Here is a 56,966-nt window from a genome sequence, read left to right on the forward strand (position 1 = left end):
ACGCCCCAGAGGATTCCTCAACGATCCGAAATACACGCATCGACCCGAGATGGACACGAAGTCATGAGACATCAATGGACACACCTGGTTGAGACATCACGTGGCCCCGATGTCCTGAGACATGACACACGGCAGCGCTGCATGAACCGGCCACTCGATGCGAACGTGGAACATCGAGTGTTCCCGCGCTATTCGCGCTGCGCATCGGGCAGTTGCGTCCCGCGCAGCGAGGCCCCCGTGGTCTCCTTCATGAAGACGGTGGCCACCAGCCCGATCAGGCAGGCGCCCATCATGTAGAAGGCCGGGACCAGGGGATTGCCCGTGGCCGAGATCAACGCGTCGTTGGCGGCCGGCGCGGTGCCGCCGAACACCGCGGTCGACACGTTGTAGGAGATCGCGAAGCCCGCGAACCTGACCTGCGCGGGGAACATGGCGGGGAAGGTCGCCGAGATCGTCGACAGCTGCGGGATGTAGAGCAGCCCCAGTACCGCGAAGCCCAACAGTGCGAACCAGAAGCCCTGCGCGATCAACAGGTACATGGGCACGGAGAAGACGAACAGCCCGATCAGCGAGAAGTACCAGACCGGCTTGCGCCCGACGCGGTCGGAGAGCCTCCCGCCGAAGGGGATCACGACCATCATCGCCGCCTGGGCCAGGAACATGACCGTCAGGGAGGTCTGGGTCGACATCCCCACCTGGTTCTCCAGATAGGTGGGCATATAGGTCAGCAGGGTGTAGTTGACGACGTTGACGGCCACCACCATTCCGGCCAGGATCAGCAGCTGCCGCCAGTGCTGGGTGAACAGGATCCGGAACACTCCGCCGACCTTCTCGTCCGCGCCGGCCTCCGTGAGCTCCTGGAACACCGGTGATTCGTCCAGGCGCAGCCGCAGGTACAGGCCGATCAGGCCCAGCACACCGGCCAGCAGGAAGGGCACGCGCCAGCCCCAGGCCATCATCGCCTCGTTGCCGATCGTCAGCTCGCCGAGCAGCACGATGAGCGAGCCCAGGGCCATCCCGGCCAGGGTGCCGAACTCCAGGAAACTGCCGAAGAAGCCGCGGCGCCGCTTCGGGGCGTATTCGGCCATGAAGGTCGCGGCGCCCCCGTATTCCCCGCCCGAGGAGAAGCCCTGGACGATGCGCAGGACGACCAGCAGGATGGGCGCCCAGATGCCGACCGTGTCGTGGGTCGGCAGCAGGCCGATGCAGAAGGTGGAGCCGGCCATCAGCAGGATGGTCAGCGACAGTACGTGTCGCCGCCCGATCCTATCGCCCATCGGGCCCCAGAACACGCCGCCCAGGGGACGGACGACGAAGGAGAATGCAAAGGTCAACAGGGTCAGGACGGTGCCGTAGGCCCCGGGGAAGAAGTGCGGGGTGATGTAGGCGACGGACACCGCGAACAGGCTGTAGTCGAACCACTCCGTGGCGTTTCCGATGGCCGAGGCGGCAGTCGCCTTGCGCACCGTGGCCGGATCGGGTCCGGTGGGTGGCGCGGGTGCGGGCCCTGTTGGGTTGTGGGGACCGGGTGAGGTCTGTGAAGCCGATGTCATTGTGTCCGAACCTCCTGTCGTGGAGTTCGAACCCGGGCGGGGCCGACGCGGGGCGACCGTGTCCAGGCGATCGCCAGGAGCCGGCCGTGGCACGGGTCCTGCGTGCTGAAACGCCATCCACGCTAACAAGGCGTCTTGTCGGTGTCCACCGCCGCGTTCAGCCGTCCCGCTCGGTTCTTCAGCTCAGTCGTTCGACCTCGACGAAGACGACGTCCGGATCGCCCGGCCCGCCGGGGTTCGCGCACATGTGTTCCTGGCCGGCGGTCCGCGTGTAGCTCACGCCGGGTTCCATCACGGCGTCCAGTTCGGTGCCGTCGGCCTGGGTGACGTGCATGGTGGCGGCGTTGACGGGCACCACGACGTAGTCGAACTCGTGCAGGTGCATGGGGATGTGCCCGCCCGGTTCGATCGTCCAGCGCGTGGCGCGGAACCTCTCATTGTCGATCTGGACCTCGCCGGTCGAGCCGGTTCCCGCATCGATGATCTCGCTCATGGACCCATCTTCGCGCACCCGCCCTCAGAGACCGAGGTGGGGGGTGGGGAGGTGGTAGTCGTGCTCCAGCGCGGACAGGGCCGCGTACCAACCGGGCAGGCCCGTCACCCCGGGGCCCGGGGGCGTGGCCGAGGATCCCAGGTAGATACCCGCGCCCGAACTCGCGCCCAAGCCACCACCCCGGGCAGGTATGCGCCAGGGGTCCCCGGAGAGCACCGGACGGGCCAGCAGTTGGCGCATGGTCACGGCACCGGCGCTGAAGTCCCCGCCCACGTAGTTCTCGTTATAGGCCTCGAGCTCGGCGGCGGTCGTCACCCGCATGTCCACGATGCGGTCGGTGAACCCGGGGGCGAAGCGCTCGATCTGCGCCACCACCTGCCGCGACACGTCCACCATGGACCCGGCCGGCACGTGCGTATAGCTCCATACCGCGTGCACCCCGGCCGGATTGCGCCCCGGATCGAAGGCCGTTGGCTGGGCCAGCAGCACATAGGGCCGGCCCGGGTGGCGGCCGCGGGCCACGGTGCGCTCGGCCGTGGCGGCCTCGGCGCGGGTGCCGCCCAGGTGCACCGTGGGCGCCTGGTGCACCCGCTCATCGGCCCAGGGGATCGGCCCGTCGAGCACGAAGTCGACCTTCGTCGCCCCGTTGCCGAAGCGCTGGCGCCGCAGCGCGCGCCGGTAGCCGGCCGGCAGCGCGTCCCCGGCGATGGCCTCGAGCCCGGCGGCCGAGGTGTCGAACACCTTGACGTGGAAACCGGCTAGTTCGTCCAATCCGGTCACCTGGTGGCCGGTCTCGATCACCCCGCCGTGGGCCAGCAGGTCGGCGGCCAGGGCGTCGGTGATCGCGCGGGAGCCGCCGATGGGCACCGGCCAGCCGCTCGCGTGCCCCAGTGCGCCGAGCATCACGCCCACGGCCGCGGTGGCCAGGGACGGCATGGTCCCGATGCTGTGGGTCGCGACTCCGGAGATCAGCGCCGGCGCCGCGTCCTCGGCGAAGCGCAGGTTCCACAGGTGGGTGCCCTGTTCGAGCGTGCGCAGCCCGGTCGCCAGGGTTCCGGCCGCGGCCCCGCGGATGCCGGACCCAAGGTTCACGGCAGCAGCGCCGAGCCCTCCGCCCACGCTCGGGTCCGAGCCCTCCGTCCCGGGCAGGCGGAGGTGTGCGGGGCCGGGCCCGGTGCCCGGGATCCGCAGCATCGAGCCGCCCAGTCCGAAGTCCAGCACTTCTTCCAGATGTTCCAGCAGGGGCCGGTAATAGCGGGCGTAGGAGGGGCCGTCGACGCCCAGTTCCGCCACCGTGCGGCCGAGGTCCCGGTAGGCGATCGCGGCGGGCCGACCCGCCCCGCGCGCCGCGGCTCGGCCCGGGCTATCGTCCAGGGGATTGGCGTAGGAGGCGACGGGGACCGCGAAGTCCATCCGGCGGGTCAGCTCGAAGGCGCGGAAGAATCCTGTGGCCAGCGCCATCGGGTGGATCGCCGAGCACACATCGTGGAGCACCCCCGGTGCCACGAGCTCCCTGGTCCGGGTGCCGCCGCCGATCGTGTCGGCGGTTTCGAAGACGGTCACCGGCACCCCGGCGCGGGCCAGGGTGACGGCGGCTGCCAGGCCATTGGGCCCGGCGCCGACGACCGCGGCGTTATCTACCATGGTGTCTAACCTAGTGGATGCCGGGCCCCGGAGCGCGAAGTTCACCCGGCCTGCGTCTGACCCTCGTCCGGTCCGCGTCCCGCGTCCGCGCCGGGGTGCCACCGGGCCGTGTAACGTGCAAGCCGATGGCGTCCAGTGTTCATCACATGTCCTTGAGGAGAAGCGCAGTGAACTCAGAACAGCCGGAGTCCGCTCGGCCCGGTGAGTCCAGCGGGGCCCAGACTGCAGCGGCTGCAGATGACACGGCCGAAGCGACTGCGACTGCGACCGCAGTCGCAACCGCGACTGCGACCGCGGCAGATGGTCCCGGCGACCCGGCCCCGCGCCGCAAGACCTGGGTCCGCATCGTCGCCTGGCTCGCGGTGCTTCTGACGGCCTGGCACATCCTGGCGTCCTTCCTGTGGATCGCCCCCTATTCCTCCAGCGCGCGCGAGGTCGTCCCTGGCAATACGCTGAGCAAGTACATGCTGCCGTTCTTCGGGCAGTCCTGGTCGGTCTTCGCCCCCGAGCCGATCAACGGCGACTATCACTTCAACGTCCGCGCGATCGTCCCCGGCGCCGATGGCAAGGACACCACCACCGGTTGGGTCAGCGCCACCGACGTGGAGATCTCCATGATCCGCTACAACCTGGCTCCGCCGCGGGCCGGTATCCAGTCCAATGAGCTGGCCTCGGCGTACAAGGATTCCTTCGACGGGCTGACGGACAGGGAGAAGGCGATTGTGCGCGGGGACTTCACCGCCTCGAACTGGGAAGTGGGGCTGGAGGCGGCGCTGGCAGCCAAACCGGGCGCGGCCCCTGCGGCCGACAGTGGAAAATCCACCCGCCAGTCCCCGGCCGCCAAGCGCACAGAACTGGCCGCGCAGGAGCACCGCTCCACCGCCTATGCCACGCAGGTGGCCAGGGCGATCTGGGGCGAGGACGTCAAGCGTGTGCAGTACCGGGTGTCACGGCAGAACGTGGTGCCCTTCGAGAAGCGGCACGATCCGGATGCCAAGCGGCCAGATCCCGTGGTGGTGCTGCCCGGCTGGAGGGCACCGGTCGTCGAGCAGGGACAGAATGACGAGAACTTCCGCAAGACCTTCGTGCGTGCCTACGAGAGGATGTCGAAGTGAACCTGTTGTCATCCATCGCGACCTTCATCGGCAGTCTGATCGCAGGACTCTGGCGGGCCTTCCGTGAGACCGTGGGCCGGATCGTGGCCTTCGTCGAGGATTGGCTCTTCACCGGTAAGAAGGCCCTGTACGGCCTGGCCGTGACCCGTATCCTGTTCGGCCTGACGGCCCTGGGGATCCTGGCGACGAACTGGAACACCCGGCTCTACACCTTCGGCTCCGGCTCGGCCTGGAACGGCGAAATGCGCCAGCCGGTCAGTGATTTCCCCAAGATCTGGCTGTTCAGTCTGTTCCACAATGTTGCTGGCTCGGACTTCTGGCTGACCTTCTGGTATCTGGTCCTGACGGTTCTAGCCGTGCTGTTCGTACTGGGCTGGCGCTTCCGGATCGTGCACCCGATCTTCTTCGTACTGTGGATCGGCTTCATCGAGATGAACGATATGGTCGGCGATCAGGGTGACAATATGTTCCGCATCGCGCTGATCCTGTTGTTCTTCGCAGACCCGGCCGCCCGCTGGTCGCTCGATGCCCGGCGCCGGGCGCGCGAGGCCGCGGACCGCTCCCGGGTTCCCGCCTGGCGGCGCGCCTGGAGCGACGAGGGGAGTTCCGGAAACCAGATCGGCACGGTTCTGCACAATCTGACCTTGGTGGCGCTGACCCTGCAGGTGGCCTTCGTCTACGCCTCGGGTGCCCTGTACAAGGCCGAGGGCGCGCCGTGGCAGCAGGGCTATGCCGTGTACAACCCGCTACACACCGCGCGGTTCGGCACCTGGCCGGTGCTGTCCGATCTGGCCACCGCCTGGGGACCCGCGGTGGCGGCGGCGACCTGGGGCTCGATCATCCTGCAGATGACCTTCCTGCTGGCACTGCTCTCGCGCCCCACTCGGCTGGTCGGATTGGCGGGCATCATGTTCTTCCATGTGGCCATCGGCGTGCTCATGGGTCTGCCCTGGTTCTCCCTGGCGATGATCGCGATCGACTCGATCTTCATCCGCGACGTCAGCTGGCGGCGGGTGGCCGCCGGCGTGGCCACCCGCTGGCGCGCGGCGCGCGGGTAACGGCCCCGCATCTTGTACCCCCAGTCCCTTAACACCCCTGAACTCAGCGGTGATATGGGACTGGGGGTACAACATGCGTTTCGGCCAGGTGTGCATCCAGGGCTTGCAGGGTGCGGGCGGTGGTCAGGAGGTCGGTGGGGCTGGGTCCGGCACCTGCGCCTTCACCTGTTCCCAGCAGGTGTTGCCAGGCTGCTTGGATGCGGCGCAGATTGGTCCGCGCCTTGTCCGTCAGCTCCAGCCCGATCCTCCGGCCGTCCTGCGGATCCCTGGCCCGCACGACCAGGCCCAGCTCTTCGAGTCTGCGCACGGCCACCGAGGTGTTCGAGCGCTGGATCCGCAGATTCTGGGCCAGGGCCGAGGGCGCGATGCCCGGGTTGCGCTGAATGCTCTGCAGCACCAGGGTCTCCAGGGGCGTCAGCGGGTCCAGTCCGTCGTCGGCCGGCACCCGGGCGGAGAGTTTGCGCGCCAGGTGCTGCACGGCCTCGGCGATGTCGACCAGAGCAGAGGCGTCCTCAGCCGACTCTGCGTGAGGGGCCGAGGCGGTCCCAGCTCCCGTTGCTCCCGTGGCGTCGGCTGGGTCACTTCCGCTTACGCGCTGCGTGTTCATGTGTTAGATTCTAAGCTTGAATTGGTTGTTAAACCATAACCATCTAGCGTGATTCCCACTGCCGACTCCTGCAGTGGCTCCCACGCGCTCTCTCATCCGCCGCATCCGACGGAACACCGTCGAAAGGCATCATGAACCACCCCACCACGGCGTCCGGGACTGTGACCCGGCTCAGCGTCATCGGCCTGATCACCCTGGCCGTCCTCAACGCGGCCGCGCCCCTGAGCACCGACCTCTACCTGTCCGCCCTGCCGGATATGGTCACCGATCTGCACACCACCACGACTGGCGCGCAGCTGTCCCTGACCGCATTCCTGCTGGGCTCCGGCGTGGGCCAGGTGATCTTCGGACCGTGGTCGGACCGCAAGGGCAGGATGGTCCCGCTGGTCTCCGGCCTGGTGCTCTACCTGGTCGCCAGCATCGTGTCGGTGTGCGCGCCCAGCGTGGCCGTGCTCGTCATCGCGCGCCTCCTGCAGGGCATCGGCGCCTCGTCCGGCATGGTGATCGGCCGTGCGATGATCCTCGACCTCCAGACCGGTGCTGCCGCTGCCAAGGCGCTCAACGTCATGGTCCTGATCGGCGGGGTGGCCCCCGTCATCGCCCCGCTGCTGGGGTCCACCCTGGCCGCTTCCCTGGGCTGGCGCGGCCTGCTGGCGATCGTCGCGGCGCTGGCCGCCGTCGTGCTCATCATGACCTTCGCGTTCCTGCGCGAATCCCTGCCGGCCGAGGTCCGGGCCGAGCGCCTGGCGAACAAGCAGCCGGGCGCCTCGAAGGCCCTGGGTCGGCGTCACTTCGTGGGCAATCTGCTGTCCTTCGGCTTCGCGATGGGCGTGCTCATGGGCTATATCTCCGCCTCCCCGTTCATCTACCAGCAGATGATCGGCATGGGGCATGTCGCCTACGGCCTGATGTTCGCGGTCAACGCTGTGGGCATGATGATCGGCGGGGCGATCGCCGGCAAGCTGGCCGGGAAGTTCCCGTTGCGCCGCGTCACGCTGATCGGCGAGCTCATCAGCGCCGTGGGCATCCTGGCCGTCGTCGTTCTGACAGTGGTGGGTGCGCCGGCCGTGACGCTCATCGTCCCGCTGTTCGTCGCAATCGCTCCGCTGGGTCTGGTGCTGGGCAACTCCACGGCACTGGCCATGGGAGAGGTCCCCGCCGGGTCCACTGGAATGGCCTCGGCCCTGTTGGGGCTGCTGCAGTTCGTCATCGCCGGTGTGGCATCAGGCCTGGTGGGCATCGCCGGCGAATCCACCCTGCCGCTGGCCATCATCATGGCCGTCTCCATCATCGTGGCGCTGACGGGGCTGCTGTCCGGCCGCCACGCGAAGGGCGAGTTCGATCCGGGCACCGTGGTGGAGCGTCCGGCGACCCGCGAGACCCTGGCGGACTGAGGCGGGCGGACTGAAGCACGTCCATAGACACCACCTTGGCGCGCGGATTACCTGCTGCAGCAAGTCATTCGCGCGCTGAAGTGGTGTTTACGGTGTCCGGGCGCTGTCTGTGCCGCGCTGCGTAGCGGTACCCGCCAGGGCCGCCTGTGATGAAGGCCTCTTGGACAGCCGCAGGGAGGGTTCAGGGCCGGTGCGTACACTGGGACAGTTGAAGAACCAGTCGTCTGTCGCCCTGGGCTCGGGCCCAGACCGCAGTTGGAAGGAAAGGGCCGGATGGGGTCGGATATGCAAGCGGAGGGACGCGCTGTGCCCGCAGACCCGTCGGCGGCTCCGCCGGCTGCCACCGGGTTCACCGGCTCCGACCCGGCTCGGACCTCGGTCCTGCAGGGCGATCTGCTGCACTTTCCCGCGCGCGGCCGCGCGCACGCCAAGGCCATTCTGTTCGGCGAACACGCCGTGAACTACGGGGCGCCGGCCATCGCCATCCCCGTGCGCGCCCTGGCGGCCACCGCCAGCATCACCTCGCGCGAGCCCGGGGCCGGCCTGGCCCTGGAATGCGAGCTCTACACCGGCGAGGCCAAGGACGCCCCCGAGCGTCTGGCCCCGGTGCTCACCGCCCTGCGGATCGCGGGCAAGCGCCTGGCACCGAACACCGCTTCCCGCCACGTGTCGGTGCTGGATGCGGATATGACTCTACGGATCGACTCCTCAGTGCCCTATGAGCGCGGATTGGGGTCCTCGGCGGCGGTGGGGGCCGCGATCGTGCGCGCCTTCATGGACTTGACGGAGACCTCCGAGGACTCCCTGGACCGGCCCGAGTTCCTCGAGATCATCCGCCAGGCCGAATGCGTGGCGCACGGCTCGTCCTCGGGCCTGGACCCCAACACCGTGGTGTCCGAGGGTCCCATCAGCTTCCAGAACCGCGTCGCCTCGCCACTGCGGGTGGGCAGGCCGCTGACCTTCGTGCTGGCCGACTCCGGCGTGCCCGGCTCCACCTCCACCGCGGTCGCCCAGGTACGCGCCCGCCACGATGCCGACCCGTCGTTCTTCGACAAGACTCTGGGTGCACTGACCGAACACGCGTACGCCGCAGCTGGGGACCTGGGCCAGGGCAATGACGTCCGCCTGGGTACCCGGATGACCCGGGTGCACTCCCTGTTGGCGGGTCTGGGTATCAGCACCCCGGGCCTTGACACCCTGGTCGGCTGCGCGCAGGACGCCGGTGCGCTGGGCGCCAAGCTGACCGGCGGGGGCCGCGGCGGCTGCATTGTCGCGTTGGCAGCCGGGGACACGGATGCCGCGCAGGACGATTCCGCCCGCACGATCGAAACCGCATTGCTGCGCGCCGGCGCCGCACGAACCTGGAAGACGACGGTGAACGCGATATGACGAGCACGACGACTGCGGCCGGGCACGCGGTACCGGGAGACTCCGCGGCGGAAAAGGCTGCGCCGGGAGATGTCGCGCCGGAAAAGGCTGCGCCGGGAGACGCGACGCCGGGCCACGCGATCGCACGGGCGCATCCGAACATCGCACTCATCAAGTACTGGGGTAAGCGCGACGAGGCCTGGATGCTGCCGGTGGCCGGCTCAATGTCGCTGACTCTGGACGGTTTCGCCACCACGACCGAGGTGACGCTCGCCGACGCTGTGCCCACAGCCGCTGTGCCCGACGGCACCTCCTCCTCGCCCGCCGACACCTTCGAACTGGGCGGGGCGCCCGCCGACGCCAAGGCGACCGCTCGCGTCACCGCGTTCCTCGACGTGGTGCGCGCCCTGGCCGCCGAGGCCGGACTGCCCACCGCCGGCCGCGCCGCCCGGGTGCGCAGCCACAATGAGGCTCCCACCGGTGCCGGACTCGCGTCCTCGGCCGCCGGATTCGCAGCGCTGGCCACCGCCGCCTCGGCCGCCTATGGCCTCGAGCTGGACTCCGCGGCACTGTCCCGCCTGGCCCGCCGCGGCTCCGGCTCGGCGAGCCGCTCGATCATCCCTGGCACCGCGATCTGGCACGCGGGCGAGGGCATGGGTCGGGCCGCCGACGCAGGCTGTTTCGCCGAGGCCCTGGCTGCTCCGGACATGCGCCTGGTCATCGTCACCGTCGATGGGCGCACCAAGGCCGTGTCCAGCCGCACTGCGATGCGCGCGACCGCTGCGACCAGCCCGTTCTACCCCGCCTGGATCACCTCGACCGAACAGAGCCTGCAGGATATGCAGGCCGCCTGCGCCGCCGGAGACTTCGAACGCATCGGAGCGCTCACAGAGACCCACGCGATGCGTATGCACGCGCTCATCCAGTCCTGCGAACCGCCGATCCGCTACCTGCAGCCGGCGTCCATCGCGCTGTTCGACGAGTGCGCTCGCCTGCGCGCGGCCGGGCTGCAGGCCTGGGGCACCGCGGACGCGGGCCCGAACGTCGCGATCCTGACCACCCCGGAGGATGCCGCTGCCGTGGCCGAGGCCGCGACCGCCGTGATCGGCGACGCCGGGGCAGTGCGCGTGGTGGGCCCCGGCCCCGGCGCAGCGCTGGTCGACGCCACGACGCTGGAGGAGGCGCTGGCCGCCGTGGGGACAGCCGGCGCGGGGAGCGCCGGAGCGGCCGCCTCGGACGCGGGGACAAGCGCGCAAACGACGATTGCGCAAGCGACTGCGGAGGGAACGAAATGAGCTCGGCCGTGATCGAGACCCGCGCGCCGGGCAAACTGTACATCGCAGGCGAATACGCCGTGGTGGAACCGGGCCACACCGCTCTGCTGGTGGCCGTCAACCGCTACCTGACCGTGCGCCTGACCCCTGGCACGGCCGATCAGGGCCGCGTCATCTCCAGCGAGTACGGCCGCGCGCCGCTGGTGTGGGAGCGCGACCCCAACGGCGACGGGATCATCCTCGAACACAATCCCTATGACTATGTGGTCGCGGCGATCAACCTGATGGAGCGGCTGCGCGCGGAGCTGAACCTCGAGCCGCGCTACTTCGACATCGCGATCGAAAGCGAGTTGGACGACAAGTCCGGGCGGAAGTTCGGCCTGGGGTCCTCGGCCGCCGTAGCCGTTGCGGTGATCGCCGCGATCGAGGAGTTCTACGAAATGGGTCTGTCCCGCGTGGAGCGCTTCAAACTGGCGATGCTCACCACGATCCAGGTGGCTCCGGCGGCCAGCGGCGGGGACGTCGCGACCAGCACCTTCGGCGGCTGGATCGCCTACACCTCGCCCGACCGCGAGGCTCTGCGCCTGCGGGCGGCCGTGTCCACCGTGCGCGAGGCCCTGACGGCTTCGGAATGGGACCTGTGCAAGGTGCGCCGCCTGCCGCATCCGCCCGGCCTGCGCCTGCTGGTGGGGTGGACCGGATCCCCGGCCTCGACCGAGCGCCTGGTCACGCGGGTGAAGAAGGCCGAGCCCGAATTCGCCGCGAGCTATGCGACCTTCCTCGACGAGACCCGCGCCTGCGTCGCGGACCTGATCGCCGCCTGGGAGGCCGGGGATACCGCCGGCACCGCCGAGGTCCTGGCCGGCATCCGCCGCGCCCGCCTGCTGCTGCAGGGCCTGGGCAAGGCGGCCGGTTCGAGCATCGAGACAGCCGAACTCGAGGCCCTGTGCGAGACCGCGGAACGTCATGGCGGGGCGGCCAAGCCGTCCGGCGCCGGCGGCGGGGACTGCGGCATCGTGCTGTTGGGCGATGACGCGGACACCGCGGAGATCTTCAAGGAGTGGGAACTGGGCGGGATCCGCAGGCTCTCGGTCTCGGCCGTCGCCCCGGAGGGTTCGCCCGAGGGGTTGTGAGGCGTGGCGGTGAAGCGTTGGTTCACAGCGGTCGGAAGTCCTGTTTCATCGCCGGTCGCCCGCCCGTCTGTGCTGCACTGCGAGGACGATGATTCCGGTCAGAGCGACCGCCGGGAAGACGACGACCAGCAGTATCACCCGCGGACCGAAGCCGGGTCCGGACGTGCCCGCCAGCACGCTGCAGGCGAAACCGATGCCCAGGGCGAATGCGAGGATGATATCCCGCATGGTGTCCTCCCAACATGTCCTTTACGGCAGGATTCCTTGTATCCTACAGCGAGGCCCCACCCGCGAACAGGGGCCGTTTCCTGAGACCCAGGACACGCGGAGTACCCGCTGCAGGCCCCGGTTACCGGGTCCGTTACCGAAATATCCCCATGTGGACGTTCGGCGCATTTCCGGGCCCCGGGTGCCACCATGGCAGGGAACATCGAACCGGTCGGTGGGCCGTTCGGGGCACCTACGCCCCGGCGGGGCCCACCGACAGTATGCGAGAAGGTCCCCATGGCGATTGCGCCCGATTATGTCGATTCCCTCCTGGCCCAGTACGCGGGCCCCGACGCCAATGCCGCGTACCTCATGTGCGACCGGCACGATCCGGCCACCGTCGCCTTCACCCTGGTCGACGACGATCTGTCCAGCCGCGAGATGACCTTCGGCGAACTCCACGACCGCTCGGCCCGGCTGGCCACCACCCTGCACGAGCGCGGGATCGGGGTCGGTGACCGGGTGGGCGTGCTGCTGACCAAGCGCGCGGAACTGCCCGTGACCCTGCTGGCCCTGGCCCGGGTCGGCGCGGTCTACATCCCCCTGTTCACCGCCTTCGCCCACGGTGCGGTCGAGATGCGGATGCAGGCCGCCGGCGCCAAGCTCGTCGTCACCGAACCCGGCCAGGTGGAGAAGCTCGCCGGTCTGCCGGACATCCAGAAACTCGTGGCCGGCCCGGATTTCGCAGCCGCGGAGGCCGCGGAACCGCTGGAGACCTCGGCGTCGCTGGGGCCCGATGCCCCGTTCCTGCAGCTCTACACCTCCGGCACGACCGGCAGCCCGAAGGGCGTGCCGGTGCCGATCCGCGCGATGGCCGCCTTCCACGCCTATCACGAGGTCAGCCTGGACCAGCGGGCCGACGACGTGTTCTGGAACAACGCCGATCCCGGCTGGGCCTACGGCCTGTACTACGGGATCGTCGGCCCACTGATCCGCGGGCTGAAGAACATCCTGCACCATATGCACTTCACCCCCGAATCGACCTTCGCGGTGATGGAGAAGTTCCAGGTGACGAACTTCGCCTCGGCGCCCACGGTGTACCGAGCGCTGTCGAAGTCGGGCCTGCCGACCACCGCCCGGCTGCGGGTCGCGTCCTCGGCCGGTGAGCCGCTGACGGCCGATGTGACCGAATGGTCGCAGCGCGTCCTCGGGTCCGAGGTGCGCGATCACTACGGCCAGACCGAGACCGGCATGCTCATCTGCACGCACTGGAACCCGGTCGCCGAAACCCAGGTCAAGCCGATGTCCATGGGCACGCCGCTGCCCGGTATCGAGGGCACGATCCGCGACGGGGTCATCTCATTCGCCGCCGACAGCCCCATGCTGTGGTTCATGGGTTACGCCGACGACCCGGCCAAGACCGCCACGCGCTACACCGCGGACGGCCAGTGGTACTTGACCGGCGACCTGGGCCGGACGGACGAGGACGGCTACTTCTACTACATCAGCCGCAATGACGACATCATCCTGATGGCCGGCTACCGGATCGGGCCCTTCGACGTCGAAAGCGTCATCATCAACCATCCCGCGGTGGCCGATGTGGCGGTGGTTGGCCGTCCCGACCCCTCGGGCGTGCGCGGCGAACTGGCCGAGGCCTTCGTCGTCTTGGCCCCGGGGGTCGCCGGCTCGGACGCCCTGGCCACCGAGCTCAAGCTGCTGGTCAAGGAGAACTACTCGGCCCACGCCTATCCGCGCTGCGTGCACTTCGTCGACCAGCTGCCCAAGACCGAATCGGGCAAGGTCCAGCGCGGCGTCCTGCGCAAACTGGAGCTCTAACCCGTCATCCCTCCAGGGTGCGCGCGCTTTGCCGGAGTGGCTCCACAAATGCATCAGTGGCTCGAAAAGTCGTGAGTTTTCGAGCCACACGTGCATTTGTGGAGCCACCGCGGGTTCAGGCCTCCAGGGTGCGCGAGGCGGGGGAGCGGGTCAGGGCCTCGGCCGCCTGTTGGAAGGCCTGGCGCACCGCCAACAGTGCCGGATGGGACTGCCGGCCTGCGCGCACCTCGGTGAACAGGGTGCGCGCAGGATGTCCCGGCAGGTCCAGGGGCACCACCCCGGCCAGGTGCACATCGCCCAGCAATGCCGGGACGAAGGCGACCGCGTGGCCGCGGCGCACCAACTGCAGGTGCAGCAGCGGATCCGGGGTTTCGAACAGCACCCGGGGATGGAACCCTGCGGTGCGGCACTGCGTTGCCGCCCACTCGTAGATCCGCGTGCCCGGCGGCTCGAAGGCCCAGGCCGCCTGCGCCAGATCCGCCAGGGTCCGCGGCGCATCCGGGACGGCATCCTCTCCGTCGCCGAGGTCCTGGCCGGCTTCGTCCGCGGGCGCGGGCCCCGGGATGCCGCGGGCCGGCACGACCAAACGCAGTGGGTCGGTGTAGAAGTCCTCGCGGTGCACGCCCGGCTGCGCGGGTACCGGCAGGCCGGGGTACTCCTCGCCCAGGACCAGGTCGAAGTCGTGGGCCAAGAGCCCGGCGTGCCCGGCCTCGACCTCCTGGTGGATCAGCTGGACGTCGAGCTCCGGTGCGGACCTGGCCAGCTTCGACAGGGCCAGCGGGGCGATCTCCAGGAGCACGGTGTGGAAGGACGCTACGCGGATCTTGCCGCGTGGGCGGTCCTGCGCTGCGGCGAGTTCGGACTCGGCCAGGGCCAAACGGTCGAACACGGCCTGGGTGTGCTCCACCAACTGCTGGGCCGCCGGCGTCAGCTGCACTCGGCGGCCGACATGTTCCAGCAGCGGCACCCCGGCCTCGCGCTGCAGGGCGGAGAGCTGTTGGGACACCGCGGACGGCGTGAAGTGCAGGGACTGGGCGGTCTTGGCCAAGGTGCCCTGCCGGGCCAGTTCGTGGAGCACCCGCAGGTGTTTGAGGTTGAGCACGGGGCCTCCTGGAAACATTAGTGAAGATCACCTATTCGCATCATAAACGTTAACTAGATTTATCCGTTTACGAGCGCGAATATTGATTCGTGACCACCTCCTCTTTTGAAGTCCCCGGGCCCTCTACGGCCTCTTTGCCCATCGTTCCCGCCGGCGCCGGAAACACTGGAATCGTCGGTGCCAGTGGTGTCTCTGGTGCGTCCGGTACTGCGCTGGGCACCGCTCCGGGCCCCGGCGCGCTCGGCCCCCGCCACCGCCCCGTACAGGGTGCGCTGTTCGTCCTTGGGTCGTGTCTGTCCCTGCAGTTCGGCGCGGCCTTCGCCGTGCAACTGTTCCCGGTGCTGGGCAGCTGGGGGACCACAGGGCTGCGGCTGGGCCTGGCCGGGCTGATCCTGTTGCTGGTCTTCCGGCCCAAGTTCTGGCGATTCACCGGGCAACAGTGGCGTGCGGTCGTCCTCTACGGCCTGGTGCTGGCGGGGATGAATGGCTTCTTCTACGCGGCCCTGGCCCGTTTGGACCTGGGTGTGGCCGTGGCGATCGAATTCCTGGGTCCCCTGGTCCTGGCGGCCTGCCTGTCCCGCAGGGCCGCCGACTTCGCCTGGACCGGCCTGGCCCTGGCGGGTATCGCCTTGTTCTTCGTGCGCGACCTGCTGGCCGTCTCCGGGGTGCACGCGGGCGCAGGCAAGGCGCTGGACCCGATCGGCGTCGTCTTGGTGCTGGTGGCCGGCGGCTTCTGGGCGATGTACGTGCTGGTGGGGGAGAAGACATCCCGCGTGGTGCCCGGCAAGGCGGGTCTGGCGGTGGGCGTGAGCATCGGCGGGGCGCTCAGCCTGCCGTTCGTGCCCGCCACCGTGCCCCATCTGAGCGCCGATCCGAAATTGCTGCTCATGGCCCTGGCCGTGGCGGTGATGAGTTCGGTGCTGCCCTATTCGCTCGAGTTCTCCGCCATGCGCAGGCTGCCCAAGGCCGCGTTCGGGGTGCTGCTGAGCGTGGAACCCGCGATCGCGGCCCTGGCCGGTTGGTTGTTGCTGGGCCAGAGCATCGGCGTACTGGGTCTGGCCGCGATCGCCCTGGTGGTGGGCGCCAGCGTAGGTTCGACGGCGACCGCGCGCCGATGAGTCGCTGATGCACTGAGCTATCCGGGCGGACCGGCCGGGTCGTCCTCGACTTCTCGACATCGCATGCGCAAACCTGCAACACATACGCGTATGTCCGTATGTGTTGCAGGTTTGCGCATGCGATGCGGTCAGGAACGGAGGAATGGCCCTACCGGAGACCGCCGGTCGCCTTGGGTGCCTGCGCCATGCCGGAGTGGCTCCACAAATGTATCTGTGGCTCGAAAAATCGTGAGTTTTCAAGCCACGCGTGCATTTTTGGAGCCACCGTCCGTGACCGTCTTAGAACGTCGCGGCGTCGATCACGAAGCGGTAGCGTACATCGGAGGCGACGACCCTGTCGTAGGCCTCGTTGATCTGGTCGGCGTTGATCAGTTCGATCTCCGCGGTGACCCCGTGGGCGGCGCAGAAGTCGATCATCTCCTGGGTCTCCTTGATCCCGCCGATGTTCGAGCCCGCCAGGACCTTCGAACCGCCGGTCAGGGATCCGGCCGGCACCGGCAGGTCCTCCGGGGGCAGCCCTACCAGCACCATCGCGCCATTGGGCCCCAGCATCCGCATATAGTCGGCCGGTTCGAACTGTGCGGAGATCGTGTTGATGATGAGGTCGAACTCCGATGGGTGCGCCCGCAGGGCCGCGGGGTCGTCCCCGGTGTGGATCAGGCCCGCCGCCCCGAACCGCAGCGCATCGTCGTCCTTGGCATGGGAGTGGGAGACGACCCAGACCTCGGCGCCCATGGCGACGGCCAGCTTGAGCGCCACATGGCCCAGCCCTCCCAGGCCCACCACCGCGACCCGCTTGCCCGGTCCCGCGCCCCAGCGCGCCAGCGGCTTGTACGTGGTGATCCCGGCGCACAGCAGGGGAGTCGCGGCTGCGGGGTCCAGCGATTCCGGGATGCGGATGAGGAAGTCGTCCTTGACCGGGATGTGGGTGGAGTAGCCGCCCTGGGTGATCGAGCCGTCGACCAGGTCCACCGAGTTGTAGGTGCCGGCCTTGCCGCCCGAGCAGTTCTCCTCCTGCCCGGCCAGGCAGAACTCGCACTCCCCGCACGAGTCGACCAGGCAGCCGACGCCCACCCTGTCGCCCACCGCGAAATCGGTGACGGCCGGGCCGATTTCGCTGATCCGGCCGACGATCTCGTGGCCCGGCGTCATGGGATAGCGGCAGCCGCCCCATTCGTCGCGCACGGTGTGGATGTCGGAGTGGCAGATGCCGGAGTACTCGATGGCGATCATGACATCGTGGGCGCGCAGGTCGCGGCGGTCCACGGTGGACTTCTCGAGCGGGCGGTCGGGGGCGAATGCGGTCATGCTGGCTACGGTCTTCATGCAGGCCAGGCTACCGGGTGCGGGTAACGGATGGGTGACAGCGCCGGGCGGTGGCAGGGGCGAGTGCGCGGGTGGTACCACTTGCGCACAGTGGCAGCAGATGCGCGCGCATCTCGTGCCACCGAGCGCAAGTGGTACCACCGTCAGGCTCGGGCGCTCGCCTCGACGGCGGTCCGGACCTCGCTCCCGGTCGCCTGAGCGGGGGCTGGGCCGGCGCGGATCAGTGCCCGGCCTTGCCCTCGATCCAGTAGTACTGCGTGAAGTAGGTGCCGCGCGGCATGCCCCAGGTCTCCTTGGCGTGCTGCTTGACCGCGCGGACCAGGGCGCGTTCCCCGGCGCCCCACACATAGGTGTCCGGCTGCGGGGTCGGCAGGGTGCGCAGCCACGCTGCCAGTTCTGTGCCCTTGGGCTCGTTCGCGGCCGGTTCGATCCAGTGCAGGTCGAGGCGCGGGTGAGTGGCGATGGGCAGGCCGGTGCGATCGGCGTGATCGTCCTCGATCGCCACCGTGATCGCCTGGTCGGCCGGGGTATCCGCGATCCACGTGTTGATCGCCGGCAGCGCAGTCAGGTCTCCCACCAGCACATACGCCGAGGTCCCCGCCGGGACCTTGGGCTGTGCCGGGGTGAGTGCCACAAGGGACTCCTGGCCCGGTTGGGCGTGCTTGGCCCAGTCGGTGGCCGCACCGGTGGCGTGCAGCACGAAGTCGGCGTCGAAGGTGCCGGCGGCCCGGTCCACCGCGGAGAAGGTATAGGCGCGCATCGTGTCCTGGCTGGTGTCCTCCTGTCGTGGGGCCCAGAGGCGGAACCAGGCGGTGGGGAACACGTCGAGGTCCGCCACGAGGTCCGGCGCGTGGAATCGGATGCGCAGGTAGTAGTCGTTGAGGTACTCGATGGACTCCACCACGACGGGGTGGTCTTTGATCCGCCACAGCTTCGTGATTACGCGATCGACATTCACCATGCAGCACAGGCTACCCTGAATCTGCGGTTCTGTGGAGCACGGCTGAGCCCTGGTCGCGAGATTCAGGGGCGAGCTCCGGTCCTGAGCGCCGGACACGGCCTACCGGAAATTTCATATCTCGCTTATATTTGCCATATGTGGCTTCTGGCAATGGTGCTGGGCACCCTTGGAATCATCTTCAATGTCTTTCTGGCCTGGCCCCAGGTGTGGCGCGCCGCGCGCGTGGGCGCCGAGGGCGTTGCGATCGGCACCGTGCTGATCGGCTTCCTGGCGCGCGCCCTGTGGTCGGCCTATGCGGTGCGCCTGCACGACCCGACCCTGTTCATCGGCCAGGCGCCGGCCGGTCTGGGACTGCTGGCCGTCGCATTCTTCGTCTCCCGGGATCGGCGCCATGTCTCCCGCCGGGCGGCCTGGACCATGTGGACGGGCCTGGTGGTGGCCGTCGCGGTGTCCTCGGTGATCGTCATGATCAGCCCCGTGATCTTCACCGTGCTGGCCGTGGGGATCGCGGCCATCGCCTCCCTGCCGCAGCTGTTCCGCGTGCTGGCCGCCCCCGAGCGCTCCAGCGGGGTGTCGGTGGCAATGCAGTGGTTCACCGCCGCGGCCAGCACCTGCTGGTTGACCTACGGGCTGGTCACTGGCAACTGGGTGATCTCCCTGCCGCACCTGGTGCTGCTGCCGGCCGCGGTCATCACCGCCTGCGTGGTGCTGCGCGCCCGCCGCAGCCCGGCCCCGCGCATGGCCGTCGCATTTCCCTGAGGTCGCGCCCCTGGAATCTCTGGGCCATGTGTTTCAGATTGGGCCATTCGTCCGGCCCAATCTGAAACACATGGCCCAAAGATCTCCGACGTGATGATCGCAGTACTGCTGCACCGTTATCGGCCGCCTGCTGCCATCGCGCTACCGTGGTGTCATGGCAGTCCGCGTATCCGTCGAACAGGTAATCGCCCATCGCCTGCGCGCGCACCATCTGGACGAGCGCCTGGGCGAGCCGGCGGGCCCCATGACGGCCTTGGGTTGTGCTGCGGGGGCGTGCGGCGTCCAGGACAGCCCGCCCGGGTCGGCCCTGCTGTCCCTGCACGCCCGGGTCCGCGGCGTCACCCGGGAGCGCTTCGACGCAGCCCTCGGCACGGAGAAGTCACTGCTGGGCAGCTGGTGCATGCGCGGCGCTCCGTACTTCTTCCCCACAGCCGACCTCGCGGTGTTCACCGCCGGCGTGCTGCCGGCAGACGAGGCCGCCCTGCGGCATTTCCTTCCGGGCGCGGTTCCCAGCGTGGACCGGCTGGGCATGAGCCTGGACGCTCTCGCCGACCTGGCCGCCGCCGAGGTCCCCGCCGTGCTGCGCGGGCGTCGGCTGGCGATCGGGGATCTGGGCCGGGAACTGGCCGAGCGCCTGGCCGAACACCTCACCGCCGACCAGCAGAGGGTCTGGTGGCAGGAGGGCCCGCACGCCGCCGGACAGCCCGTCGGCGAGGCCCTCGTGCATTTCTGCGTTCGGATCCTCACGTGTCGTGGAATCGTGTGTTTCGCTCCCCGCCAAGACAAGACGCAGCCGTTCATCCTGGTCGAGGACTGGCTGGGCGCCGACGGGTGCCGGGCCCAGCGCGATGCTGTCGGCGCCGATGACTTCGCGGCTGCGCGCACCGAACTCGCCCGGCGCTACCTGCACTGTTACGGGCCATCGACGCGGGCGGATTTCGCATCCTGGCTGGGGGTGCGCACGGGCGACGTGGGTCCGTGGTGGGACGGCCTGTCCGATGAACTGACCCAGGTGGACTTCGGACGCCGGACTTGGATGCTCGAGGCCGATGTGGAGGCACTCGCCGCGGCGTCCCTTCCGGAACCGGGGACCGGTGGGGTGCGCCTGCTGCCGCCGCACGATCCCTACACCCAGGCGCGGGATCGGAGCACGATCCTCGACAAGGGGTTCCATCGGCAGATGTGGAAACCGGTGGGGGATCCGGGTGCTGTTCTGGTCGATGGGCGGATCGTGGGCATATGGCGTCCGCGCAAGGCCGGTAGACGGTTGCAGCTGAAGGTCTCGGAGTTCGCGCCTCTTTCTCCGGAGGCCCGCCAAGCGCTCCGCACGGAGGCGGAGTGCATCGCGGTCCTGCGGGGAGCCTCGGCCGTAGGGGTCGAATTCGACGCATGATGCGCCGTTTCTCGTGTCCCCGAAATCTGTGGGCCATTTGTTTCAGATTGGGCCGGACGAATCGCCCAATCTGAAATAGATGACCCAGAGATCTCCGGTGTGCTGCTTACTTCGCGTTATTGCCGGCCCAGCGCGTCGACCAAGTCCTCGACGTCCGGGGCGAGCATGATCCGACCCTGATAGAAGAAGACGGGCGGGACGTACCAGATTTGCACGGCCCAGGAGTTGAGTTCGGCCAGGTACCGGACGTCCTCGGCGTCCAATTCGGCGCCCGAGCGCAGCCTGCGGAGCGCGTCACCGGCTGAAGCGACCTCGCACGCGGTATGGAAGTTGTGTTCCCGGACGATGGAAGGTTCTGTGTCGTCCGGCTTCCATGACCGCAGCTCCTCACCGGGTCGAAAGTTCGACGACTCGAAGAACTCCACGGACACACCAGCCTCCCTCGGCACCTTGGAAGGCCCATTGTAGGGACGTTTGACAATCCTCGCAGGCGGGAGAAACGTGTGTGCAAATGAGAGCCGTATGAGGGAGACATCACATGAGCGACGATGAGTCGAAGCCCGAATCGGAAGCCGTGCCGAAGGCTGCACAGGTCGGTGTGGCACCGGAAAGTCCCGCGCAGGAGGGAATAGCGCAGCCCACGACCGGCCCGACCAAACCGAAGAGCAAGGAGTGGCTGGTGTGGGCGGCGCTCGCCGATATGGTGGCCGCCCCCATCGGCGGATTCGTGCTCGTCGGCATATCGCCCGATGAGCACTTCGCAGCGGTTCCAGCCGCATGGATCGTGGTCACGGGCCTGCTGCTCATCCTCTTCATCGCCATGGGAGCTTCAGGCGAATCGGGGAATGGTCGCCTGAGCCTGGTCATCCTCGGCATAGTGGTCGTCATCGGAACCATCGTCCTGGCCATCATCGCCTTTTATGCGGCCGCCTTCATGGGCTACGGGCACACAGTGGAAGGCTGACCGTGGTAGCCCTACCGCCCGTCGGCTCCCGGGTAGAACTGCGCGGCGTTGTTCCAGAACACCTTGGGGACCTCATCGGGCTGCAGGGCCGCGCGGACGATGTCGAAGTCGGCTTCCTGGAAGGGGCGCCGGGCCCGGGTCGACGGAAGATCGGTGCCGATCATCAGCGCACTGGGGTCGATGTCCATGATCGCGCGGATCGCCTTGGCCGGATCGATGTCGATCCGGCCGAACCCGGTGGCCTTGACCCTCACCCCGCGTTTGACCAGGCGCAACAGGTTCCCCAGTCCTGCCGCGCTCATCCCCAGATGGTCGATGCCGACCGCCGGCAGGCTCGCAATACGATCGCACAACCCGGCGTCCAGCCCCGCGGCGTCGATGTAGATCTCCGCATGCCACCCCACCAGGTCGTATACCCGGCGAGCGAAGGGCTCGAGGTCGGCCAGCACGGCCGCGCCACCTCGGGCCACGTTGAAGCGCACCGCGCGCACCCCGGCCGCGTGCAGTTCGCGGATCCTCCGGTCAGTAGTGTCGGCGGGCAGCTGGGTGACGCCCACGAACCCGGGGCCCAGAGCGGCCAGCGCTGCCACCAGGTAGTCCTGGTCGAAGCCCTGGAACGAACCCGATACCACCGCGCCGCCGGCGATCGGCAGGTCCGCGATGCGCGTCCGGTAGTCGGCGACCGTGAAGGGTTCGGGCAGGTAGCCGTTGTTGACGATGAGCGGGTGGGCCGGATCGATGATGTGCAGATGAGCGTCGAACACGGGCTGGGCCGCGTCGCACTCCGGCCGGGGTGCGACGGCGGTCTGCGGACCTGCTGGCGGGTGGGCGGGGGAGTGGTTCATCGGGTGATCTCCAATATCCTGTCGTCGGTCGGATTCTCGCGCCCGCGCGATCCTTGGACCAGCTGTTTCAGATTTGGCTGTTCGAACAGCCAAATCTGAGATAAACAGTCCAGAGAAGGATTGTCGAGCCCGGGCTGAGGGTAGATCACACCAGCGACCGCCGCGGAGCGACGCCGAACGCGGTATACTCGAGGTAAGTTTTCCACGATAGTAAGTGTGCTGATTATAAGTATCTCAGGTCGACTGCGTCAGGTTGTCCACCCACTGTCCTCCGACTGACAGTCGCATCGCGCGGGTCCACGTGCTTCCACACGCCTCCCAGCGCCATCGTGCACTTTCACTTTTCACATCCGTGGCGGCACTTCTGTGGCCACGTACTCGTCATCAATTCCAGAAGGTCTTGACACATGCCCGGTGACACCGGCTCCCCATCCACGATCGAACACCATTCCATCGACTACATTCCAGAGTCCGAGCGGCACGGCAAAGCCTGGCACCTGGGTCCACTGTGGTTCGCGGTCAACGCGAACCTGACCATTCTGGCCACGGGGGTTTTCGGTCTGCTGGCCGGCGCCAACCTCTTCTGGTCCATGGTCGCGGCCCTGACCGGGGTTTCGGTCGGCACGTTCTTCATGGCATCCCACTCGGCACAGGGACCGCAGCTGGGAATGCCCCAGATGGTGCAGTCACGCGCCCAGTTCGGGTACCGCGGAGCACTCGTGGTCGTTCCCGGCGTGTTGATCATGTACATCGGCTACAACATCCTCAACACCCAGCTCGCCGCCGAGGCGACCAATGTCGTGATCGGTGATTTCGGCGGAGGGGCCCTGCCGCCCAGCCTGCTCTACATCCTGCTCCTGGTCCTCGTCCTGATCGTGGCTGTGGTCGGCTACAACCTCATCCATGTGGTCCAGCGCGTGCTCACGGTGCTCTTCCTCATCGTGTTCGGCACCCTGACCATCGGAGCGCTCTTCACCATTCACCTGTCGGCCGGTGCGATGAATCCGAACAACGGGTTCGTCTGGCTGGCCTTCCTCTCCCAGTTCAGCATCGCAGCGGCCAGCCAGATGGGCTGGGCTCCCTATGTCGCGGACTACTCGCGCTACCTGCCCAAGCGGGTGGGCCTGCGAGCGACGTTCTGGTGGACCTACGCCGGTTCGCTCTTCGGCGCGGTTTGGATGATGTGGTTGGGCGCACTCCTGATGAGTGCGGTGGGCCTGGACGCCAGCCCCGTTACCGCGGTGCACTCCGCCGCGCAGCACCTCTTCGCAGGATTCGGCCCCATCGTGCTCATCGTCGCGATCCCCGGGTTGTTGGCAGTGACCACGGTCAACACCTACTGTGCCGGTCTGACACTGCTGACGGTGTCCGATTCGATCCGACCGTTGAAGGCCACGACGACCAAGCGGGTCCTGTCCAGTGCCATCATCGCCGTCGCCACCTTCGCGGGGGCCTCGTACGCCTCCGAGAACTTCCTGGCGACCTTCCAGAACCTCATCGTCATCATGCTGTACTGCTTCATCCCGTGGACCTCGATCAACCTGCTGGACTTCTACGTCATCCGGCATGGTCGTTATGAGATCAAGGAGATGTTCAAGCCGGACGGCGTCTACGGTAAATGGAACTGGCGGGGCCTGGTGACATATGTGGCCACCATCGTGATCATGGTGCCGTTCTTCAGCATCGGCGACTGGTACACGGGCTCCGTGGCCGAACGGTTAGGCGGGATCGATATCGCCATGTTCGTCGGACTGCCCATTGGCGCCATCATCTACTACATCCTCAACCGGTACGGGTCCCGGCCCGACGGGATGCTCGATCAGGCGCAGGCCTCGGCCCCGGCGGCCAAACCCAAGTCGGCTCCGGCGCTCGCCTGACCGGGTGGGCGCACGGTCGCGCTGCGGCTACTGTCCTCCGGGTTGAACCTCCAGGATCCGGTCGTCGCCTCGACCCGGGCTGCCGCGGCCGTCCGTATTGTTCGTCACCGCCCACAGCCCGCCAGCGGGAGCGCTCACCACATCGCGCAGGCGCCCGTGCTCGCCCACGAAGTATTCGTGTTGCTGCTTCGGGTCTGCCAACTCGACCGTGCGCAGGCGCTCGCCGCGCAGGTTCGCGATATAGGCGGTGCCGCCGGAGATCGCCATCCCGCTGGGACTGGCCTCGGACGGTTTCCACTGCGCGATCGGATCGGTGAACCCCTTCCGCTTGGCCGCGCCCTCGACGGTGGGCCAGCCGTAGTTGGCGCCGGGCTCGATCGCATTGAGCTCATCCCAGTCGTCCTGGCCGAACTCCGAGGCGTACATCGCACCCTTGGCGTCCCAGGCGATGCCCTGCGGGTTGCGATGGCCGAGGGTGTAGACGAGCGAGTCGGCGAAGGGATTGTCCTTGGGCACGCCACCGTCCGGCGTCATCCGCAGGATCTTGCCCGCGAGCGATTCCCTGTTCTGAGCATTGGGCCGATCGCCGGCGTCCCCGGTGGTCGCGTAGAGCATTCCGTCGGGCCCGAAGGCCAGCCGGCCGCCATTGTGATTGCCCGCCGCCGGGATCCCGTCGATCAGGGTGCTGGGCTGGCCGAGCCCGAAGCCGCCGGCTTCACCCGTGAGCGTGTAACCGACGATCCGGTTGCCATCGGCCGCGGTGTAATAGGCGTAGAGCCGCGAGCCCTGCACTGTGATGCCCAGCAGTCCGGCCTCGCCGGAGGCCTCGACCCCGTCGATCGTGCCGACGGTCCGCGTCCCGCCGTCTGCGCCCAGTTCGAGGATGCGGCCCGAATCGCGCTCGCTGACCAGTGGCGTGTTCTGCGCGAAGGCCACCGACCAGGGCGCTTGCAGGCCCGAGGCGATGGTCTCGGGGCGCTCCGCGATCGGCCGGCCCGTGGCCGGTTTGGTGCCCGTGGCCGAGGTCGCCCCCGGTTCGGCGGTGGCCGATCCGGCCGCCGTTGCCCGGGTTCCGGAGGGAGGCGCCCGATGGTCTGCGGGGCCGTGTTGCCCCGTGCAGCCGGCCAGTACGAGGCAGGCGGCCAATCCTGCACCGATGAGTGCCCGGTGTGGATGGTTCATAACGTCCTCCCGTTGGATTGGCCTTCCAGCCTAGATCCGGCGGGTGGGTCAGGGGAAGGGGTGCGTGGATCCGACGACTTCGTCGTTTCACGTGGAACGGCCGGATATGTTCCTATAAGCATCCTGCGCGTCCTGCGCCCCGGCCGTGCGCGCCGCCTCCTGTGCCGCGGCCCTGGCCCAGATGAGCTCGGCGGGCTCGCGCAGCGTGAGCCATTCGGCGACCTCGCCGCCGTCGCACCGGCACAGTGCCACGCGCGCCGTTCCGGGGCCGAGGCCCTCGATCCGCCAGGTGCCGCCCGCCCCCTCCCAGCGGTCTACCGCTGCGGGCATGGGTGGCGAGTGCGGGTCCGGGGAATCCGCACGGGAGTCTGTGCCGGGGGTCTCTGCCATGTTCCAACGGTACGGCACGGTCGTGCACGAGGCTCCTGTGGTTCACTCTGTATCCTGCAAGAATGAAGGCTGTGAAATGATCTGGCGGATCTTGGCTGCGACCGTCATCCCCCTGGGGATCATGACCGCGATCGGGCTGTACCTGCTGTCCCAGGGCGAGGTCGCCGATGGCCGCTCCGTGCTGTGCGTGGGCGTCATTGCCGGGGCCGTCGGGGGATCGGCATTCATTTATCAGATCGAACGGTGGAGCCTGTTGCGCCAGTCCCTTCTCCACCTGGGGATCATGCTGGTCACGGTCCTGCCGGCGCTGCTGTCCACCGGCTGGTACGACCTGGGCACGGCCGCCGGCTGGTGGGGTGCGGTGGTGACCTTTGCGATCTGGGGCATCGGACTCTGGTCGATCCTGTACTGCGTGTTCAAGCTGATCGACCGGCGCAGGGCACGGCGCGAGTCGCAGTACCCTGAGGGGTCGCAGCACTCCGAGGCCTGAGCGTGGCATAACCACGGCATAAGCGGCATGGCGACACCGGACCGAAGTGTTTGAACCCCGCGTCGCGCCTACAGGTCTACACTGTAGACTCACGTACATGTTGGAGGGTCGGCCATGAGTCAACGCAAGGGCGCGCGAGGCATCCCGCTGAGCCGCGAGCGGGTGGCCGAGGCCGCGCTGCGCCTGATCGACCGCGACGGCCTGGAGTGGTTGAGCATGCGCCGGCTGGGCGCGGAACTGGGCGTGGACGCGATGATGGTCTACCGCTTCTTCGCCAATAAGGCCGCGGTGCTCGATGGGGTGATGGGCACGATCTGGGCAGGCGTCCGAATCCCCGAACCCGAGTCCGGCACCGACTGGCGGGATCAGCTCGTCGCGACCATGCACGCGCTGCGCACCAGCCTGCTCGCCCACCCAAGGGCGCTGCCCGTGATCGGCACGCGGCCCGCCTCGGGAACCGCAACCTTCGACCTGATGGAGCAGCTGCTCACCCGGCTCATCGCAGCCGGCCTGCCGGTGCGCGCGCAGACTGCCGATCTGCTCAACGCCCTGGTCAACTACACGGTAGGCCATGTCCTGGCCGAGGCCGGGGAACCGGCGGGCGGGGACACGGAAGAACAGGCTGACCTCCAGGTGCTGCTCGCCCGTTACCCGCATCTTGCCTCGGTCTTCGCAGCTGGCTGGACCTACGATCCGCATCGGCAGTTCGACACTGCGTTGCGCGCCATGGTTGCCGGCTGGGCCGAAGGGGGAACCCCATGAAATCGCTCCTGTTGCGTTATCTGCGCAACGACCTGCGCCGCAACCGGGGCGTGACCATCGTGCTGCTGATCGTGCTCGTGCTCAGCGCCTTCCTCATGGCCAGCGGAGCGCTGGTGATGGAGCGCCTCGGCGGTTCGGTGGGCCGACTGAGCGCGGCGGCCCGTCCCCCGCACTTCCTGCAGATGCACCAGGGCGAATACGACCGCCGCGCCCTGGACGACTTCGCCGCAGCCCACCCGGAGATCGCCGACTGGCAGATCGAGCAGATGGCCGGCTTCGACGGACAGCAGATCACCTGGACGCGCCCGGGCACCGAGTCGCGCGGTGACCTCTCCGAGAGCCTCATCGACAATCTGTTCGTCGAGCAGTCCGCGGGCTTCGACCTGCTGCTCGACCGCGCCGACGCCCCTGTGCAGCCGGCCGCCGGCGAGGTGTACGCACCCGTCGGCTACGAACGGCTCTTCGGTCTGCGGACCGGGGACGTGCTCACCGTGGGCGCCGCGGACACGGGCGTCCGCCTGCGGGTGGCGGGCTTCGTGCGCGACGCCCAGATGGCGTCCTCCCTGTCCTCGGCGACGCGCTTCGTCGTCGCGCCGTCCGACTTCGCCCGCCTGCGCGCCAGCACCTCCGCCCCCGAGGTCATCATCGCCTACCGACTGCACGACACCGCGCAGATCGACGGGCTGCAGCGGGCCTACGAATCCGACTCCGCCCTGCCGAAGAACGGCCAGGCCGTCACCGAGGTGATGATCCGGCTGGTCAATATGCTCAGCGACGGACTGGTCGCCGTGGCTTTCGTCTTCGCAGGCCTCCTGCTCATCATCATCGCGCTGCTCAATGTGCGCTTCGTGATGCGCGGGACGATCGAGGACGAGATCCACGAGATCGGCGCGCTCAAGGCGATCGGCATCCCGCAGCGCACCGTCACGCTGCTCTACCTGGCGCGCTACGGCGCGATGGCGCTGCTCGCCTGCCTCATCGGCGGCGGACTGGCCGCCGCCTCGCTGGGCGCCCTGACCTCGGGCATCCGGGCGAATTTCGCCGAGGCGCCGGTCACCTGGCTCACGGTGCTCGCCCCGATCCTGGCGCTCGCGGTGCTGTTGGCCCTGGTCCTGGGGATCTCGGCCCGCGCGATGCGCGCGGTGCGCCGGGTGGGCGTGGTCGAGGCGCTCGTGCAGGGGCGCACCACCCCGGCCAGGCATGCGCGGCCCGCCAGGCGGGCGAAGTCGACCAAGCGAGCTCGGACCTCGGTCCCGTCCATCCCCGCCCGGAAATCCGCGGCAAGCCGGAAGTCCCATCTGGCCCCCAGCCGCGGGGGCCGGCTGAACCTGCGGCTGGCCCTGCTCGATCTGCGCGCCGAACGCCGCCGGTGGGCGCTGGTGCCCGCAGTATTCTTCCTTGCGGCCCTGCTCATCACCCTGCCGATGAACCTGCTGAGCACCTTCGAAAGCCCCCGCTTCGTCACCTATATGGGCGCGCCCCAGAGCGATCTGCGCGCCGACATCCAGTTCGTCGACCCCGCCGCCGGCACCGGGGCCGAGGCGATGGCCAAGCTGCGGGGGCAGCTGGATCGGGACTCACGGGTGACCGATGTCAAGGCCTTCGCCACGGTGCTCGCGGAGGCCCCCGGGGAGGAGGGGTGGGAGGCGCTGCGTGTGGGCATCGGCGACTATTCGGACGCCGGGCTGGTGTACCTGTCCGGCTCCGGGCCGCGGGACGGGCAGATCGCGCTGTCGGCCTTCAACGCCGAGAAATACGGCGTGGGACCGGGGGACTCGATCGAGCTGCGACAGGCCGGTGGAACCACACGGGCCCAGGTCAGCGGCGTCTACCAGGACGTGACCAGTGGCGGCTTCACCGCGAAACTGCAGGGCGAACCCCCTGCCGAAGCCGAAAGATGGACCCTCTTCGCCGATGTCGCCCCCGGTGCTGATCCGGCCGAGGTCTCCGCGGACCTAGATGCGGCGAATCCGGCGGCCACCGTTATCCCGATGCGCGAATACGTGCGGCAGACGCTGTCCTATGTCACGGATACGCTGCGCACCGCCGTCATCATCACCCTGGTCTTCGGGATCGGGTCCGCGGCGCTCATCTCCACCCTGTTCCTGCGCCTGTGCATCGGGCGGGACCGGCAGAAGATGGGGGTGCTGTCCGTGCTCGGCTTCTCAACAGGTGAGATCATCGGCCAGCTCCACCTCAAAATGCTCATCACGGTGGCGGCCGGCACCGTCCTGGGCACGCTGGTGGCGGCGACCCTGGGCGAGCGCCTGGTGGGAGCGCTCATCTCCCTGGCCGGACTGGGACTGACCCAGCTGACCTTCATCCCGCAGCCGTGGATCGTCTACGCGCTGTTCCCCGTCCTGCTCACCGGCGCAGGAATGGGCGGGGCCGCACTCGTGGCGCACAGTCTGCGCGGGGCCGACCGCAGCGGGTGGCTGCGATGACGAAAGGAAGCGATATGACAGGCGGGAGCCAACCGCGTCTGCAGGTGCGCGATCTGTCCAAGACCTTCTTCACCACGGATCCGCCGGTCGAGGTGCTGCGCGGGATCGACCTGGACGTGGCAGCCGGCGAGTACCTGGCGATCATGGGGGCCTCGGGCTCGGGCAAGTCGACCCTGCTCTACGCCATGAGCGGGATGGACCATCCGACTGGCGGCAGCGTGTGCCTGGACGGGCGCGAGCTGACCGAGCTGGGCGAGGCCGAGATGAGCCGGGTCAGGCTGACCCGGATGGGCTTCGTGTTCCAGCAGTCGCACTTCCTCCGCAATCTCAATATCCGGGACAATGTGCTGCTCCCTGCGCTCAAGGCCGGCAACAGCGCCGAGCAGGCCGCCGCGGCGCAGCAGACGGTCGACCGGCTGCTGGAGCGCTTCGGCATCGCCGAGGTCGCCGACCACGAGGTCACCCAGGCTTCGGGCGGGCAGCTGCAGCGGGCCTCGCTGTGCCGGGCCCTGGCCACCGACCCGGCCGTATTGTTCGCCGATGAGCCCACCGGAGCGCTGAACAGCAGCGCCACCCAGGACGCGCTCGATGCGCTGACCGAGGCGAACCGGGCGGGCACGACCATCGTCATGGTGACCCACGATCCGGTCTGCGCGGCCCGGGCCGAACGGCTGGTCTACCTGGTCGACGGCCGGGTGGTCGACACCCTGCGGCAGGGACCCTGGAGCGCCGAGGCCGCGGCTCAGCGGGAGCGGGAGCTGCTGGCCTGGCTGGGTGGCCAGGGGTTCTGAGCGGGCGGAAACGACTGGCCATCATTGGTGATGGCCTGGCTGGTCAAGCTGTTCAGTGACATCCAACCCCGGCATCCGTATCCTATGCACGCCCGCCGGCGCTGCCGCAGTTCACGAATACAGCCGGTTGGCCCCTTCCGATCCAGCTCGCCGTTCTCGGCGTGCTCTATGCGCTCATCGCCGGGACGGTTTACCTGCCGTTGGGGTATGCGGCTGATCGGGTGCTTGGAGCCCGCCCGGTTATTGTGTCCTGCTGAGAGAATCGACTCAGACCACTTCGAAGCCCCAGACGTCGACGCTCATGCCGCGTCGCTGATCGGCATCGTGGGCGTGCTGATCGCGGGCGGCACTCCAGGCCTCGTAGGCTTCCCGGGTGTCCCAGCGGGTGACGACGAAATACTTGTCCTGGCCGCTGACCGGGCGCAGTAATTCGAAGCCCGCGAATCCCGGTGCCTGGTCCACCGCCTTCTTGCGCGCGGCGAAGCGCTTCTCGATCTCGGCCGCGGCGCCGGGAGGGAAGGTCAGTGCGGTGATGTTGACGAATGCCATGGTGGTCTCGCTTCCCCGCCCAGTTCCCGGGCGGTCGTCGGGGTTTGGAGATTGCGGATAAGCCCACCCTAACAACGTGGGCGCGGTGGGTGCTAGGCGAATGACGAAGATCGGCTGGTACCGTGGCCCGGCGTAACGATCCGATTTCGTAGGCGCGCAGAGGGTGATGAGATGTCCCATCCGAACGATCCCCGGCAACAGGGTTGGTATACCGGCGGTCCCGGTGGAGGGAATCCGCCGGTTCCGGGCTACCCTCCCGCACCGGGGAATGCGCCTGTGAACCCGCCGGGGAACGCTGCGGGTGCCGGGTCCAAGAACGGTGTGGGCCTCTGGGCCATGATCCTGGGCATCGTCGGCTTCATCGTCTGGCCGGCCGGCGTGGTGGCGATCATCCTGGGGATCCTCGGCCTGCGCAACCTCAACCTGAACCGTGCCGACAACAAGGGGCAGACCGTCACGGGTCTGGTCCTGGGGATCTTCACGACGATCGTCGGGTTCATCGTGAGCGTGGCCATCGTGATCGCGTTGATCGTCGGCATCGGGGCGACTTCGCAGGATGACACCGGGGGGATGCACGGTGACTCGGGGATGCAGGGTGATTCCCCGGCCGAGCCGGCACAGCCCGGCTCCGATGGGGACGCAGGGGGTCAGAAGGACTCCGGACAGGAACTGGTGCCGGGGGTGACCATGGAATTGGAGCCCGAGGCGTCCGGCAAGGCGTCCGAGCACGCCGCTCCCGACAGGATCCAGGGGCAGAACCCGGTCTTCCTGCGCGTGCACCTGCGCAATTCCTCGGATGCGGACTTCGCTCCACCGTACCCGCTCATCACGTGCACCTACGGTGGGGGAGCCGAATGTCCGGAGGTCTTCGACAGGAGTGTGTCTCCGACCATCGACGGGACCGACAAGGGATTCCACTCCTCTGTTCCCGCGGGCAAGGACCTGTCCTTCATCACCGCCTATGCCGTACCGGCCGAGCAGATGAAGTCATTGCACCTGAAGTACGAGTTCGCGATCGACGGGCAGGGCCGGCGTGCTCTGGACTTCTCGGCGGGGTGATTCGTCCGGGACACCGGGCGGATCACCCCGGGTGACCTGGGTCTATGGGTCGCAGAGGCGCAATGTGACCTGCGTGATACGTTTAGAAACATGAATAGGTTAAGGATTACATCAGGCGTTGTCGCCGTTGCCGCCACCATCGCCCTGGCCGGGTGCGGGGGAGCCCGAACAGGATTCCCAGCCCTCGCACGCGGCCGCCCAGCCGGCCGAGGCCTCGGCTCCGGGTGTCGATGGGGGTGCCGCGGACGGTGCGGCGGGCGAGGACTCCGCCGCCGCGGGGCAGCAGGGCGGCGGCCCGGTTGCCGACGGTCAGGAGGTGACGGACAAGGAGTACACGTTCCGCCTGCCCGCCGACTGGACGGATGCCAAGACCGTCCCCGGCGCCTCGATTCCCGACGGAATGAAGGTGTGTGCGCTCAAGGGCACCAAGGACGGCATCCCCAATATGAATATCGCGATGACCACCACGACGAGTGCGGATACGACGATCGACGATGTGGAGAAGGACGCGGTATCCCAGATCAAGGACACCGGCGCCAAGAACCCGAAGGAATACGACAAGTTCACCGTCGACGGTGAACAGGCCCTGCACTTCTCGATGGAGAGCCAGAGCAACGGCCGGTCCTTCCTCGCCGACCAGTTCTACCTGCTGCACGGCACGAATGTCTACGTTCTGAGCTTCGGCAACGACCCGAAGGTCAAGCAGGGCGATCGCAACGACATGCTGGTCTCCGTGCTCAACAGCTGGAAGTGGAAGTAGGGCATGGGAAAACGCCGGATGGAGTCGGGGTGGTGGATCACCCCGGCCTGCGCCTTCGCGCTCGCGGCCTTCATGATCGTGCTGGGCGTGTGGGACCGGCAGATCAACCGGTACGAGGCGTCGACGATGACGTCCACGGTGACGGCGAGTGTGCTGGCCGGAGCGAGCGAATCGACGCACCGGGAATGCGGCTCGGAGCAGAAGACGTGCAGCACGACCTACACCTGCACGATTCGGTACGTCTTCACTCCGGACCCGGCCAGGCCCGAGGCCAGGGCCACCGGTGAGGCCGAGGAGTCCGGGCGCTGTGGTGAGCAGCAGGCCGAGGGGACTCAGCGCACCGTCTACTTCGATCCGGCGGATACGGCCCAGTCGACGGTGTCCGACCCCAATGCGGGGTTGAACCGGCACGGCTGGCTGCTGTGGGTGGGTATCGGGGTCCTCAGTCTGGCCTTCGGTTTCGCCGGCATCTGGTTCCACCGCTGGCTGGCGGGCCTCGGCGAGGCGAAGAATGAATCGCGGAAGCAGTCGGCCGGGCCCGCGAGGCCCGAAGGGGCAGGGTAGGCGGGCCCGGCGGGGAAGGGCCCGATCCCGGGTGGGCCCGCCATACCGGGATCCCGGCCGCCGATCCCGGTGCGGGGGTCGTGGTCGAGGTGCAAGGTTGAGGGTGCGCGGCAGGTCGAGCTCGAGCGCGTTCGCGGATTGTGACTGGGTGGGCCGTGCTTGTTCGGGTCGCGCTTGTCCGGACTGTGTTTCCGAAGCCGGTGTGCGCATGGCGATCAGGCCTGGTCGTGCACCGTGACGGCGTAGCCGTCCGGGTCCGCGAAGGTGAAGGTCCGGCCGAAGGGGCTGGGCTTGGGCTCCGAGAGGATCGGGGTGCCCGCGGCGGTCAGCGAGTCGTAGAGCCCCTGCACATCGTCGCAGCACAGCCACAGCGCGACTCCCAGACCGGGCTGCTGGACCTGGTCGAGATTGACGCCGGGTAGCGGTTCGCGCACGGCGAAGGCGATCGGGGTGGTGGTGAAGACGATTGCGCCGGGAGGTGCGCTCGGCGCCCGGTGCAGGCCGAGGTGGGTCTCGTAGAACTTCGCCGAGCGCTGCAGGTCGCGTACCTGGAGGGCGATGAAATCGGGTCCGGTGACTGACATGGGGTGTTCCTTACTGTTCGACTGTCCTGGATCGACGATCCTGGACCGATTGTCCTGGTCCGTCCGGGGTTCGGTCCGAAGCCGGAGCGCGATGTCAGGATGCTGACGTAGTCCACTATATGTCAGAATACTTACATGATTCAAGAGGTAAACGCGCGCGCGGCGGGCGAATCCGGAATCGCCGATTCCGGCCCCGAGGATTTGGGGACACTGGTGGGCTACCGGCTCAAAGAAGTGCAGTCGATACTGCGCTCCCGGATGGACGAGACCTTGCGGCCACTGGGCCTGACGACCCCGCAGTACGTCTGCCTGGAGGTACTCAGTCGCACTCCGGGCGCCTCGAACGCGGAGCTGGCCCGCGGCGCCTTCGTCACCCGGCAGACCATGAACACCCTGCTGCGCGGCCTACAGGAGCGGGGCCTGATCGAACGCGCGGTGCGCGCATCCAGTGGCAGGGCACTGCCGATTTCACTCACCGCGGCCGGGCGCGAGCTGCTGGGGGCCGCCGTCGAGCGCACTCACCGGGTCGAGGCCCGCCTGGTCTCCAGGCTCACCGCCGTTCAGCGCGAAACGCTGCAGGAAGCGCTGGCGGCCTGCGTCGAGGGCCTGCGCGATTGAATGTGGACCGTTTGTTTCAGATTCCACTGTTCGAACAGTGGAATCTGAAACAAACGGTCCATGGATGGAGGGCGCGGACCCCTACCGCAGATTGTCGCGGTAGTTGTTCTTGTACATCCGGTTGCGCGGGGCCAGCCATAGCGCGGAGAGCACGGTGGCCAGCACACTGGCCAGCAGGATCGCGATCTTCGCGTCGTTCGCATGCTCTCCGGACACGCCGAAGCTCAGATCGGATACCAGCAGTGCAACCGTGAAGCCCACGCCCGCGACGATCGACACGCCGAACAGATCGGTCCAGGTCACCTGCCGGTCCAGGCGGCCCAGCGGGGTACGGGTGATCAGCCAGGTCGAGGCCATGATGCCGATCGGCTTGCCCAGCACCAGGCCCACCATGATCCCCCAGAACACGGGCGCCTGCAGGGCTGCGACGAAACCGGACCAGCCGCCGATCGCCACGCCGGCGGAGAAGAATGCGAAGATCGGAACGGCGATGGCCGAGGACAGCGGCGAGACCCGGTCGGACAGAATCATGGCCAGGGGGCGCTGCTCGGCCTCCACGCCCGAGGTCGCCGCCGGCGCGTCCTCATCCTCCTCCTCGAGTGCCACCTGGGACGCCGGCTTGGCGCCGTTGGCGGACATGGCCGCCGGCGTCACCAGCCCCAGCACCACGCCGGCAATCGTCGCGTGCACGCCGCTTTGGTACATGCACAGCCAGGCGATTGCGCCGATCGGCAACAGGATCAGCCACATCGCCCAGGCGTGCTTGGCGAAGAATCGGGGGGCGCCGCGGACCAGGAAGAAGTAGGCGAGGATCGGGACCAGCGCGCCCAACAGCCACAGGGGCTGGAGCCCCTGGGCGTAGAAGATCGCGATGATGACGATCGCGATGAGGTCGTCGACCACGGCCAGGGTCATCAGGAAGACCCGCAGTGGGCTGGGCAGCCAGCGACCCACCACCGCCAGGATCGCCAGGGCGAAGGCGATATCGGTGGCCGTCGGAGTGGCCCAGCCCTGTAGGCCCTCGGTCCCGCTGGAGGCCACGATGGCCGCGAAGATGAGTGCCGGCACGATGACCCCGCCGCAGGCCGCGACCATCGGCGTCAGCGCCTGGCGCCAGTCGCGCAGGGCTCCACCGGTGAACTCGAACTTCAGGTCGAGGCCCACGCAGAAGAAGAACACGGCCAGCAGTGCGTCCGCGCACCAGTGGGCCACGCTCAGGTGCAGGGTGGTAAAGCCCAGGGGTAGGTCGAGGTAGGTGTCGCGCACGGCGAAGAACCAGCCCGCCAGTGGGGAGTTCGCGCAGATCACGGCCAGCACCGCCGCGACGATGAGCATGATGCCGCCCAGGTGTTCCCCGCGCAGGGCATTCATGATGGTGGTGCCCAGCGACGGTTTCGCGGGCTTGAGTGTTGTCGGTGTACTGGACATTGGGGTCCTCTTCGGATCGACGGGGTCGCCGGGCACATGCGCAGCACGTGCTCTGACCCCGATTATTCACATGAGAGACCACCCGCGCCGTATACCGTGGGTACGCGCCGAGGTGTTCCCGCCGACCAGACTTCCCGGCACACCGGGGACAACCTTAGCGGCTCATGTCGCCCAGCGCACATTCTGTGTTTCGCCGCGGCCCCTTGCCAGGTGCGCGGGGTCGTGATGTGATGGATGTGTGACACGGGGTACCGCCCGTATGCGCCGGATGAAGATCGGGTGCGACGAGTGGCTGAGAAATACCCGTTGAACCTGATCCAGTTAGCACTGGCGAAGGGATTGTCCGGTGTTCACCGCCCACCGTGGGCCGGTGACAGTGTATGGTCGGCCGGCAGCAGGGTATCCACCCGCGGGCACGACCGGACGCGCACCGATCGCCTTCGCCTCCTATCGAGAGGCATGCATCATGACATCAACCGTTCTTCCGCTCGCCGAGCAGATCGTCCTGGTCACCGGTGGGGCCCGCGGCCTGGGCGCGGCCGTGTCCAGGGCATTCCTGGGCCAGGGCGCCCGCGTCGTCATCGACTATCGTGCTTCGCACGATGCCGCCGGGGCCCTGGCCCAGGAGTTCCCCGACCGGGCACTCGCGATCCAGGCGGACGTCCGGGACCGTGCCCAAGTCGATTCCCTTTTCGCCGAGGCATCCGCCACCTGGGGTGCCCCCGTCACCACGGTGGTCAATAACGCCCTGATCGACTTCTCATTCAACGGTGATGCCCGAGCGAAGGCGGACCGGATCACGTACCCGGAACTCGCCGCGCAGTTCGCCGGTTCCGTTCAGGGCCCACTGAATGTCATCCAGTCGGCGCTGCCCGGCATGACGCGGGCCGGTTTCGGGCGGGTCGTCAACATCGGGACCAATCTGTTCCAGAACCCTGTTGTGCCGTATCACGACTACACCGCCGCCAAGGCGGCACTGCTGTCCCTGACCAGGACGTTCGCCGACGATCTGGGGCCCCGGGGGATTACCGTCAATATGGTCTCCGGTGGACTCCTGCAGACCACCGATGCATCGGCGGCCACCCCGGAAGAGGTCTTCGCCGGGATCGCCGCGAGTACCCCGCTGCGCGCGGTCACAACGCCCGAACAGCTGGCCGACGCGGTGTTGTTCTTCGCCAGCCCCTGGGCGCGGGGCGTGACCGGACAGAATCTCATCGTGGACGGCGGCCTGGTCAAGGGGTGAGGGACGTGACGGTCAAGCAGGCCCATCTCAACCTGTTCATCCACGGTGTCGGCCACCACGCGGCCGCTTGGCGTGCACCGGATGCGCCAAGCGAACACCTCACCGATGTGGAGTACTACAAGGAACTGGCCAGGATCGCCGAACGCGGCAAACTGGACGCCGTGTTCTTCGCCGACGGACAGTCCCTCAGCGGGGACGCAGTGCAGGACGGGCCCGGTTGGGCCCTCGAACCCCTCACTCTGCTGGCCGCCATGAGCCAGGCGACGGATCGTATCGGACTGGTCAGTACTGTGTCGGCCACGTTCTACACGCCGTACCATGCGGCGCGGATGTTGGCCGGTCTGGACCATATTTCAGGAGGGCGCATCGGCTGGAACGTGGTGACCTCGATGTTCGATGCAGAAGCGCAGAACCACGGCATGCCGCACCTGCCGGATCATGCCACCCGTTACGCCAGGGCCGAAGAGTTCGTCGACGTCGTGTTGCGGCTGTTCGATTCCTGGCCGGCCGACTCCATCGTCGTCGAACGGGGAGAGGGGATTGGGGCTTCTGGAGTCCACCCCGGCCGGTATGTCGATGCCGCCATGCTCACCGAGCTCAACCACAGCGGTCGGAATTTCGCGGTGCGGGGCCCGCTCAACGTGCCGAGCCCTCCCCAGGGTCGGCCTGTGCTCTTCCAGGCCGGGGCCTCGGAACAGGGCCGCGACCTGGCCGCGCGCCGCGCGGAGGCAATATATGCGGTGGCCTACGACGCCGAGGCCGGACGTGCCTATCGTGGCGATGTGCGCCGTCGCATCGCCGCCGCCGGGCGCAATCCGGACGCAGTGGCGATTCTGCCCGGTTTGGTGACCTATGTGGGGTCGACCATGGAAGAGGCCCTGGCCAAACAGGCGGCACTCGACGGACTCCTCCCCGTGGAGAACTCGCTGCGGCAGCTCAGCGTGTTCATCGGACAGGACACCTCGGGATGGGACCTGGATGCACCCGTGCCGCCGCTGCCCCCGTTGGAGGAGTTCACGGGGCCCAAAGGCCGCTACGCCACGATTCTGCGCATCATCGCCACTCAACGGCCCACGGTGCGCCGGCTGCTGGGCCGGTTGGCGGCGGGTGGGGGCCATTGCACGATGGTGGGCACACCGGAGTCGATCGCCGACGAGATCGAGATGTGGCTCGATACCGGTGCCGCCGATGGGTTCAATCTGATGCCGCCCTCCCTGCCACAGGGTATCGAGGACTTCGTCGACCATGTCGTGCCCCAATTGCAGCGGCGCGGTAGATTCCGCACGGAATACGTGGGAAAGACCTTGAGAGCTCACCTGGGCCAGTCCTAAGTCGTCCCGCACGGCCCAGCGACATCCGTAACCTGTCCGTCGCAAATCTTCGCTAGACTTGGCAGCAGCCGTCATGACGCGCTCTGGGAGAGCCGCTGGACGAATCGGACCGATGATCGGACCAGTGGCGCCGTAGGTGCAATTCCCTCCCCGGGAAACTCTCAGGCCCAGTACCAGTGCGCGCAGGCAACTCTGGAGCGCACGCGCGCCCGCCTCGGACCCCTGGCCCGAGCAGCGCAAGCCGAGTGACAGAGCGGGGAGGACTGACCTGATCCAGCCGATCGAAGGAAGTTCATGACGGCCTCCACCACTCCGTCCTCCAGTACAGCGACGAACTCCGGGGCCCCGGGCACGTTCGCACACACCTCCGCGGCCTCGGGCGATGCCCCGCGGCCCTTCTCCGACCGCCACATCGGCCCGCGCGCAGCGGATGCAGCCGCGATGCTGGGCGCGCTGGGCTATGACTCCCTGGACTCCCTGGCCGCCGCGGCGATCCCCGACTCCATCGCCCAGGCCGAAGCCAACTCCCTGCCCGGTGCCCTGCGCGAAGAGGAAGTGCTGGCCGAACTGCGCGAACTGGCCGACCAGAACGTCACCCGCGTGCAGATGATCGGCCAGGGCTACTCCGATACGATCACGCCGGCGGTGATCCGCCGCAATGTGGTGGAGAACCCCGCTTGGTACACCGCCTACACCCCCTACCAGCCGGAGATCAGCCAGGGCCGCCTGGAGGCCCTGCTGAACTTCCAGCAGATGGTCGAGGACTTGACCGGCCTGGACATCGCCAACGCCTCCCTGCTCGACGAGGCGACCGCCGTGGCCGAGGCCGTGCTGCTGATGCGCCGCGCAACCCGCAAGGGCTCCGAGGTCGTGCTCGACAGCGAACTCCACCCGCAGATCATCGCGGTGGTCAACTCGCGCGCCCGCGCGATGGACTTCCGGGTCCGCGTCGAGGACCTGAGCCAGGGCCTCGTGGGCGAGGACGTGTTCGGCATCGTGTGCGCCCAGCCGGGGACCTCGGGTGCGGTGCGCACCTTCGAGGCCGCCGTGGCCGGCGCCAAGGAGCGCGGCGCGCTGGTCGCCTTCGCCGCGGACCTGCTGGCCCTGACTCTGCTGGAGACCCCCGCAGCACAGGGCGCCGATATCGCGGTGGGTTCGGCCCAGCGCTTCGGCGTGCCGCTGTTCTTCGGCGGCCCCCACGCCGGTTTCATGGCCGTGACCGACAAACTCAAGCGCCAGCTGCCCGGCCGCCTGGTGGGCGTGTCCAAGGACGTCGACGGCAAGCCCGCCTACCGCCTGGCCCTGCAGACCCGCGAGCAGCACATCCGCCGGCAGAAGGCCACCAGCAATATCTGCACAGCCCAGGCCCTGCTGGCCAATGTCGCCAGCTTCTACGCCGTCTACCACGGTCCCGCCGGCCTGACCCGGATCGCCTCCCGGATCCACCGCCTGGCCCACGCCTTCGCCCGCCGTGTGGCCGAAGCCGCGGACCTCACCGTGTCCACCCAGGAGTTCTTCGACACCCTCACCCTGGCAGTGCCCGATGCGCACGCCTCGGTGGCGGCCGCCGATGCGGTGGGCATCAATATCCGTCTGATCGACGCCACCCACGTGGGCGTGTCCTTCGGTGAACCGCACACCGTCGCAGATGCCAACGCCCTGCTGGGCGCTCTGGGTGCACCCAGCCAGATCGATCCCGAGGCCTTCGAACGCGCGGGCCACGGCACCTACGGTCCGGCCGGTGCGAACGTCGCCGAGCCCCAGCTGCCGGCCGAGCTGATCCGCCACAGCGATTTCCTGAGCCACCCCGTGTTCAACACGCACGGCTCGGAAACCCTGCTGATGCGCTATCTGCGCACCCTGGCCGACCGCGACCTGGCACTGGACCGCACCATGATCCCGCTGGGATCGTGCACCATGAAGCTCAACGCGGCCGCGGAGATGGAGGCCATCACCTGGCCCGAATTCGCCTCGATCCATCCCTTCGCCCCGCTCGAGCAGTCGCGCGGCTGGCGCGAACTGCTGGCCCGGACCGAACGGATGCTGGCCCAGGTCACCGGCTACGACCGTGTGTCCCTGCAGCCCAACGCCGGCTCCCAGGGCGAACTGGCCGGCCTGCTGGCGATCCGCGGCTACCACGTGGCGAACGGCCAGGAGCAGCGCCGCGTGGTGCTGGTGCCGGCCTCGGCCCATGGCACGAACGCCGCCTCCGCAGTACTCGCCGGCCTGGAGGTCGTGGTCGTGGCGACCGCCGACGACGGTTCGATCGATCTGGCCGATCTGGACGCGAAGATCACCGCGCACGCGGACGTGCTGGCCGGCATCATGATCACCTACCCCTCGACCCACGGCGTCTACGAATCCGCCGTGACCGAGGTCTGCGCCAAGGTCCACGCAGCCGGCGGGCAGGTCTACATCGACGGCGCCAACCTCAACGCCCTGCTGGGCCTGGCCCGGCCCGGCGAGTTCGGCGGCGACGTCAGCCACCTGAACCTGCACAAGACCTTCTGCATCCCGCACGGCGGCGGCGGCCCCGGCGTGGGCCCGGTGGCGGTGCGCGAGCACCTCGAACCGTTCCTGCCGGGCGATCCGCGCGACGCCCGCCTGGTCTCCGGCGACCGCGCGGCCACCGGCCTGCCCGTGTCCGCGAGCCTCTACGGCTCCGCCGGGGTCGTGCCGATCAGCTACGCCTACTTGCGCCTGATGGGTTCGGCCGGCCTGGCCGAGGCCACGAAGTCCGCGCTGTTGGGCGCGAACTACCTGGCCCATGAGCTCGACGCCTCCTTCCCCGTGCTCTACACGGGCAATGCCGGCCTGGTCGCCCACGAGTGCATCCTGGATCTGCGGGAGCTGACCGCGGCGACGGGCGTGAGCGCCGAGGACGTGGCCAAGCGGCTGGTCGACTTCGGCTTCCACGCCCCGACCCTGGCCTTCCCCGTGCCCGGCACCCTCATGGTCGAACCGACCGAATCGGAGGACAAGGGCGAACTGGACCGCTTCATCACCGCGATGCGCGCCATCCGTGCGGAGATCGACGCGATCGGGGACGCCTATTCCTATGAGGAATCGCCCCTGCACGCGGCCCCGCACACGGCGACCTGCGTGATGGACGACTGGACGGGCGCATATTCGCGCAAGCAGGCGGTGTTCCCCGTGCCCGGCCTGGAACTGACGAAGTACTTCCCGCCGGTGCGCCGCATCGACGGGGCCTACGGCGACCGCAACCTGGTGTGCTCCTGCCCGCCGCCGGAGGCCTTCGCGGTCGACCTGCCGGAAACCGCCTCGGCCACGGAAACCGCAACGGAGGGGAAGGCATGAGCCAGACCGCCCTGTACAACGTCCACAAGCAGCTGGGTGCTGCGTTCACCGACTTCGGCGGCTGGGACATGCCGCTGAAGTACGGTTCGGAACTGGCCGAGCACCGCGCGGTGCGCCAGACGGCCGGACTGTTCGATCTGAGCCATATGGGCGAGGTCCGGGTGTCCGGCCCGGATGCCGCTGCCTATCTGGACTACGCCCTGCTGGCCCGCTACACCCCGATGGAGGTGGGCCGGGCCAAGTACGGCGTGATCCTGGACGCCGCCGGTCACACGATCGACGACCTCATCACCTACCGGCTGGCCGATGACGAATTCCTCGTCGTGCCCAATGCCGCGAACACCGCCGTGGTCTTCGCCGCCATGAGCGAACGCACCGGCGACTTCGAGGTGACGGTGGTCGACGAATCGGCCCAGACCTCGCTCGTTGCGGTGCAGGGGCCCGCCGCCGAGGCGATCCTGCTGGCGACGCAGGGTGAGGACACTGCGGCCGCCGAGGACGCTGCGATCGCCGCAGCCCGCACGGCGATCACGGAGCTGCGCTACTACGCCTGGACCCGGGTGGAGATCCTGGGCGTGTCCGTGCTGCTGGCGCGCACCGGCTACACCGGTGAGGACGGCTTCGAGCTGTTCGTCGACAATGCGCACGCGGTGCTGCTGTGGAACTACCTGGAGAACGTGGGCGAGGACAAAGGGTTGGTCCCGTGCGGCCTGGCCAGCCGCGACTCCCTGCGCCTGGAGGCCGGGATGCCGTTGTTCGGCCACGAGATGGACTCCACCACCAGCCCCTTCGACGCGGGGCTGGGCGGAATGGTCCGCGGAGCGCTGAAGCACAAGGGCGAGTTCTTCGCTCGCGCGGCGCTCGAGGCGATGGGCGAACCGACGCGCGTGCTGGTGGGGCTGAGCTCCGAACAGCGCCGCGCCGCCCGTGCGGGAGCCACCGTGCTCGATGCTGCCGGGGCCGCGATCGGCACGGTCACTTCGGGCCAGCCGAGCCCCACCCTGGGCCACCCCATCGCACTGGCCTATGTGGACACGGCGGTTGCTGCCCCCGGCACACAGCTGAGCGTGGACGTGCGCGGCAAGGGCCTGCCGTTCACGGTGGTCGAACTGCCGTTCTACCGGCGGCAGTCCTAGGGTCGCGGGCCCAAGGCGTCGTGCTTAAGGCGTCGGGCCCGCGCATGGCGCGAGCGTTCTAGAGTTTTCATACACACATATTCAAAGGAGCATCATCATGGCCGAACTTCCCCCGCTGCCGCAGGACTTCCAGTACTCGGCGGACCACGAATGGGTCAACACGACCGCATCCGAACTGGTCGGCACGACCGTGCGGGTGGGCATCACCGCGGTTGCCGCCGACGCCCTCGGCGAGGTCGTCTTCGTCGAGCCCCCGGCCGTCGGTGATAGCATCACCGCAGGTCAGGCCTGTGGCGAGGTCGAATCGACGAAGTCGGTATCCGATATCGTGGCACCCGTGTCCGGTACCGTGACCGCGGTCAACGAGGCCGCCACCGCGGACTCGAGCCTGCTGAACTCGGACCCCTACGGCGCCGGCTGGCTGTTCGAGGTCGAGGTCACCGCAGCGGGCGAGCTGCTGGACGCCGCCGCCTACGCCGCGGCCAACCACATCTGAGGAAACACCCCCTGACGCTGAGCAGGCGATTCGGTCTGAGAAAAGTGCCTGCGAGCCGACCGAACCGCCTGCTCAGCGTGGGGATAGGAGAAGGGTAGTCATGGTCAGCGTCTTCGAACTGTTCACGGTGGGCATCGGCCCGTCGTCATCGCACACCGTCGGCCCGATGCGCGCGGGCCTGCGCTTCACGCACCTGGTAGCCGAGGCCGTGGCCGGGGACTGGTCCCGCCTGGCCGGGCTGCGGGTGGACGTATTCGGTTCGCTGGCCGCCACGGGTTCCGGCCACGGCACCTTCGATGCGATCCTGCTGGGCCTGCAGGGCTGCGACCCGGAGACCACCCTGCCGAATGAGGTCGACGCCCGGAACTCGCGCCTGGCCCAGACCGGGATGCTGCCGTTTGCCGACCGCCTGATCGGCGCGGGGGAGTTCCCCGGCGAGGTCCGCTGTCTGCCGTTCACCGAGGCGGACATGGTCAAGCGCCCGCTGACCGTGCTGCCGCGGCACACGAACGCGCTGGAACTCACGGCCTTCGACCGGGACGGCGCCCAGCTGGCCCACGACACCTACTACTCCGTGGGCGGCGGTTTCATCGTCGCGGCCTCGGAGGAGGAAGGCGAGGCGGCCGACGGCGCCGCGCAGGCGTCCCAGGGGGCACCCTCCGGGGCGCCGGCTGCGGTGCATGCGTTCGCCTCGGGCGCTGATCTGCTGGAACTGGCCGGGCACACCGGCAAGCCGTTCTGGCGGCTGGTGCTGGACAATGAGCTGACCAGCCGGACCGAATCGCAGATCCGCGCCGGCGTGCTGCACATCTACGAGGTGATGGAACAGTGCGCGGCGAACTCGATCGACCGCTCCGGCTTCCTGCCCGGCGGGCTCAATGTGCGCAGGCGCGCGCACGACTGGTTCCTCAAGCTCAAGGAGATGGACCCCGAGCGCAAACCGGAGTTCTACCAGGAATGGGTGAACCTGGTGGCGCTGGCCGTCAACGAGGAGAACGCCTCGGGCGGGCGGGTCGTCACCGCGCCCACGAATGGCGCGGCCGGGATCATCCCCGCCGTCATGCACTACGCCCTGAACTATGTGCCCGGTGTCGTGGCCGAGGGGCAGCGGGGGCGGGAGCGCGCGATCGTCGAATTCCTGCTCACCGCCACCGCGATCGGCACGCTCTACAAGCGCAACGCCTCGATCTCCGGGGCCGAGGTCGGCTGCCAGGGCGAGGTCGGATCCGCGTCCTCGATGGCAGCGGCCGGCCTGGCGCAGGTCCTCGGCGGGACCCCCAAGCAGGTGGAGAACGCCGCCGAGATCGCGATGGAGCACAATCTGGGCCTGACCTGCGATCCGATCGCCGGACTGGTCCAGGTGCCGTGCATCGAACGCAATGCGATCGCCGCGGGCAAGGCGATCAACGCCGCGAAGATGGCACTGTGGGGCGATGGCGAGCACCGCGTGAGCCTGGACGAGGTGATCCAGACGATGAAGTCCACGGGCGAGGACATGAGCCACAAGTACAAGGAGACCGCAATGGGCGGGCTCGCGGTGAATGTGGTGGAGTGCTGAGGCGCTGAGCTCTGGGGCGCTGGGTGCACCCACAACTGTAGGTGTTTGTTCACTCGCGGGCGCCGTGGCGGTGCGAGTGTAACCTCCGGGCGCTGATTCGTGGCCTGGATGGCGTGGTGTCGCATGTTCGTGGAACCCCACGCCGTGCGACTGTACGGTCTAATACAGGCGTGGCTCAATACAGAGGCAGGGCCTTTGTGGCGATGTGCTCCCTGACTTCCGCCAGGACCCAGCTCAGCGCGGTGTACTTGGAGACGCGGATGACAAGCCAGCCGGCCTTCGTCAGATAGAAGTACCGCTGCATATCGTGTTCGATCTGATCGGCGTCGAGGAAGTGGTGCCCACCCTCGTATTCGATGGCGAGTTTGATCCCGGGGTAGGCCAAATCGGGATGGATGGTGCCGAATCCCGGAATCGTCACGGGGTGGCCCACAACGGGGGTGGGCAGGCCGGCTTTCTCCAGGGCCAGGCGCAGACGTGTCTCCCGAGGCGAGCCGACTTTCTCCCGCGCGGTCTCCAGGGCCGTCAGGAGATTTCTGCGCCCGCGAAAGTTTCCCAGTGCATCGGCGAACGCCCGGATCTCGGCCTTGGTCGCCTCGGGTGGACCGTGCCAGGGCCCCATGACGGCATCCAGGAGGTAGACCATGTCCACCGGCTGGAGGATCCGCGTGAGCTCGACGATGAGAAAGGCCGTCGGTTGCACCAGGATGCCCGCCGTCGGGTGGTCCCCATGGTGCTTGGTGCGCAGGGTGTCGATGCCGGGCCTGCGGATCAACCCCGTTCCCGCCCGGCGGCTGATCTGCAGGAGCGAGGTGTCGGTGGAGACGGGCAATCCGCGTAGATAGGCTCCCGTGCGCCGGCCGGGGCGCGCATCGGGGAAGAGTCGTTGGAGGGCGGCTGCGCGAGTGCGCAGTTCGAGCCAGTCGGGATCATCTGCTCCGAACCGGGGGCACTCGACATCCTGGGTGACATCATCACTGGTCCACACACCGGAGTAGATGAGTCGCAGTCCGTTCCTGCCGTCCCGTGGGGTCCGGGAGATCCCGGTTCTACGCACCTCCGAGGTCAATAAGGGTCGGTGGATAGTTCTTATGACTGTTTGCGATAGTTTCATGTATATGAGAGTAATCTAGTGCAAACAGTCTCAAAAGACATAGATTGTGTGAATATGTTGAGTGAGATACATGTGCAGGTGTTTGTTCACTCGGACCGGCTTCAGTGGCGCGAGAGTAACCAAAAGGGCTGATCTCGTGCGAAATCGGGGTGAACGCGATCAGTCGCACGACTTGAAGTCATGCGACTGAACAAACACCTACATATGTAGATCAGTGCATCGTCATGCCGCCGGTGACGTTGATGCCCTGGCCCGTCATATAGGACGCCAGGTCCGACACCAGGAACAGCGCCACATTGGCCACGTCCTGCGGATCGGCGGTCCGTCCCAGCGGGACCTGGGAGTTGTCCTCGGCCTCGACCTCGGCCGCGGTCATCCCGCGCAGCGCTCCGCCCTCGACGCGCTCGCGGTGCTTCATCGGGGTTTCGACGATCCCCGGGCAGATCGCATTGACCAGGATTCCGGCGGCGGCCAATTCGATCGCCATGGTCTTCGTCAGCCCCAGCACAGCGTGCTTCGAGGCGACATAGGCGCCCATCGCGCGGTAGCCGTTCTTGCCCGCCTGGCTGGCCAGCAGCACGATCCGTCCGGGCAGGCCCGCATCCTTGAGCCGGCGCGCCACGCCCCTGGCCACCAGATAGGTGCCGGTCGAGTTCACCCGGTTGGTCTTCTCCCAGTTCGCCAGGGTGGAATCGACGACGAAGTCCATCGTCGACATGCCCGCGACGTTGACCAGGATGCTTACGGGCCCCAACCCGCGCCAGGCTGCGTCGAGCAGGGCCTCGACCCCGGCCTCGTCCGAGACGTCCAAGCGCGCCTCGAACAGGCGGCCGCCGGTCGCAGCCGCCGTTCCGCCTGCCGCCGAGGCCGCGGCGCCCACCGCGACCTCTGTGGGTTCCGCGCTCGGATGGGCCAGATCGGCGCTGATGACCGTGGCGCCCTGGGCCAGCAGGGTGTCGCGCACGGCGGCGCCGATGCCCTGGGCGCCGCCGGTGACGAGGGCCACCCGGCCGCGCAGTTCTGGGAAGCGGGGGAGTGGACTGCGTGCGGAAACTGTGCTCACGCGAGTACGGAACGGTCGAAGGCGTCGATGCTGATGCCCTGCTCCAGCACGGTCTTCGACCATTCCTGTGCGGAGAACAGGCTGTGGTCGCGGTAGTTGCCGCAGGTCTCGATCGTGGTGCCGGGCACATCGTCCCAGGTGATGGAGTGCGCAATCTGGTCCAGCGCGTCCTTCAGGGCCGAGGCGACCTCGGCGGCGGTGGGCTCACCCCAGACGATCAGGTGGAAGCCGGTGCGGCAGCCGAACGGCGAGCAGTCCACGATCCCGGGCAGGCGGTCGCGCAGCAGCCCGGCCAGCAGATGCTCGATCGTGTGCAGGCCGCCGGTGGGGATGGCCGTCTCGTTCGGCTGGGTCAGGCGCAGATCGAAGTTCGACAGCGCATCCCCGCCGGGGCCGTGCTCCACGGCGATCCGGCGCACATATGGCGCCTTGACGATGGTGTGGTCCAGTTCGAAGCTCTCAATCGTCGATTCGATCTTCTCGCCCATGGTTCCTCCTTGAGATACGTGGTGTTTTGTTTTCGCTGCTCACAGGCTAGGCCCGATCCCGGCCGCGGCACCGTGGGCCTGTCATATGACACTGTGTGGAGCCACAGTCGACATTGTGGAGCCACTCTCGACACAGTGGAGCCACCGCCCGATATTGTGACGTGGAGCATATTAGAGTGGTGCCATGAGCGAGCACACCGACTTCACCGATCCCACCGAGCTGGCCTATGCCTCTGCCACGGAATTGTTGACCGCTTTCCGTGCCGGAACCACCACCCCCACCGCGGTGCTCGAGGCGCAACTGGCGCGCATCGACGCATACGACGGGGCAGGCGGCACCCCCGACGGCGGTACCGACGGGCTGGGCGCGATCGTCGACCGCTACGACGACGAGGCCCGCGAACTGGCCGCTGCCGCCACGGAACGCTACCGCGCCGGCACCGCCAGGGCACTCGAGGGGATCACCGTGGCGGTCAAGGAGAAGCACGCGATGGCCGGGCGCCATATGACCGAGGGCTCGCTGGCCTGGGACGGCACTGTGCCGGACTTCGACCATCCCGTCGTCGAGCGGCTGCGCGCGGCCGGGGCGATCCTGCACGCGCGCACCGCCACCCCGGAGTTCTCCATCACCGGCTACACCCAGTCCCTGGCCTGGGGCGTGACCCGCAACCCCTGGAACCCGGATTTCTCACCTGGCGGTTCCTCCGGCGGGTCCGGTGCGGCCCTGGCCGCCGGGATGACGACCCTGGCAACGGCCTCGGACATCGGCGGTTCGACCCGCGGGCCCGCGAGCTACTGCGGACTGCTGGGTTATAAGGCGCCCTATGGCCGGGTGCCCGGTGCCGCGCCCAATAGCCTCGACTACTACCGTGGCGACGGCCTGCTGGCGCGCAGTGTGGAAGACGCATGCGTGGGCTTCAACCTGATCTCCGGGCAGCACTGGCGCGACCAGACCTCGCTGCCGGACGTCACGATCCGCGCTGATGAACCGGTGGCCGGGATGCGCATCGCCTACAGCGAGGACCTGGGCGGTTTCGCCGTGGACGCCGAGGTCAGGGCCAACACCCGCGCCCTGCTCGAGGCCCTGTCCGACGCCGGGGCCGAGGTCGAGCAGGTCGCCTTCCCCGACCTGCGGCGCGAGTTCGCGACCGCACTCATGGTGCACTTCGGGCAGTTGAATTCCCAGCTGGTCACGCGCACCACCGCCGGCCGCGAGGACGAACTGACCGACTACGGCCGTGACACCGTGGCGCTGGGCCGGCGGGTCGCCGCGGAGCACACGATGTACGACGCGGTGCAGGCGGAATGGGCGATTCAGCAGGCCCTGGCGCGGATCATGAAGGGTTTCGACGCGCTGGTGTGCCCGACCTCGGCGACGGTCGGACAGCCGGCGGGAGTCGACGTCAATGCGACGGGGATCGAAGTGGGCGGCCGGCAGGTCAGCGGGATCGAGGCCCTGCTGACCGCCCAGCTCAATGTCAACAACCGCTGTCCGGTGATGAGTGTGCCCAGTGGGTTCGCCTCCAACGGGGTGCCGACGGGTGCGCAGATCGTGGGCAGGCCCTATGCCGATGACACGGTGTTCTCCCTGGCAGCCGCCGTCGAATCGCTGGGCTATGTGCCCTTCACCCGCGGGGTGCGCCCGGAGCTGTAGGGCCCTGGCGCGACCCGCGGGCGTTGAGCCTCCCCGCGCGATACAGGATCGGTATCCGCTCAGTACACGACGACCGGTTTGATCGTCGTGCCCGATTCGGAATCCGCGAAGGCCTGGTTGATGTCCTCGAAGGCGTAGGTCTTGACCAACTTGTCGAAGGGGAAGAGCCCCTTCTCATACATCGAGACCAGTTTCGGGATGTACTCGCGCGGCACTGCATCGCCCTCGACGACCATGGACACGTTGATCCCGCTGGTCAGCAGGGTGCCGATGTCGAAGGGCGCCTCGGTGCCCAGTTTGGCAGCACCCACCAGTGCCCCGTGCCCGCGCAGGGCCAGGGACTTCGTCATCTGGGAGAACACGGGCGGAACGCCGGTCGTGTCCAGGGCGTACTGGACGCCCTTGCCACCGGTGATCTCCCGGATCGCCTCGACGGGGTCGACCTCCTTGGAGTTCACCACATGGGTCGCGCCCAGCTCCTTGGCGAACTCCAGGCGGCTGGGGACGATGTCGACCATGATGATGGTCGTGGCGCCCGCGGCCACCGCGCCCATCATCCCGGACAGACCCACCGCGCCGGTGCCGAAGATGGCGATCGACTCCCCGGGGCCGGGCTTGAGGACGTTGAGGACCGCACCGGAGCCGGTCATGATGCCGCAGCCCAGGGGCCCGAGCTTCTCCAGCGGGGCGTCGTCGTCGACCTTGACCGCATTGCGGGCACGGACATTGGTGCGGGTTGCGAACGAGGACTGCCCGAAGAAGTTCGAGGACACGGGTTCGCCTGCGGAATCGGTGAACATCTTCGAGCCGTCGGTCCTGGCCCCGCCGAAGTTCAGGTTGTAGAAGTCGACACAGTACTGCGGGTGGCCGGCGATGCAGTTCTCGCAGACGCCGCAGGACGCGGGGGCCAGCACCACCTTGTCGCCGACGGCCAGATCGACGACATCTGTGCCCACGGCCTCGACGACGCCCGAGCCCTCGTGGCCGAGCACTGCCGGCAGCGGGGTCGGGTACCACTGGTCGCGGACGATCGCGTCGGTGTGGCAGACGCCGCTGGCGACCAGGCGGACGGTGACCTCGTCGGGACGTGGGGCGTCGAGCTCCAGTTCGCGGATTTCCAGATCGGTCTTCGGTGCGGTGGCAACCGCTGCGTTCACCTTCATCGTGAACTCCTTCCGGGTAGATTCCGGAGCGCGCAGGATCAGCGCGGGTCCACCTTCCAACCTAACGCAGAACGCGGGTCCTGGCCGGGGTCACCTGCGACTTCCTGTGCTCAGGACCCCGCCGCCTCCGCGGTATCGTCCCCTGGTTCGTCTGCGGGGGCCTCGGCTTCGATCTCGTTGAGGTAGTTGTAGATCGTGAAGCGGCTGACGTCCAGTGCCGAGGCGACCATCTCCACCCCGTCGCGCAGCAGGAACATGCCGCGGGACTTCAGGATCCGCACGGCCTCGACCTTGTGGGCCTTGCGCATCAGGTGCACGGGCACGCCCACCCGGGCGATCGCCCGCGAGAGCAGCAGGTCGGCCAGTTCGTTGACATCGCGGACGAACACCTCGGGGTCCGCGGGCGCCGGGGCGCCGGTCTCCTGTTCCCGGGTTCCCGCCCCGGCCGCCGGATCCCCGGGTGTCGCCGGGGCCGAGGCGGCAGCAGCCTCCGCGGTCGGGCGCAGGACCGCACCCGGCCCGGATTCGGGAACCGGAGCGTCGCCCCGCCCGGCGGGGGCCTCGGCGCCGGTGGTTCCCGTTTCAGAGGGCTCGTCCCCGGCCGTCTCCTGGCCCAGCATGCTCGCGGCGATGCGGGAGACCTGATTCCAGACGCTGGTATCGGAGTTGATGCACAGGGCCGCCACGGGGTTGCCCGCCACATCGTTGATCACCATGGTCGAGGACTTCAGCCTGCGCCCGTCGGGTAGCTGGGTCTCATAGCCGACCACCGTCTCCAATTGATGGGTGGCACTGCGGTGCAACAACAGGTCCGTGGCCGGGTCGCCGATCCTGCGATGGGTGACGTCGCCGTAGACGGCCACGATCGAATTGGGCAGCAGGCTCAGATCGTGCAGCACCACCTCGCTGGTGGCCGGCAGCGAACGGCCCAGGGGCTCGACCAGCTGTTTGAACACGACGATGAGGCGCTCACCGTCGATGGTGCGCGTGAACGGCGTCTCCTGGGGCGTCTCCTGGTTCGTTGCGCCTGGTGTCGGATCAGCGGCGATGGGAGTTGTCACACGCGCCTCCTTGGGATTCGGGTGTCGATGGTCGGGGTAGTGCCCGTCTGCATGGTTCTGGCGGCAACTCTACTCAAGACATCAAGGAGTTCAACAGGGTGTTGCATCTACTGGTGATGATTTGTAGGATCGCTATAGCCTCATTATGTCTCAGGTCACACGACAGGTGATGTTGTGCCCGCTGGAACACCTGATGAGACATGCGTGACAGTGATATATCGAGTGCTTAGTATGGCATGAACCTCCACCACGATTTCCGTGACGACACCGCGACGCCACCATGAGCAGACGAAGAGATTGAGACGATGACGACCCAACAGGCCACGCCCGCGAAACCCCGCAGTGCCCTGGCCCGCAATACGACCTTCCTGGCCCTGGGCCAGCTGTTCTCCGGAGTGGGCATCGCCTCGGGCATCGCGGTGGGCGGCCTGCTGGCCGAAGAGCTCACCGGCTCGACCGAGTTCGCCGGCCTGTCGCAGACCGCCTCGATCCTGGGCGCTGCGATCGCCGCGATCCCGCTGGCGAACCTGGCGCGCAAGTACACGCGGCGCCGGGCGCTGACCACAGGGTTCTCGCTGGCGGCCGTGGGTGCGCTCATCATCCTGGTCTCGACCACCCTGAACTTCGCGCCCGGCTACTTCATGGGCATGCTGTTCATCGGCGTGGCCACGGCGACCGGCCTGCAATCGCGCTACGCCGCCACCGACGACGCCCCCGACCACATCAAGGGCCGGATGATGTCCTTCGTGGTCTGGGCGACGACGATCGGGTCCGTGGCGGGGCCCAACCTGACCGAACCGGGTGCCCACGTGGGCCGGGCCCTGGGTCTGCACCCGCTGGCCGGCCCCTTCGTCCTGTCGGTCTGCGCCTTCGCGATCGCGGCCTTCTTCGCCTCGCGCGTGAAGTCCGAGCCCGTGCCCGGTGCGGTGGGGGAGGGGCCTGCGGCCGGCTCCCCGGGCCGGGCTGAGGACGTCGCCGTGGCCGAGGCCCCCGCCCCCGGCGTGCGCCAGGTGCTCGGTATCGTGTGCCGCAACAAGGTGGCCCTGTTCGGGCTGGTCACGGTCGCCACGGCGCAGATGATGATGTCATCGGTGATGGTGATGACCCCGGTTCACATGGCCCACGACGGGATGGCGCTGCACTTTGTAGGGATCGTCATCAGCCTGCACATCCTGGGCATGTACGGACTGTCGCCGTTGTTCGGTTGGATGGCAGATAAGTGGGGCGGGCAGACCGTGGCGATCCTGGGCTACGCGATCTTCGCGATCGCCTTCGCCTTGGGCATCTACGATGCGATCGCCGGCTCCCAGATGCCGCGCATCTCCACAGCCCTGACTCTGCTGGGCGTGGGCTGGTCGGCCTGTTTCATCGGCGGTTCGATGGTGCTCAACGGTTCGGTCCCGGCTACGGCCAGGGTACCGCTGCAGGGCCTGTCGGACTCGATCATGAACTTCGGCGCCGCGATCATGGCTGCGGCCTCCGGCAGCCTGCTGGAGCTGGGCGGATTCCAGCTGATCAACATCGTGGCGGCGTGTCTGCTGGTACTCACCCTGCTGGCGGGTGCTCGGGCGAAGTTCGGTTTCGGATCGGCTGCGCACCGGGTCGCCTGATTCCGTGGGGGTTTCCGGACGAGTAGTGAGCCCTCAGGTGACCCGTCACCTGTACTTCAAGTAGATGTTGAATTGAGTGATTGAGCTCACCCTTACTCATTTTGAATACTCGTGGATTATATAAAAAATCCGTGTAACAACTTCACAAGGAACGCGAAAAATATCAACTGAGAGTTGAGACTTCGTGCTAATCTGAGTCGCACATCACACTTGTGATGCACGTCTCCTAGAACTGCACGGAGGAATGCATGGGTATCCGCATGCGTCGCCTGGCCGCACTGACAGCCGGTCTCACGGCCCTGGTCCTGGGCCTGAGCGCCTGCGGTTCGGCGGGTTCGGACTCCGATGACCCCGATACGGTCACCTACGCGATCGACACGGACTTCCTGGGGCTGGACCCCAACACCACCCCGCAGGCGCAGGACGCACGGGCCGCCAGGCAGATCTATGACAATCTGTTGGCCAAGGACGACAAGGGGAAGATCGTCGGCTGGCTGGCCACCGAGTTCGCGCAGCTGGACGGCGGTAAACGGTTCACCTTCACTCTGCGCGACGGGGTGAAGTTCCACGACGGCACTGATCTGGACGCCCAGGCGGTCTGCGACAACTTCGATCGGATCACCGATCCCAAAGCCGGTTCCCGCTATGCGATCTCGCTCCTGGGCCCCTATGAGTCCTGCAAGACGCACGGCAAACTGAAGTTCGAGGTGGACTTCAAGCACGCCTATAGCCCGTTCTTCGAATACCTGACTTCGCCCTTCCTGTCGATCACCTCGCCGACGGCCGTGAAGAAGTACGGTGATCAGTTCAATTTCCATCCGGTGGGCAGCGGCCCCTTCATGTTCGACAGCTACACAGTGAAGAACCAGCTGGTCCTCAAGGCGAATCCGGATTACAACTGGGGCCCGCCCACCTCCGCGCACACGGGGCCGCCGAAGATCAAGAAGCTGATCTTCCAGATCATCACCGACCCTACGGTCCGCGTGGGCTCGTTGCGTTCCGGAGGTGTGGATGCGATCGGCAATATCCCGGAGACCGATGCCGGCACCCTGCAACAGGATCCATCATTGGAGTTCTTCGCGAAGGCCCAGTCCGGGGCGCCCTATCAGCTGCACCTGAATACCAAGCGCGACCTCTTCAAGGACGTGAAGGTCCGGCAGGCCTTCGTCAAGTCGGTCAACGTTCCCAGTATCAACAAGGCGCTGTACTTCGGCGTCTACGATACGGCGATCGAGGCGATCTCCCCGACCACCGGTGGATTCGATGATTCCCTGCAGGGAACCATCTCCTATGATCCGGAGGGCGCCAAGAAGCTGCTGGACGAGGCCGGCTGGAAGCCGGGGCCGGACGGGGTACGGGTCAAGGACGGCAAGCGCCTGACCATTCACACCAATGACGTCGCTCCCAACCGGGAGAAACGCCAGGATGTGGCCCAGTTCGTCTACAGCTATGCGAAAAAGGTGGGCTTCGAGGTCAAGAGCGGCATGATCCAGACCGCGGAGGCGCCGGCCTATGTGCAGGCGGGCAAGTACGACATCTACGGGCTGAGCCTGGTCAATGCCAGTGCCAATGTGCTCAGCACCCTGTACGGATCGGAGAACATCCCGACCGCGGAGAAGTACGCCATGAACATCTCCAAGGTCGACGACCTGGACGACAAGCTGCAGGCGGCACAGACCGAACCGGACGAGTCCAAGCGCACGGAGATCTACCGGGGAATTCTGAAGTACGCGCTCGACCGGGCATATGCGCTGCCGATCTATGTGCCCACGTACACGGTGGCGACCAAGGGGATCAAAGGCCTGACGTTCGATGCCGAGGCATATCCCAGCTTCTATGGGGTCGAACCCGCGGACGGAGATAACTGATCATGTTGATGCTCACCGTGCGCCGCCTGGTCGCGGCGATACCCACGCTCATCGGCGTCACCCTGGTGCTGTTCCTGGTCCTGCGCGTTCTGGCGGGCGATCCCGTCACCGTGCTGTTGGCCGGCGGTCAGTCGACCCCGGAGGTCGAAGCGGAGCTGCGGCAGCAGTTCGGCCTCGACAAACCCCTGTGGTTGCAATATCTGGTATTCGTCGGCGGGATCTTCAAGGGTGACCTCGGCCTGAGCTACGCCACCAGGTTGCCGGTGGCCGATCTGCTGCTCGGCCAGATTCTGCCCACCCTGGCGCTGGCCCTGTCGGCGGCAGTGGTCTCCGCCCTGATCGGCATCATCCTGGGTTCCCTGGCCGCGATGTTCAAGGGCTCGTGGGTGGACTCGGTCATCCGCGTCATCTCCCTGCTCAACACGTCTATGCCGTCCTTCTGGGTTGGACTGTTGCTCATCGTCGTGTTCGCCTTCGGCCTGGGGTGGTTCCCGGCCACGGGCTCCGATGGTTTCAACACCCTGGTGCTGCCGGCCATCGCACTGGGGCTGTCCGCAGCGGGCACCGTGGCCAGATTGGTCCGCAATTCCGTGGTGGACGTGCTGGGGGAGAACTTTGTGACCGCCCTGCACGCCAAGGGCCTGTCGATGGGCGCGATCGTCATCAAGCACGTGCTGCGCAACGCCATCATCCCCACCGTGACGATCGTGGGCCTGCAGCTGGGCAACCTGGTCGCCGGCGCGGTCATCGTGGAAGCGGTGTTCTCCCGGCAGGGCCTGGGCCAGATGTTGGTCCAGGGCGTGGCATCCAGTGACTTCCCCGTCATCCAGGCAGTGGTGCTCGTCATCGCCGTCATCTACATCCTGATCAACATCCTGGTCGACCTGTCCTATGCGGTCATCGACCCGCGGGTCAAGACCGCGACATCCAACTGAGGCACGAAGGAAAGGGATTACCGTGGCCATCTCAACGCCCACCGCACCCGTCGGGGTCTCCGCCGCCGGCCAGGGACACAAGCGGATCGGCAAGATCTCCGTCAACAAGATATTCCTCGTCCTGTCCTATGCCTGGATCGTCCTGGTCGTCCTGGCCGCGTTGGTCCCCGGGCTGCTGACCCGCGGAAATCCGCTGGACCTGGACCCGGACAATGTCCTGTTGGCACCGGGGGCCGGTGGCCTGCTGGGTACCGATCAGTATGGGCGCAGCGTGCTCACGCTGCTGATCTACGGTGCGCGCACCGCGATCATCATCGGCCTGGCGGCCACCGCCATCGGGCTGGTGATCGGTACGGTCATCGGCCTGGCAGCCGGCTATGTGGGCGGAGTCGTCGATATGGTCATCGGCCGCGTGCTGGATATCCTGATGTCCTTCCCGGGCGTGCTCATGGCCCTCATCATCACCGCTGCCCTGGGCGCGACCACCGGGAACCTGATCCTGGCGGTGGGGATCGCGGCGATCCCGCAGTTCGCCCGCGTGATGCGCGGACAGACGATCGCGGTGCGCTCGAAGCTCTACATCGAGGCGGCCAGGGCATCGGGGTTCTCCAACCGGAGGATCATCTTCGGCCACGTCCTACCCAATGCCGTCGCCCCGATCGTGGTCCTGGCGACGGTGACCGTGGGTGTGTCGATCGTGGCCGCGGCCTCGCTGTCCTTCCTGGGTCTGGGCCCGCGCTCCGACATCCCGGACTGGGGGCAACTGCTGGCGATGGGCCAGCCCTATCTGTCCGCTGCCTGGTGGATCAGCACCTTTTCCGGCGTGGCCCTGACGATCACCGTGATCGCGGTGAGCCTGATCGGCGACTCCGTCAGCGACGCAATGGAGAAAGGCTAAGACCATGAATGCACCTTCCGGCGCACCCGCATCCGCTCCGCTGCTCAAGTTGGACGATGTCCGCGTGACCCTGGACAACGGCGTCAAACGACTGCCGTTGATCCGCGAGGCCACTTTCCAGATCCGCCCGGGTGAGATCGTCTGCCTGGTGGGCGAATCCGGTTCCGGCAAGTCCGTCACCGCGCGGACCATCATGGGCCTGTTGCAACAGGACGATGACATCCGGGTCGACGGGTCGATCGTGTTCGACGGAGCGGAGATCGCCGCCGGCGGCAAGACCAGCGCAGGCCTGCGGGGGAGGGACATCGCGATGGTCTTCCAGGAACCGCTGAGTTCCCTGGACCCGGTCTTCACCATCGAGACCCAGCTGACCGAGGCCCTG

The 56,966-nt window shown here is 67.7% G+C and carries 52 protein-coding genes and 2 riboswitches (1 of these 54 running past the window's edge); of the genes, 32 read left to right on the forward strand and 20 right to left on the reverse strand.

The annotated features are described in order from the left end of the window. Positions 1-188: 188 nt before the first annotated feature. The 3 genes from NQ034_RS08645 to NQ034_RS08655 all read right to left on the reverse strand — a co-directional run bounded on the left by NQ034_RS08645 (position 189) and on the right by NQ034_RS08655 (position 3,690). On the reverse strand, positions 189-1,553 hold the full coding sequence (locus NQ034_RS08645; protein ID WP_257048310.1) for an MFS transporter: 1,365 nt from the start codon (positions 1,551-1,553) through the stop codon (positions 189-191). A gap of 178 nt (positions 1,554-1,731) precedes the next feature. Then, complete coding sequence (locus tag NQ034_RS08650; protein WP_257048311.1) at positions 1,732-2,046, reverse strand: cupin domain-containing protein; 315 nt, start codon at positions 2,044-2,046, stop codon at positions 1,732-1,734. 24 nt (positions 2,047-2,070) lie between these two features. Then, positions 2,071-3,690 (reverse strand): phytoene desaturase family protein, encoded by a 1,620-nt coding sequence (locus NQ034_RS08655; protein WP_257048313.1) that lies wholly within the window; start codon positions 3,688-3,690, stop codon positions 2,071-2,073. 167 nt (positions 3,691-3,857) lie between these two features. Between NQ034_RS08655 and NQ034_RS08660 the strand changes: the two genes are divergently transcribed. Together NQ034_RS08660 and NQ034_RS08665 are read left to right on the forward strand one after the other, a co-directional pair. After that, complete coding sequence (locus tag NQ034_RS08660; RefSeq protein WP_257048315.1) at positions 3,858-4,805, forward strand: DUF5819 family protein; 948 nt, start codon at positions 3,858-3,860, stop codon at positions 4,803-4,805. Next, on the forward strand, positions 4,802-5,863 hold the full coding sequence (locus NQ034_RS08665) for an HTTM domain-containing protein (protein WP_257048316.1): 1,062 nt from the start codon (positions 4,802-4,804) through the stop codon (positions 5,861-5,863). Before NQ034_RS08660 ends, NQ034_RS08665 begins: the two co-directional genes overlap by 4 nt. A 43-nt stretch (positions 5,864-5,906) precedes the next feature. On the opposite strand, the gene NQ034_RS08670 is transcribed toward NQ034_RS08665, so the two are convergent. Continuing rightward, positions 5,907-6,470 (reverse strand): MarR family winged helix-turn-helix transcriptional regulator, encoded by a 564-nt coding sequence (locus NQ034_RS08670; protein WP_257048317.1) that lies wholly within the window; start codon positions 6,468-6,470, stop codon positions 5,907-5,909. A 131-nt stretch (positions 6,471-6,601) separates the two neighbouring features. On the opposite strand from NQ034_RS08670, the gene NQ034_RS08675 reads away from it, so the two are divergent. The 4 genes from NQ034_RS08675 (at position 6,602) to NQ034_RS08690 (ending at position 11,639) form a co-directional block, all read left to right on the forward strand. Next, positions 6,602-7,864 carry a multidrug effflux MFS transporter gene (locus tag NQ034_RS08675; protein WP_257048319.1) on the forward strand — a complete coding sequence of 421 codons (1,263 nt, stop codon included), beginning with the start codon at positions 6,602-6,604 and terminating at the stop codon, positions 7,862-7,864. A 306-nt stretch (positions 7,865-8,170) separates the two neighbouring features. After that, positions 8,171-9,253, forward strand: coding sequence for a mevalonate kinase (gene mvk / locus NQ034_RS08680; protein WP_257048321.1), 1,083 nt, complete (start codon positions 8,171-8,173; stop codon positions 9,251-9,253). Continuing rightward, positions 9,250-10,527, forward strand: a complete 1,278-nt coding sequence (gene mvaD, locus NQ034_RS08685) for a diphosphomevalonate decarboxylase (RefSeq protein WP_257048323.1) — start codon at positions 9,250-9,252, stop codon at positions 10,525-10,527. The genes mvk and mvaD overlap by 4 nt, the downstream gene beginning before the upstream one ends. Beyond that, positions 10,524-11,639: a phosphomevalonate kinase gene (locus NQ034_RS08690; protein WP_257048324.1), complete on the forward strand. Its 1,116-nt coding sequence runs from the start codon at positions 10,524-10,526 to the stop codon at positions 11,637-11,639. The genes mvaD and NQ034_RS08690 overlap by 4 nt, the downstream gene beginning before the upstream one ends. Before the next feature lie 45 nt (positions 11,640-11,684). Here NQ034_RS08690 and NQ034_RS08695 read toward each other — a convergent pair whose 3' ends face one another. Further along, entirely contained in the window at positions 11,685-11,867 is a 183-nt protein-coding gene (locus tag NQ034_RS08695; protein ID WP_257048325.1) for a hypothetical protein, read from the reverse strand. 276 nt (positions 11,868-12,143) lie between these two features. On the opposite strand from NQ034_RS08695, the gene NQ034_RS08700 reads away from it, so the two are divergent. Beyond that, positions 12,144-13,682, forward strand: coding sequence for an AMP-binding protein (locus NQ034_RS08700; protein ID WP_257048326.1), 1,539 nt, complete (start codon positions 12,144-12,146; stop codon positions 13,680-13,682). 115 nt (positions 13,683-13,797) lie between these two features. On the opposite strand, the gene NQ034_RS08705 is transcribed toward NQ034_RS08700, so the two are convergent. After that, positions 13,798-14,784 (reverse strand): LysR family transcriptional regulator, encoded by a 987-nt coding sequence (locus NQ034_RS08705; RefSeq protein ID WP_257048328.1) that lies wholly within the window; start codon positions 14,782-14,784, stop codon positions 13,798-13,800. A 134-nt stretch (positions 14,785-14,918) separates the two neighbouring features. On the opposite strand from NQ034_RS08705, the gene NQ034_RS08710 reads away from it, so the two are divergent. Beyond that, positions 14,919-15,902: an EamA family transporter gene (locus NQ034_RS08710; protein ID WP_257048330.1), complete on the forward strand. Its 984-nt coding sequence runs from the start codon at positions 14,919-14,921 to the stop codon at positions 15,900-15,902. A gap of 279 nt (positions 15,903-16,181) precedes the next feature. Here the strand turns inward: NQ034_RS08710 and NQ034_RS08715 are convergent, their stop codons facing one another. Beyond that, positions 16,182-17,228 carry an NAD(P)-dependent alcohol dehydrogenase gene (locus tag NQ034_RS08715; RefSeq protein ID WP_257048331.1) on the reverse strand — a complete coding sequence of 349 codons (1,047 nt, stop codon included), beginning with the start codon at positions 17,226-17,228 and terminating at the stop codon, positions 16,182-16,184. 220 nt (positions 17,229-17,448) lie between these two features. Beyond that, complete coding sequence (locus NQ034_RS08720) at positions 17,449-18,189, reverse strand: siderophore-interacting protein (protein ID WP_257048332.1); 741 nt, start codon at positions 18,187-18,189, stop codon at positions 17,449-17,451. 135 nt (positions 18,190-18,324) lie between these two features. On the opposite strand from NQ034_RS08720, the gene NQ034_RS08725 reads away from it, so the two are divergent. Continuing rightward, positions 18,325-18,948 carry a hypothetical protein gene (locus NQ034_RS08725; protein ID WP_257048333.1) on the forward strand — a complete coding sequence of 208 codons (624 nt, stop codon included), beginning with the start codon at positions 18,325-18,327 and terminating at the stop codon, positions 18,946-18,948. 154 nt (positions 18,949-19,102) lie between these two features. Continuing rightward, complete coding sequence (locus tag NQ034_RS08730) at positions 19,103-20,341, forward strand: winged helix DNA-binding domain-containing protein (RefSeq protein WP_257048335.1); 1,239 nt, start codon at positions 19,103-19,105, stop codon at positions 20,339-20,341. Between the two features lie 116 nt (positions 20,342-20,457). On the opposite strand, the gene NQ034_RS08735 is transcribed toward NQ034_RS08730, so the two are convergent. Then, positions 20,458-20,790, reverse strand: a complete 333-nt coding sequence (locus tag NQ034_RS08735; RefSeq protein ID WP_257048336.1) for a hypothetical protein — start codon at positions 20,788-20,790, stop codon at positions 20,458-20,460. An 89-nt stretch (positions 20,791-20,879) separates the two neighbouring features. On the opposite strand from NQ034_RS08735, the gene NQ034_RS08740 reads away from it, so the two are divergent. Next, a complete protein-coding gene (locus NQ034_RS08740; protein WP_257048337.1) occupies positions 20,880-21,305 on the forward strand; it encodes a hypothetical protein in 426 nt (141 codons plus the stop codon). An 11-nt stretch (positions 21,306-21,316) separates the two neighbouring features. Here the strand turns inward: NQ034_RS08740 and NQ034_RS08745 are convergent, their stop codons facing one another. Continuing rightward, positions 21,317-22,150 (reverse strand): amidohydrolase family protein, encoded by an 834-nt coding sequence (locus NQ034_RS08745; protein ID WP_257048338.1) that lies wholly within the window; start codon positions 22,148-22,150, stop codon positions 21,317-21,319. Between the two features lie 407 nt (positions 22,151-22,557). Here NQ034_RS08745 and NQ034_RS08750 point away from each other — a divergent pair, with 407 nt between their 5' ends. Next, positions 22,558-24,027: a purine-cytosine permease family protein gene (locus NQ034_RS08750; protein WP_257048339.1), complete on the forward strand. Its 1,470-nt coding sequence runs from the start codon at positions 22,558-22,560 to the stop codon at positions 24,025-24,027. Positions 24,028-24,054: 27 nt separating this feature from the next. On the opposite strand, the gene NQ034_RS08755 is transcribed toward NQ034_RS08750, so the two are convergent. Next, positions 24,055-25,209, reverse strand: coding sequence for a PQQ-dependent sugar dehydrogenase (locus NQ034_RS08755; protein WP_257048341.1), 1,155 nt, complete (start codon positions 25,207-25,209; stop codon positions 24,055-24,057). A gap of 87 nt (positions 25,210-25,296) precedes the next feature. Continuing rightward, a complete protein-coding gene (locus NQ034_RS08760) occupies positions 25,297-25,599 on the reverse strand; it encodes a hypothetical protein (protein WP_257048342.1) in 303 nt (100 codons plus the stop codon). A 76-nt stretch (positions 25,600-25,675) separates the two neighbouring features. Here NQ034_RS08760 and NQ034_RS08765 point away from each other — a divergent pair, with 76 nt between their 5' ends. From NQ034_RS08765 to NQ034_RS08780, 4 genes are all read left to right on the forward strand, one after another. Beyond that, complete coding sequence (locus NQ034_RS08765) at positions 25,676-26,089, forward strand: DUF3021 family protein (RefSeq protein WP_257048343.1); 414 nt, start codon at positions 25,676-25,678, stop codon at positions 26,087-26,089. 114 nt (positions 26,090-26,203) lie between these two features. Then, positions 26,204-26,851: a TetR/AcrR family transcriptional regulator gene (locus tag NQ034_RS08770; RefSeq protein WP_257048344.1), complete on the forward strand. Its 648-nt coding sequence runs from the start codon at positions 26,204-26,206 to the stop codon at positions 26,849-26,851. Then, the gene (locus tag NQ034_RS08775) at positions 26,848-29,295 is read left to right on the forward strand and encodes an ABC transporter permease (RefSeq protein WP_257048345.1); all 2,448 of its coding nucleotides are present in this window, start codon (positions 26,848-26,850) and stop codon (positions 29,293-29,295) included. Before NQ034_RS08770 ends, NQ034_RS08775 begins: the two co-directional genes overlap by 4 nt. Positions 29,296-29,309: 14 nt before the next feature. Further along, positions 29,310-30,086: an ABC transporter ATP-binding protein gene (locus tag NQ034_RS08780; RefSeq protein WP_257048346.1), complete on the forward strand. Its 777-nt coding sequence runs from the start codon at positions 29,310-29,312 to the stop codon at positions 30,084-30,086. A 267-nt stretch (positions 30,087-30,353) separates the two neighbouring features. On the opposite strand, the gene NQ034_RS08785 is transcribed toward NQ034_RS08780, so the two are convergent. Continuing rightward, positions 30,354-30,635: an antibiotic biosynthesis monooxygenase family protein gene (locus NQ034_RS08785; RefSeq protein ID WP_257048347.1), complete on the reverse strand. Its 282-nt coding sequence runs from the start codon at positions 30,633-30,635 to the stop codon at positions 30,354-30,356. A 276-nt stretch (positions 30,636-30,911) separates the two neighbouring features. Here NQ034_RS08785 and NQ034_RS08790 point away from each other — a divergent pair, with 276 nt between their 5' ends. The 3 genes from NQ034_RS08790 (at position 30,912) to NQ034_RS08800 (ending at position 33,018) form a co-directional block, all read left to right on the forward strand. Further along, a complete protein-coding gene (locus NQ034_RS08790; protein WP_257048348.1) occupies positions 30,912-31,694 on the forward strand; it encodes a DUF4190 domain-containing protein in 783 nt (260 codons plus the stop codon). A gap of 118 nt (positions 31,695-31,812) precedes the next feature. Further along, complete coding sequence (locus NQ034_RS08795; RefSeq protein ID WP_257048350.1) at positions 31,813-32,454, forward strand: hypothetical protein; 642 nt, start codon at positions 31,813-31,815, stop codon at positions 32,452-32,454. Between the two features lie 3 nt (positions 32,455-32,457). After that, entirely contained in the window at positions 32,458-33,018 is a 561-nt protein-coding gene (locus NQ034_RS08800) for a DUF3592 domain-containing protein (RefSeq protein ID WP_257048351.1), read from the forward strand. A gap of 215 nt (positions 33,019-33,233) precedes the next feature. Here NQ034_RS08800 and NQ034_RS08805 read toward each other — a convergent pair whose 3' ends face one another. Continuing rightward, on the reverse strand, positions 33,234-33,602 hold the full coding sequence (locus NQ034_RS08805; protein ID WP_257048352.1) for a VOC family protein: 369 nt from the start codon (positions 33,600-33,602) through the stop codon (positions 33,234-33,236). Between the two features lie 135 nt (positions 33,603-33,737). On the opposite strand from NQ034_RS08805, the gene NQ034_RS08810 reads away from it, so the two are divergent. Next, positions 33,738-34,220, forward strand: a complete 483-nt coding sequence (locus NQ034_RS08810; RefSeq protein ID WP_257048353.1) for a MarR family winged helix-turn-helix transcriptional regulator — start codon at positions 33,738-33,740, stop codon at positions 34,218-34,220. An 81-nt stretch (positions 34,221-34,301) separates the two neighbouring features. Here NQ034_RS08810 and nhaA read toward each other — a convergent pair whose 3' ends face one another. Then, positions 34,302-35,648 carry a Na+/H+ antiporter NhaA gene (gene nhaA, locus NQ034_RS08815; protein ID WP_257048355.1) on the reverse strand — a complete coding sequence of 449 codons (1,347 nt, stop codon included), beginning with the start codon at positions 35,646-35,648 and terminating at the stop codon, positions 34,302-34,304. Positions 35,649-35,913: 265 nt separating this feature from the next. Next, a riboswitch (TPP riboswitch) is annotated at positions 35,914-36,004 on the forward strand. Positions 36,005-36,114: 110 nt separating this feature from the next. Between nhaA and NQ034_RS08820 the strand changes: the two genes are divergently transcribed. The 6 genes from NQ034_RS08820 to NQ034_RS08845 all read left to right on the forward strand — a co-directional run bounded on the left by NQ034_RS08820 (position 36,115) and on the right by NQ034_RS08845 (position 44,730). Continuing rightward, positions 36,115-36,891 (forward strand): 3-oxoacyl-ACP reductase, encoded by a 777-nt coding sequence (locus NQ034_RS08820; RefSeq protein ID WP_257048356.1) that lies wholly within the window; start codon positions 36,115-36,117, stop codon positions 36,889-36,891. A gap of 5 nt (positions 36,892-36,896) precedes the next feature. Continuing rightward, positions 36,897-38,222, forward strand: coding sequence for an LLM class flavin-dependent oxidoreductase (locus tag NQ034_RS08825; protein ID WP_257048357.1), 1,326 nt, complete (start codon positions 36,897-36,899; stop codon positions 38,220-38,222). A 74-nt stretch (positions 38,223-38,296) separates the two neighbouring features. After that, a riboswitch (glycine riboswitch) is annotated at positions 38,297-38,408 on the forward strand. A gap of 108 nt (positions 38,409-38,516) precedes the next feature. Further along, positions 38,517-41,540 carry an aminomethyl-transferring glycine dehydrogenase gene (gene gcvP / locus NQ034_RS08830; protein WP_257048358.1) on the forward strand — a complete coding sequence of 1,008 codons (3,024 nt, stop codon included), beginning with the start codon at positions 38,517-38,519 and terminating at the stop codon, positions 41,538-41,540. Beyond that, positions 41,537-42,676: a glycine cleavage system aminomethyltransferase GcvT gene (gene gcvT, locus NQ034_RS08835; protein WP_257048359.1), complete on the forward strand. Its 1,140-nt coding sequence runs from the start codon at positions 41,537-41,539 to the stop codon at positions 42,674-42,676. The genes gcvP and gcvT overlap by 4 nt, the downstream gene beginning before the upstream one ends. Before the next feature lie 97 nt (positions 42,677-42,773). Further along, positions 42,774-43,172: a glycine cleavage system protein GcvH gene (gene gcvH / locus NQ034_RS08840; RefSeq protein WP_257048360.1), complete on the forward strand. Its 399-nt coding sequence runs from the start codon at positions 42,774-42,776 to the stop codon at positions 43,170-43,172. A gap of 100 nt (positions 43,173-43,272) precedes the next feature. After that, complete coding sequence (locus NQ034_RS08845; protein ID WP_257048362.1) at positions 43,273-44,730, forward strand: L-serine ammonia-lyase; 1,458 nt, start codon at positions 43,273-43,275, stop codon at positions 44,728-44,730. Between the two features lie 175 nt (positions 44,731-44,905). On the opposite strand, the gene NQ034_RS08850 is transcribed toward NQ034_RS08845, so the two are convergent. From NQ034_RS08850 to NQ034_RS08860, 3 genes are all read right to left on the reverse strand, one after another. Next, positions 44,906-45,787, reverse strand: a complete 882-nt coding sequence (locus tag NQ034_RS08850; RefSeq protein WP_257048363.1) for an endonuclease domain-containing protein — start codon at positions 45,785-45,787, stop codon at positions 44,906-44,908. Between the two features lie 268 nt (positions 45,788-46,055). Beyond that, positions 46,056-46,907 carry an SDR family NAD(P)-dependent oxidoreductase gene (locus NQ034_RS08855; RefSeq protein WP_257048364.1) on the reverse strand — a complete coding sequence of 284 codons (852 nt, stop codon included), beginning with the start codon at positions 46,905-46,907 and terminating at the stop codon, positions 46,056-46,058. Beyond that, the gene (locus tag NQ034_RS08860) at positions 46,904-47,395 is read right to left on the reverse strand and encodes an S-ribosylhomocysteine lyase (protein ID WP_257048365.1); all 492 of its coding nucleotides are present in this window, start codon (positions 47,393-47,395) and stop codon (positions 46,904-46,906) included. The genes NQ034_RS08855 and NQ034_RS08860 overlap by 4 nt, the downstream gene beginning before the upstream one ends. Positions 47,396-47,579: 184 nt before the next feature. Between NQ034_RS08860 and NQ034_RS08865 the strand changes: the two genes are divergently transcribed. Further along, entirely contained in the window at positions 47,580-49,049 is a 1,470-nt protein-coding gene (locus NQ034_RS08865; RefSeq protein WP_257048366.1) for an amidase, read from the forward strand. 59 nt (positions 49,050-49,108) lie between these two features. On the opposite strand, the gene NQ034_RS08870 is transcribed toward NQ034_RS08865, so the two are convergent. Together NQ034_RS08870 and NQ034_RS08875 are read right to left on the reverse strand one after the other, a co-directional pair. Continuing rightward, entirely contained in the window at positions 49,109-50,212 is a 1,104-nt protein-coding gene (locus tag NQ034_RS08870; protein WP_257048367.1) for an NAD(P)-dependent alcohol dehydrogenase, read from the reverse strand. A gap of 110 nt (positions 50,213-50,322) precedes the next feature. Beyond that, entirely contained in the window at positions 50,323-51,273 is a 951-nt protein-coding gene (locus tag NQ034_RS08875) for a helix-turn-helix transcriptional regulator (RefSeq protein WP_257048368.1), read from the reverse strand. Positions 51,274-51,578: 305 nt separating this feature from the next. Here NQ034_RS08875 and NQ034_RS08880 point away from each other — a divergent pair, with 305 nt between their 5' ends. From NQ034_RS08880 to NQ034_RS08900, 5 genes are all read left to right on the forward strand, one after another. Next, entirely contained in the window at positions 51,579-52,883 is a 1,305-nt protein-coding gene (locus NQ034_RS08880; protein ID WP_257048369.1) for an MFS transporter, read from the forward strand. 248 nt (positions 52,884-53,131) lie between these two features. Then, positions 53,132-54,751: an ABC transporter substrate-binding protein gene (locus NQ034_RS08885; protein WP_257048370.1), complete on the forward strand. Its 1,620-nt coding sequence runs from the start codon at positions 53,132-53,134 to the stop codon at positions 54,749-54,751. A gap of 2 nt (positions 54,752-54,753) precedes the next feature. Beyond that, on the forward strand, positions 54,754-55,686 hold the full coding sequence (locus NQ034_RS08890) for an ABC transporter permease (protein ID WP_257048371.1): 933 nt from the start codon (positions 54,754-54,756) through the stop codon (positions 55,684-55,686). A 22-nt stretch (positions 55,687-55,708) separates the two neighbouring features. After that, positions 55,709-56,584 (forward strand): ABC transporter permease, encoded by an 876-nt coding sequence (locus NQ034_RS08895; RefSeq protein ID WP_257048372.1) that lies wholly within the window; start codon positions 55,709-55,711, stop codon positions 56,582-56,584. Positions 56,585-56,588: 4 nt separating this feature from the next. Beyond that, on the forward strand, positions 56,589-56,966 hold the beginning of the coding sequence (locus tag NQ034_RS08900; RefSeq protein ID WP_257048373.1) for an ABC transporter ATP-binding protein. 645 nt of this gene lie beyond the right edge of the window; the window shows 378 of its 1,023 coding nt (coding positions 1-378); the start codon lies at positions 56,589-56,591; its stop codon lies beyond the right edge, outside the window.

It is taken from the genome of Brevibacterium moorei (assembly GCF_024580735.1).
Classification (GTDB): Bacteria; Actinomycetota; Actinomycetes; order Actinomycetales; family Brevibacteriaceae; genus Brevibacterium; species Brevibacterium moorei.

Coding starts and splice junctions, on each gene's coding strand:
- NQ034_RS08645 (WP_257048310.1), bottom strand. CDS start 1,553: ATGACATCGGCTTCACAGACCTCACCCGGTCCCCACAACCCAACAGGG.
- NQ034_RS08650 (WP_257048311.1), bottom strand. CDS start 2,046: ATGAGCGAGATCATCGATGCGGGAACCGGCTCGACCGGCGAGGTCCAG.
- NQ034_RS08655 (WP_257048313.1), bottom strand. CDS start 3,690: ATGGTAGATAACGCCGCGGTCGTCGGCGCCGGGCCCAATGGCCTGGCA.
- NQ034_RS08670 (WP_257048317.1), bottom strand. CDS start 6,470: ATGAACACGCAGCGCGTAAGCGGAAGTGACCCAGCCGACGCCACGGGA.
- NQ034_RS08675 (WP_257048319.1), top strand. CDS start 6,602: ATGAACCACCCCACCACGGCGTCCGGGACTGTGACCCGGCTCAGCGTC.
- mvaD (WP_257048323.1), top strand. CDS start 9,250: ATGACGAGCACGACGACTGCGGCCGGGCACGCGGTACCGGGAGACTCC.
- NQ034_RS08690 (WP_257048324.1), top strand. CDS start 10,524: ATGAGCTCGGCCGTGATCGAGACCCGCGCGCCGGGCAAACTGTACATC.
- NQ034_RS08695 (WP_257048325.1), bottom strand. CDS start 11,867: ATGCGGGATATCATCCTCGCATTCGCCCTGGGCATCGGTTTCGCCTGC.
- NQ034_RS08700 (WP_257048326.1), top strand. CDS start 12,144: ATGGCGATTGCGCCCGATTATGTCGATTCCCTCCTGGCCCAGTACGCG.
- NQ034_RS08715 (WP_257048331.1), bottom strand. CDS start 17,228: ATGAAGACCGTAGCCAGCATGACCGCATTCGCCCCCGACCGCCCGCTC.
- NQ034_RS08720 (WP_257048332.1), bottom strand. CDS start 18,189: ATGGTGAATGTCGATCGCGTAATCACGAAGCTGTGGCGGATCAAAGAC.
- NQ034_RS08725 (WP_257048333.1), top strand. CDS start 18,325: ATGTGGCTTCTGGCAATGGTGCTGGGCACCCTTGGAATCATCTTCAAT.
- NQ034_RS08730 (WP_257048335.1), top strand. CDS start 19,103: ATGGCAGTCCGCGTATCCGTCGAACAGGTAATCGCCCATCGCCTGCGC.
- NQ034_RS08740 (WP_257048337.1), top strand. CDS start 20,880: ATGAGCGACGATGAGTCGAAGCCCGAATCGGAAGCCGTGCCGAAGGCT.
- NQ034_RS08745 (WP_257048338.1), bottom strand. CDS start 22,150: ATGAACCACTCCCCCGCCCACCCGCCAGCAGGTCCGCAGACCGCCGTC.
- NQ034_RS08750 (WP_257048339.1), top strand. CDS start 22,558: ATGCCCGGTGACACCGGCTCCCCATCCACGATCGAACACCATTCCATC.
- NQ034_RS08755 (WP_257048341.1), bottom strand. CDS start 25,209: ATGAACCATCCACACCGGGCACTCATCGGTGCAGGATTGGCCGCCTGC.
- NQ034_RS08760 (WP_257048342.1), bottom strand. CDS start 25,599: ATGGCAGAGACCCCCGGCACAGACTCCCGTGCGGATTCCCCGGACCCG.
- NQ034_RS08765 (WP_257048343.1), top strand. CDS start 25,676: ATGATCTGGCGGATCTTGGCTGCGACCGTCATCCCCCTGGGGATCATG.
- NQ034_RS08770 (WP_257048344.1), top strand. CDS start 26,204: ATGAGTCAACGCAAGGGCGCGCGAGGCATCCCGCTGAGCCGCGAGCGG.
- NQ034_RS08775 (WP_257048345.1), top strand. CDS start 26,848: ATGAAATCGCTCCTGTTGCGTTATCTGCGCAACGACCTGCGCCGCAAC.
- NQ034_RS08780 (WP_257048346.1), top strand. CDS start 29,310: ATGACAGGCGGGAGCCAACCGCGTCTGCAGGTGCGCGATCTGTCCAAG.
- NQ034_RS08785 (WP_257048347.1), bottom strand. CDS start 30,635: ATGGCATTCGTCAACATCACCGCACTGACCTTCCCTCCCGGCGCCGCG.
- NQ034_RS08800 (WP_257048351.1), top strand. CDS start 32,458: ATGGGAAAACGCCGGATGGAGTCGGGGTGGTGGATCACCCCGGCCTGC.
- NQ034_RS08805 (WP_257048352.1), bottom strand. CDS start 33,602: ATGTCAGTCACCGGACCCGATTTCATCGCCCTCCAGGTACGCGACCTG.
- NQ034_RS08810 (WP_257048353.1), top strand. CDS start 33,738: ATGATTCAAGAGGTAAACGCGCGCGCGGCGGGCGAATCCGGAATCGCC.
- nhaA (WP_257048355.1), bottom strand. CDS start 35,648: ATGTCCAGTACACCGACAACACTCAAGCCCGCGAAACCGTCGCTGGGC.
- NQ034_RS08820 (WP_257048356.1), top strand. CDS start 36,115: ATGACATCAACCGTTCTTCCGCTCGCCGAGCAGATCGTCCTGGTCACC.
- gcvP (WP_257048358.1), top strand. CDS start 38,517: ATGACGGCCTCCACCACTCCGTCCTCCAGTACAGCGACGAACTCCGGG.
- gcvT (WP_257048359.1), top strand. CDS start 41,537: ATGAGCCAGACCGCCCTGTACAACGTCCACAAGCAGCTGGGTGCTGCG.
- gcvH (WP_257048360.1), top strand. CDS start 42,774: ATGGCCGAACTTCCCCCGCTGCCGCAGGACTTCCAGTACTCGGCGGAC.
- NQ034_RS08845 (WP_257048362.1), top strand. CDS start 43,273: ATGGTCAGCGTCTTCGAACTGTTCACGGTGGGCATCGGCCCGTCGTCA.
- NQ034_RS08860 (WP_257048365.1), bottom strand. CDS start 47,395: ATGGGCGAGAAGATCGAATCGACGATTGAGAGCTTCGAACTGGACCAC.
- NQ034_RS08865 (WP_257048366.1), top strand. CDS start 47,580: ATGAGCGAGCACACCGACTTCACCGATCCCACCGAGCTGGCCTATGCC.
- NQ034_RS08870 (WP_257048367.1), bottom strand. CDS start 50,212: ATGAAGGTGAACGCAGCGGTTGCCACCGCACCGAAGACCGATCTGGAA.
- NQ034_RS08880 (WP_257048369.1), top strand. CDS start 51,579: ATGACGACCCAACAGGCCACGCCCGCGAAACCCCGCAGTGCCCTGGCC.
- NQ034_RS08885 (WP_257048370.1), top strand. CDS start 53,132: ATGGGTATCCGCATGCGTCGCCTGGCCGCACTGACAGCCGGTCTCACG.
- NQ034_RS08890 (WP_257048371.1), top strand. CDS start 54,754: ATGTTGATGCTCACCGTGCGCCGCCTGGTCGCGGCGATACCCACGCTC.